This is a genomic window from Hoskinsella mucinilytica, from assembly GCF_045223415.1.
Taxonomy (GTDB): Bacteria; Bacillota_I; Bacilli_A; order Erysipelotrichales; family Erysipelotrichaceae; genus Hoskinsella; species Hoskinsella mucinilytica.
Genome location: NZ_JBEQZJ010000030.1, coordinates 1 through 51,620, shown reverse-complemented (window position 1 = coordinate 51,620; position 51,620 = coordinate 1). Strand labels below are relative to the sequence as shown.

General features: G+C 36.3%; 52 protein-coding genes, 2 tRNA genes and 2 other annotated features. Of the genes, 44 read left to right on the top strand and 10 right to left on the bottom strand.

Annotated elements, in window-relative coordinates:
- Positions 1-135 precede the first annotated feature (135 nt).
- Positions 136-343, top strand: a binding site (T-box leader).
- Between the two features lie 35 nt (positions 344-378).
- The 3 genes from UGRO018_RS11930 (at position 379) to UGRO018_RS11920 (ending at position 3,909) form a co-directional block, all read left to right on the top strand.
- Positions 379-942 (top strand): GNAT family N-acetyltransferase, encoded by a 564-nt coding sequence (locus UGRO018_RS11930; protein ID WP_416326714.1) that lies wholly within the window; start codon positions 379-381, stop codon positions 940-942.
- The gene (locus tag UGRO018_RS11925) at positions 939-3,560 is read left to right on the top strand and encodes a valine--tRNA ligase (RefSeq protein WP_416326713.1); all 2,622 of its coding nucleotides are present in this window, start codon (positions 939-941) and stop codon (positions 3,558-3,560) included. The genes UGRO018_RS11930 and UGRO018_RS11925 overlap by 4 nt, the downstream gene beginning before the upstream one ends.
- Before the next feature lie 97 nt (positions 3,561-3,657).
- Entirely contained in the window at positions 3,658-3,909 is a 252-nt protein-coding gene (locus tag UGRO018_RS11920) for a DUF3781 domain-containing protein (protein ID WP_416326712.1), read from the top strand.
- A gap of 120 nt (positions 3,910-4,029) precedes the next feature.
- Here UGRO018_RS11920 and UGRO018_RS11915 read toward each other — a convergent pair whose 3' ends face one another.
- The 3 genes from UGRO018_RS11915 to UGRO018_RS11905 form a co-directional block, all read right to left on the bottom strand.
- A complete protein-coding gene (locus UGRO018_RS11915) occupies positions 4,030-4,503 on the bottom strand; it encodes a hypothetical protein (RefSeq protein ID WP_416326711.1) in 474 nt (157 codons plus the stop codon).
- Between the two features lie 12 nt (positions 4,504-4,515).
- Complete coding sequence (locus UGRO018_RS11910) at positions 4,516-5,373, bottom strand: AraC family transcriptional regulator (RefSeq protein WP_416326710.1); 858 nt, start codon at positions 5,371-5,373, stop codon at positions 4,516-4,518.
- A 158-nt stretch (positions 5,374-5,531) separates the two neighbouring features.
- On the bottom strand, positions 5,532-7,274 hold the full coding sequence (locus UGRO018_RS11905; protein ID WP_416326709.1) for a carbon starvation CstA family protein: 1,743 nt from the start codon (positions 7,272-7,274) through the stop codon (positions 5,532-5,534).
- 567 nt (positions 7,275-7,841) lie between these two features.
- On the opposite strand from UGRO018_RS11905, the gene UGRO018_RS11900 reads away from it, so the two are divergent.
- On the top strand, positions 7,842-8,912 hold the full coding sequence (locus UGRO018_RS11900; RefSeq protein ID WP_416326708.1) for a branched-chain amino acid aminotransferase: 1,071 nt from the start codon (positions 7,842-7,844) through the stop codon (positions 8,910-8,912).
- An 82-nt stretch (positions 8,913-8,994) separates the two neighbouring features.
- Here the strand turns inward: UGRO018_RS11900 and UGRO018_RS11895 are convergent, their stop codons facing one another.
- Entirely contained in the window at positions 8,995-10,107 is a 1,113-nt protein-coding gene (locus tag UGRO018_RS11895; protein WP_416326707.1) for an FAD:protein FMN transferase, read from the bottom strand.
- 275 nt (positions 10,108-10,382) lie between these two features.
- On the opposite strand from UGRO018_RS11895, the gene UGRO018_RS11890 reads away from it, so the two are divergent.
- The 9 genes from UGRO018_RS11890 to asnA all read left to right on the top strand — a co-directional run bounded on the left by UGRO018_RS11890 (position 10,383) and on the right by asnA (position 17,236).
- Positions 10,383-11,675, top strand: a complete 1,293-nt coding sequence (locus tag UGRO018_RS11890) for an RnfABCDGE type electron transport complex subunit C (RefSeq protein ID WP_416326706.1) — start codon at positions 10,383-10,385, stop codon at positions 11,673-11,675.
- A gap of 11 nt (positions 11,676-11,686) precedes the next feature.
- Positions 11,687-13,189: an RnfABCDGE type electron transport complex subunit D gene (locus UGRO018_RS11885; protein WP_416326705.1), complete on the top strand. Its 1,503-nt coding sequence runs from the start codon at positions 11,687-11,689 to the stop codon at positions 13,187-13,189.
- A 14-nt stretch (positions 13,190-13,203) separates the two neighbouring features.
- Positions 13,204-13,722: an FMN-binding protein gene (locus tag UGRO018_RS11880; RefSeq protein ID WP_416326704.1), complete on the top strand. Its 519-nt coding sequence runs from the start codon at positions 13,204-13,206 to the stop codon at positions 13,720-13,722.
- A gap of 12 nt (positions 13,723-13,734) precedes the next feature.
- On the top strand, positions 13,735-14,394 hold the full coding sequence (gene rsxE, locus UGRO018_RS11875) for an electron transport complex subunit RsxE (RefSeq protein WP_416326703.1): 660 nt from the start codon (positions 13,735-13,737) through the stop codon (positions 14,392-14,394).
- 9 nt (positions 14,395-14,403) lie between these two features.
- Positions 14,404-14,985, top strand: coding sequence for an electron transport complex protein RnfA (locus tag UGRO018_RS11870; RefSeq protein WP_416326715.1), 582 nt, complete (start codon positions 14,404-14,406; stop codon positions 14,983-14,985).
- A 1-nt stretch (position 14,986) separates the two neighbouring features.
- Positions 14,987-15,160 (top strand): hypothetical protein, encoded by a 174-nt coding sequence (locus tag UGRO018_RS11865; RefSeq protein ID WP_416326702.1) that lies wholly within the window; start codon positions 14,987-14,989, stop codon positions 15,158-15,160.
- A 17-nt stretch (positions 15,161-15,177) separates the two neighbouring features.
- Positions 15,178-15,495, top strand: a complete 318-nt coding sequence (locus UGRO018_RS11860; protein WP_416326701.1) for a (Fe-S)-binding protein — start codon at positions 15,178-15,180, stop codon at positions 15,493-15,495.
- A 116-nt stretch (positions 15,496-15,611) separates the two neighbouring features.
- Entirely contained in the window at positions 15,612-16,073 is a 462-nt protein-coding gene (locus UGRO018_RS11855) for a GNAT family N-acetyltransferase (RefSeq protein ID WP_416326700.1), read from the top strand.
- Positions 16,074-16,219: 146 nt separating this feature from the next.
- The gene (gene asnA / locus UGRO018_RS11850) at positions 16,220-17,236 is read left to right on the top strand and encodes an aspartate--ammonia ligase (protein ID WP_416326699.1); all 1,017 of its coding nucleotides are present in this window, start codon (positions 16,220-16,222) and stop codon (positions 17,234-17,236) included.
- 84 nt (positions 17,237-17,320) lie between these two features.
- Here asnA and UGRO018_RS11845 read toward each other — a convergent pair whose 3' ends face one another.
- Positions 17,321-18,979 carry an Rqc2 family fibronectin-binding protein gene (locus UGRO018_RS11845; RefSeq protein WP_416326698.1) on the bottom strand — a complete coding sequence of 553 codons (1,659 nt, stop codon included), beginning with the start codon at positions 18,977-18,979 and terminating at the stop codon, positions 17,321-17,323.
- Between the two features lie 113 nt (positions 18,980-19,092).
- Here UGRO018_RS11845 and gmk point away from each other — a divergent pair, with 113 nt between their 5' ends.
- The gene (gene gmk / locus UGRO018_RS11840) at positions 19,093-19,665 is read left to right on the top strand and encodes a guanylate kinase (protein ID WP_416326697.1); all 573 of its coding nucleotides are present in this window, start codon (positions 19,093-19,095) and stop codon (positions 19,663-19,665) included.
- 74 nt (positions 19,666-19,739) lie between these two features.
- Positions 19,740-20,279, top strand: coding sequence for a hypothetical protein (locus UGRO018_RS11835; RefSeq protein ID WP_416326696.1), 540 nt, complete (start codon positions 19,740-19,742; stop codon positions 20,277-20,279).
- Between the two features lie 73 nt (positions 20,280-20,352).
- Here the strand turns inward: UGRO018_RS11835 and gdhA are convergent, their stop codons facing one another.
- Positions 20,353-21,684 (bottom strand): NADP-specific glutamate dehydrogenase, encoded by a 1,332-nt coding sequence (gdhA, locus tag UGRO018_RS11830; protein WP_416326695.1) that lies wholly within the window; start codon positions 21,682-21,684, stop codon positions 20,353-20,355.
- Between the two features lie 184 nt (positions 21,685-21,868).
- Here gdhA and UGRO018_RS11825 point away from each other — a divergent pair, with 184 nt between their 5' ends.
- The 7 genes from UGRO018_RS11825 to UGRO018_RS11795 all read left to right on the top strand — a co-directional run bounded on the left by UGRO018_RS11825 (position 21,869) and on the right by UGRO018_RS11795 (position 28,982).
- The gene (locus UGRO018_RS11825; protein ID WP_416326694.1) at positions 21,869-22,093 is read left to right on the top strand and encodes a FeoA family protein; all 225 of its coding nucleotides are present in this window, start codon (positions 21,869-21,871) and stop codon (positions 22,091-22,093) included.
- Complete coding sequence (gene feoB, locus UGRO018_RS11820) at positions 22,090-24,198, top strand: ferrous iron transport protein B (protein WP_416326693.1); 2,109 nt, start codon at positions 22,090-22,092, stop codon at positions 24,196-24,198. Before UGRO018_RS11825 ends, feoB begins: the two co-directional genes overlap by 4 nt.
- A 35-nt stretch (positions 24,199-24,233) precedes the next feature.
- Positions 24,234-24,707 carry an LURP-one-related/scramblase family protein gene (locus UGRO018_RS11815; RefSeq protein WP_416326692.1) on the top strand — a complete coding sequence of 158 codons (474 nt, stop codon included), beginning with the start codon at positions 24,234-24,236 and terminating at the stop codon, positions 24,705-24,707.
- 51 nt (positions 24,708-24,758) lie between these two features.
- Positions 24,759-26,096, top strand: coding sequence for a diguanylate cyclase domain-containing protein (locus tag UGRO018_RS11810; protein ID WP_416326691.1), 1,338 nt, complete (start codon positions 24,759-24,761; stop codon positions 26,094-26,096).
- A 126-nt stretch (positions 26,097-26,222) separates the two neighbouring features.
- A complete protein-coding gene (locus UGRO018_RS11805) occupies positions 26,223-26,858 on the top strand; it encodes a cysteine hydrolase family protein (protein ID WP_416326690.1) in 636 nt (211 codons plus the stop codon).
- On the top strand, positions 26,855-28,333 hold the full coding sequence (locus tag UGRO018_RS11800; protein ID WP_416326689.1) for a nicotinate phosphoribosyltransferase: 1,479 nt from the start codon (positions 26,855-26,857) through the stop codon (positions 28,331-28,333). Before UGRO018_RS11805 ends, UGRO018_RS11800 begins: the two co-directional genes overlap by 4 nt.
- A complete protein-coding gene (locus UGRO018_RS11795; protein ID WP_416326688.1) occupies positions 28,326-28,982 on the top strand; it encodes a hypothetical protein in 657 nt (218 codons plus the stop codon). Before UGRO018_RS11800 ends, UGRO018_RS11795 begins: the two co-directional genes overlap by 8 nt.
- 9 nt (positions 28,983-28,991) lie before the next feature.
- Here UGRO018_RS11795 and UGRO018_RS11790 read toward each other — a convergent pair whose 3' ends face one another.
- On the bottom strand, positions 28,992-29,819 hold the full coding sequence (locus UGRO018_RS11790) for an alpha/beta hydrolase (protein ID WP_416326687.1): 828 nt from the start codon (positions 29,817-29,819) through the stop codon (positions 28,992-28,994).
- A gap of 96 nt (positions 29,820-29,915) precedes the next feature.
- Here UGRO018_RS11790 and UGRO018_RS11785 point away from each other — a divergent pair, with 96 nt between their 5' ends.
- The 11 genes from UGRO018_RS11785 (at position 29,916) to UGRO018_RS11735 (ending at position 41,448) form a co-directional block, all read left to right on the top strand.
- A complete protein-coding gene (locus UGRO018_RS11785; RefSeq protein WP_416326686.1) occupies positions 29,916-30,647 on the top strand; it encodes an amidohydrolase family protein in 732 nt (243 codons plus the stop codon).
- A gap of 59 nt (positions 30,648-30,706) precedes the next feature.
- Positions 30,707-31,171: a DUF4352 domain-containing protein gene (locus UGRO018_RS11780; protein WP_416326685.1), complete on the top strand. Its 465-nt coding sequence runs from the start codon at positions 30,707-30,709 to the stop codon at positions 31,169-31,171.
- 238 nt (positions 31,172-31,409) lie between these two features.
- A complete protein-coding gene (locus UGRO018_RS11775) occupies positions 31,410-32,024 on the top strand; it encodes a hypothetical protein (protein WP_416326684.1) in 615 nt (204 codons plus the stop codon).
- A gap of 78 nt (positions 32,025-32,102) precedes the next feature.
- Positions 32,103-32,356, top strand: a binding site (T-box leader).
- Between the two features lie 36 nt (positions 32,357-32,392).
- Positions 32,393-33,427 (top strand): methionine ABC transporter ATP-binding protein, encoded by a 1,035-nt coding sequence (locus UGRO018_RS11770; RefSeq protein WP_416326683.1) that lies wholly within the window; start codon positions 32,393-32,395, stop codon positions 33,425-33,427.
- Positions 33,421-34,101, top strand: coding sequence for a methionine ABC transporter permease (locus tag UGRO018_RS11765; protein WP_416326682.1), 681 nt, complete (start codon positions 33,421-33,423; stop codon positions 34,099-34,101). The genes UGRO018_RS11770 and UGRO018_RS11765 overlap by 7 nt, the downstream gene beginning before the upstream one ends.
- A 16-nt stretch (positions 34,102-34,117) precedes the next feature.
- Positions 34,118-34,933, top strand: a complete 816-nt coding sequence (locus UGRO018_RS11760) for a MetQ/NlpA family ABC transporter substrate-binding protein (RefSeq protein ID WP_416326681.1) — start codon at positions 34,118-34,120, stop codon at positions 34,931-34,933.
- A gap of 4 nt (positions 34,934-34,937) precedes the next feature.
- A complete protein-coding gene (locus UGRO018_RS11755) occupies positions 34,938-36,122 on the top strand; it encodes a M20 metallopeptidase family protein (protein WP_416326680.1) in 1,185 nt (394 codons plus the stop codon).
- Between the two features lie 81 nt (positions 36,123-36,203).
- Positions 36,204-36,971, top strand: a complete 768-nt coding sequence (locus UGRO018_RS11750; protein ID WP_416326679.1) for a hypothetical protein — start codon at positions 36,204-36,206, stop codon at positions 36,969-36,971.
- 56 nt (positions 36,972-37,027) lie between these two features.
- Entirely contained in the window at positions 37,028-38,143 is a 1,116-nt protein-coding gene (locus UGRO018_RS11745) for an exonuclease SbcCD subunit D (protein WP_416326678.1), read from the top strand.
- The gene (locus UGRO018_RS11740; protein WP_416326677.1) at positions 38,133-40,721 is read left to right on the top strand and encodes an AAA family ATPase; all 2,589 of its coding nucleotides are present in this window, start codon (positions 38,133-38,135) and stop codon (positions 40,719-40,721) included. Before UGRO018_RS11745 ends, UGRO018_RS11740 begins: the two co-directional genes overlap by 11 nt.
- 4 nt (positions 40,722-40,725) lie before the next feature.
- Positions 40,726-41,448, top strand: coding sequence for an NAD-dependent protein deacylase (locus tag UGRO018_RS11735; protein ID WP_416326676.1), 723 nt, complete (start codon positions 40,726-40,728; stop codon positions 41,446-41,448).
- 99 nt (positions 41,449-41,547) lie between these two features.
- Here UGRO018_RS11735 and UGRO018_RS11730 read toward each other — a convergent pair whose 3' ends face one another.
- Positions 41,548-43,149 (bottom strand): ABC1 kinase family protein, encoded by a 1,602-nt coding sequence (locus UGRO018_RS11730; protein WP_416326675.1) that lies wholly within the window; start codon positions 43,147-43,149, stop codon positions 41,548-41,550.
- A complete protein-coding gene (locus UGRO018_RS11725) occupies positions 43,139-43,456 on the bottom strand; it encodes an aspartyl beta-hydroxylase (RefSeq protein WP_416326674.1) in 318 nt (105 codons plus the stop codon). The genes UGRO018_RS11730 and UGRO018_RS11725 overlap by 11 nt, the downstream gene beginning before the upstream one ends.
- Positions 43,457-43,704: 248 nt before the next feature.
- Between UGRO018_RS11725 and UGRO018_RS11720 the strand changes: the two genes are divergently transcribed.
- The 4 genes from UGRO018_RS11720 (at position 43,705) to UGRO018_RS11705 (ending at position 45,763) form a co-directional block, all read left to right on the top strand.
- A tRNA-His gene (locus UGRO018_RS11720) sits at positions 43,705-43,780 on the top strand.
- 120 nt (positions 43,781-43,900) lie between these two features.
- Positions 43,901-43,988, top strand: a tRNA-Ser gene (locus UGRO018_RS11715).
- A 171-nt stretch (positions 43,989-44,159) separates the two neighbouring features.
- Positions 44,160-44,999, top strand: a complete 840-nt coding sequence (locus tag UGRO018_RS11710; RefSeq protein ID WP_416326673.1) for a DegV family protein — start codon at positions 44,160-44,162, stop codon at positions 44,997-44,999.
- Between the two features lie 11 nt (positions 45,000-45,010).
- Positions 45,011-45,763, top strand: coding sequence for a PHP domain-containing protein (locus UGRO018_RS11705; RefSeq protein WP_416326672.1), 753 nt, complete (start codon positions 45,011-45,013; stop codon positions 45,761-45,763).
- A 115-nt stretch (positions 45,764-45,878) separates the two neighbouring features.
- On the opposite strand, the gene UGRO018_RS11700 is transcribed toward UGRO018_RS11705, so the two are convergent.
- A complete protein-coding gene (locus UGRO018_RS11700) occupies positions 45,879-46,481 on the bottom strand; it encodes a hypothetical protein (protein WP_416326671.1) in 603 nt (200 codons plus the stop codon).
- 173 nt (positions 46,482-46,654) lie between these two features.
- Between UGRO018_RS11700 and UGRO018_RS11695 the strand changes: the two genes are divergently transcribed.
- Genes UGRO018_RS11695 through UGRO018_RS11665 form a run of 7 tightly spaced genes read left to right on the top strand, consistent with a single transcriptional unit; the run spans position 46,655 to position 51,605 of the window.
- Positions 46,655-47,059: an SPOR domain-containing protein gene (locus tag UGRO018_RS11695; RefSeq protein ID WP_416326670.1), complete on the top strand. Its 405-nt coding sequence runs from the start codon at positions 46,655-46,657 to the stop codon at positions 47,057-47,059.
- The gene (gene radC / locus UGRO018_RS11690; protein ID WP_416326669.1) at positions 47,056-47,733 is read left to right on the top strand and encodes a RadC family protein; all 678 of its coding nucleotides are present in this window, start codon (positions 47,056-47,058) and stop codon (positions 47,731-47,733) included. Before UGRO018_RS11695 ends, radC begins: the two co-directional genes overlap by 4 nt.
- A gap of 50 nt (positions 47,734-47,783) precedes the next feature.
- Positions 47,784-48,611, top strand: coding sequence for a rod shape-determining protein MreC (mreC, locus tag UGRO018_RS11685; protein WP_416326668.1), 828 nt, complete (start codon positions 47,784-47,786; stop codon positions 48,609-48,611).
- Positions 48,611-49,168 carry a rod shape-determining protein MreD gene (locus UGRO018_RS11680; RefSeq protein ID WP_416326667.1) on the top strand — a complete coding sequence of 186 codons (558 nt, stop codon included), beginning with the start codon at positions 48,611-48,613 and terminating at the stop codon, positions 49,166-49,168. The genes mreC and UGRO018_RS11680 overlap by 1 nt, the downstream gene beginning before the upstream one ends.
- Entirely contained in the window at positions 49,141-49,698 is a 558-nt protein-coding gene (locus tag UGRO018_RS11675; protein ID WP_416326666.1) for a hypothetical protein, read from the top strand. Before UGRO018_RS11680 ends, UGRO018_RS11675 begins: the two co-directional genes overlap by 28 nt.
- On the top strand, positions 49,686-50,462 hold the full coding sequence (gene minD / locus UGRO018_RS11670; protein ID WP_416326665.1) for a septum site-determining protein MinD: 777 nt from the start codon (positions 49,686-49,688) through the stop codon (positions 50,460-50,462). Before UGRO018_RS11675 ends, minD begins: the two co-directional genes overlap by 13 nt.
- Positions 50,463-50,519: 57 nt before the next feature.
- Positions 50,520-51,605, top strand: a complete 1,086-nt coding sequence (locus UGRO018_RS11665) for an AI-2E family transporter (protein WP_416326664.1) — start codon at positions 50,520-50,522, stop codon at positions 51,603-51,605.
- Positions 51,606-51,620 lie beyond the last annotated feature (15 nt).

Here is a 51,620-nt window from a genome sequence, read left to right as displayed (position 1 = left end):
GAACTCCTTTGATGCATGCTGATGATAGACGATACTAAAATAAATTCAAGAAAGTATATAACAAAGATGATGAGAATTGATAGGAACTGAAAAAAGTGGTTGAAAATGCATAAGCTTTTGTTTATAATAATAAGGGTAAATACGATGAAGAGAAGGAGTACATCTGTAAGAGAAATATAGAGAGCACATGATTTGGTGGAACATGGCATGAACTAGATGGAAGGTAGTCTTGGAGTAGATGTTCTGAACTGATAGTAAGAAGATTCGTGTAGCTGCGTTAAAGTGTTTGAGGCATATCCCTGATATGTGAATTAAGGTGGTAACACGTGACAACGTCCTTTACAGGATGTTTTTTTTATGAAGGAGGGGTAAAGTTATATGAAATTAGAAATGCCGGAGATAGAAACGAAACGGTTATTTCTTCGCCCTATAGAAGAAGGAGATGCTTGTGATGTATTTGCATACTATAGTGATCCCAGGGCGATGCAATATTTGACGATTTCTCCTCATCAGACGATAGATCAGACATTAGCTTCCATACGCCAATACTTTCTACCCTATCTTAAACGCTGTGTGCCACAGACATGGGTTATCGTATGGAAAGAGAAAGAGAAGGTAATCGGTAATCTGAATATTCATACGATAGAGGATGATATCGGAGAAATTGGTTATGTATTACATCCCGCATATTGGAACAAGGGTATTATGAAAGAAGCATTGCCTCATTTAATTGATGCTGGCTTTGAACGAATAGGGCTTAGAAGAATAGAAGCATGCTATGAAATCAACAATATCGCAAGTGGTAAGGTATTAAAGACATGTGGCTTTCAAAAAGAAGGCATCATGCGCCAATACGCAAAGCTAAGTGATGGTAGGTATCATGATATGATCCTATGTGCGATATTAAAAGAAGACTGGATGAAAGGAGTCAAGAAAAAATGAAAAAAGAAATGGATACAAAATATGATCATTTGAAGGTAGAACAAGAACATTATAAAACATGGATCGAACAAGGATATTTTACTGCAGGGGATAAAAGCAAGGACCCATACTGTATCGTAATTCCACCACCTAATGTAACAGGAAAGCTTCATTTAGGACATGCATGGGATACAACTCTACAAGATATTGTAGCACGTTATAAACGTATGCAAGGCTATGATATGTTATGGCTTCCTGGCATGGATCATGCTGGTATTGCCACCCAGGCGAAAGTAGATGAGCGCTTAAAAAAAGAAGGTATTTCACGTTATGATATCGGACGTGAGAAATTTTTAGATCGTGCATGGGAATGGAAAGAAGAATATGCTTCTACCATTCGTACACAATGGTCAAAAATGGGACTTTCTTTAGACTATACAAGAGAACGCTTCACCTTAGATGATGGATTAAGTGCTGCTGTTCGAAAGGTATTTGTAGATTTGTACGAGGATGGGTTGATCTATCAGGGAGAACGTATCATCAATTGGGATCCTGAAGCAAAAACTGCGTTATCTAATATAGAAGTTATTCATAAAGAAATCGAAGGAGCCATGTACTACTTTAATTATAAAATTGTAGAAAACGGTGAAAACCTTGTCATTGCGACAACACGTCCAGAAACCATGTTTGCGGATCAGGCTATTTTTGTTCATCCAGATGATGAACGTTATCAGGGAATCGTTGGAATGCATGTCATAAATCCAGCCAATGGAGAAAAGCTTCCAATCATGGCAGATGACTATATTGATATGTCTTTTGGTACTGCTGTTATGAAATGTACCCCTGCACACGATCCAAATGACTTTGCATTGGCGAAAAAATATGGTTTGCCTATGCCAATTTGTATGAACCCTGATGGTACGATGAATGAGATGGCACATCGTTATGCAGGAATGGATCGCTTTGAGTGTCGTAAAGCATTGGTGAAAGATTTTGAACAAGCTGGTGTTGTTGATCATATCGAAACACATATGCATCAAGTTGGTCATTCGGAGCGTACCGGTGTCATTGTAGAGCCATATTTATCTAAACAATGGTTCGTGAAAATGAAACCTCTTGCTGAGGATGTTTTAAAACATCAAGAAATAGAGGAAGAAAAAATTCATTTCTATCCTGCACGTTTTGAAAAAACGTTCCATCAATGGTTGGAAAACATTGAGGATTGGTGTATTTCACGACAATTATGGTGGGGACATCGTATTCCTGCGTGGTATCACAAGGAAACCGGTGAAATCTATGTTGGGATGGAAGATCCAAAGGATATCGAACAGTGGGTACAGGATGAGGATGTCTTAGATACATGGTTCTCTAGTGCATTATGGCCATTTTCAACGCTTGGCTGGCCAAATGAAACCGATGATCTTAACCGTTATTTCCCAAATGATCTATTGGTAACAGGTTATGATATCATCTTCTTCTGGGTAGCACGTATGGCATTCCAAACGAGATATTGTATGAAGAAGCGTCCATTTAAAGATGTTTTGATTCATGGGTTGGTACGTGATTCCCAAGGACGTAAGATGTCAAAGTCTTTAGGTAATGGAATTGATCCAATGGATGTCATCGAGCAATATGGTGTTGATGCTTTACGTTTCTTCTTAACGACAAATTCAACGCCGGGTCAAGATTTGCGTTTTATTGATACAAAAGTAGAAGCAAGTTGGAATTTTATCAATAAGATTTGGAATGCAAGTCGTTTTACTTTGATGCAAATCAAAGATATGAAACTGGAAGAGATTGATTTAAGCAACGTTGGTATTATTGATAAATGGATCCTTACCAGATTCAATGAAGTATTGGAAAATGTTAGCACCAATATGGATAAGTATGAATTTGCATTGGTTGGTAATGAATTATATAGCTTTATCTGGGATGATTTTTGTAGTTGGTATATTGAATTGTCAAAGGCTGGATTACAAAGCGATGATATCAAAGCAGTAACAGCGGCAAAATCTACATTGATTACTGTATTGAGTGGTATCATCCGTATGTTAGAGCCATTTATGCCATTTGTCACAGAAGAAATTTATTTGAGCATGCCACATGCAATGGACAGCATCAATCAAGAAGTTTGGCCAAAAACAGTGGATATCACGATGAATGAAAAGGAAATGGCTTCTGTTCGCCAATTGATTACGATGATTGAAGCAGTTCGTGCAATTAAGGTTGACTATAACTTGAAACCAAGTATGGATATTGATGTTATCATCAAAGATGAAAAAGAAACCTTAGTAGCATCTGATGAAAAGATCAATGCGATCCTTCAGAAGATGTGCCATGCATCTTGGATCAATGAGGAAAGCAAAGAGGAAATGGTCATTCGTCCTATTCTGAATGGTACCTTATCAGTACCGTTGGCAAGTATCATCAATGTTCAAGAAGAAATCGAAAAGTTAAGTAAACAATTAAAACACTTGTCCGGTGAAATCAAGCGTGGTGAAGGTATGTTAAGTAATCCGAACTTCGTCAATAAAGCACCTGAGGCAAAGGTTCATGCAGAGAAGGAAAAGCTAGAAGGCTATCGTTCTCAATATACGATCGTTGAAAAACAACTTGAAGAAATGAAGAAAAAAGCTTAAAGAAAAAAGGAAGATGTTGATCGGATATCTTCCTTTCCTATAGTTTATATGAACTAAATTTTGTATACGTTGCATCAGAGATGAAAGGATCAGGTCAATGGATAAAGATAAGTCAGAATTATACTCTCATATCACTAAGTTGCATACAACACAATTGGGGATTCAACGCATAGAACGCAATTTAAAGCTACAGGAGGATGTGGTAGCATGGTGTCAAAGACAGATCATAGATGAACAAAGTAGCGTATCAAGAAAAGGCAAAAATTGGTATGTTTACACAAAAGATAGTGTTATTACGATCAATGCCCATAGCGATACCATCATCACTGCACATAAAATAAAGAAATAAATGGTACGATCACGCATCCAATCGTACCATTTTTTAATGAACTAATTTACATGTTCATACGCTTTGCATACTGATGTTCTATGCTTGATGAACCACTAAACAAAGGTTGATTGCTTTCGTTTATCTACAAGAAAGTTCCTTTTTTAATATCATCATAATATATGGATCGTTTTCTTCGGATAGGTTTGGTTGAAATGCCATGTAACGACATTTTTGATAATGTTCTTGATCCATATAAAAATCATAACCCATGACACATTTTTGATTACAGGTAGATGGGTCTATCAAACGTTTACAAACTGAGGCTTTTTTGATTTCCTTTTTCATCTTATCTGGTAGATCATCTAGGTAGGCTTCATATTGATGAAGATGTTGTGGATACATACGAAGCTTCATACCAGTTTTACGAAAGATATAGGTCGCAAGTGCTCGATGACAGGTTGGGGTGTAATATGTTAAGGTATAACCACTTTTGGCTAGTTTACATTCGTAAGTACAACCTTGTTTCATTAGCTCTTCATGTAAGGATGTAACAAAAGCTACATCTTTATTTGGTACGGTTTCTAAAAAATCTTCAAATGATAATTGATTCATAATGTTCTCCTTTTATTTGATAATGGGTATCCATATTTGGGAAAGATAGTCTAAGTCATAGGAATTACCATCACTATACCATTCTAATTCAGGATAGGGAGCGTGTTGAAATGGATATTGTAAAAGCCACTCTTCTTGAAGATAGCGCCAACCATGTTGAATGGCGTTAGGCTGTGGTCCATAACAATCAAATATCGCCCAAGTAGAAGCTGGAAGGATGTATTCTTGGAAACCATCAGGGATGTCTTTTGAAGTCGCAACCATGAGCGCATAACTTTGTGTTTGTTCCTCTTGATTAAATTCTTGAAAGATTGCATAGATACCAGCAGGGTTGCCTTTATCTAAAGCGATGAGCTTAGCATAGGAACCATTCTTTTGACATTCATTCCAAAAAGCAGGAATCAAACGTGCTTGTTGGTGATCTTGATAAGAAATTTTTGTTGTTATGCCAACCAATCGAAGTTCAGGCTTTTTTACTAGTTTCCATGCGTAACTTTGGTTTTGGTAAAGTTGCATTTTAGGATAAACCCGAAGCTTGGTATCCTGTTCTCGAGCTTCTTTACAAGTAACACCATGAAATTGTTGAAAGGCCTTTGTAAATGAGGTCGGGGATTCATATCCATATTTATAGCTGATCTCAATCACTTTTAACTGTGTACTTTTTAAATCATATCCTGCGAGTGTCATTTTACGATATCGAATATATTCAGCAAAGGTGATGCCATTCATATAAGAAAATACTTTCAGAAAAAAGGAATAAGAACAACCGGCTATCTTAGTGATTTCTTGTTGATTGATTGACTCTTCTGTACGTTGAAGATGATGCTCTACATAATCGATGATCTTTTGCAGTTTTTCATTCCATTCCATAGGATTCCTCCTTGACCAACTTATTGTAGCATGGGATATGCGGATTTTCCTCTTTTTTTGCGTACGAACTGGATAGGTAAATTTTGTATTCTATGAAAATAAGAGAAAAAAAGACACATACACATGGAAACATGGGCATATGTCCTTAACATGGTTGATTAGGATTGTTTTACCAACCTATCCTGAACTGGTTTTGAGGCTTCCTCCTCATCAAAAAGCTTTTTCCCTGAACAGAAGGTGATCATTAAGCCAAGAGCTACCAAAAGTATCGCAAAGACTAATTGAAGACCATCTATCATCAGTACAAATCCACCTTGAACAAACAGTTTCATACAAATTTGATAAATGGATAATCCAAGAGATGTCATGGTACAGATCAGCATCAATGTCATTGGGATATATAGCATCCATCCTTTACGACCGGTCACTTTTAAGAAAACAGATAAAGAAACTAAGACCATGGCACCTAATAGCTGATTGGCACTACCGAATAATGGCCAAATATTGTTATAACCTCCTAGAGATAATAGATAACCACCTGCTAAAGTGATGAGCGTCGCTACATATTTATTTGTCGCAAATAGGACAAGCTTATTTTGTTTTTCGCCATCTTCTACTTCGAAAAATTCCTGAAAAGACATTCTACCGATACGTGCAACAGCGTCAAGTGAAGTAAGTGCCAATGCGGAAACAAACATCGTCATGATACACATACCGACTTCTTGTGGTAATCCAAAGCGACTTAACAATCCAGTAACGCCAACGGAAAATTTTGTAAATGGTGTGGCGTTATCCGCAAGTGCAATATTGGCAAGTCCTGCATCTAGAGTTCCATTGGAAGCCATAGCAGCAAGCGATCCTACTACGACAATGACCAATACAGCTAACAATGATTCTAATAGCATGGAACCATATCCTACCTGTAGCATATCTTTTTCATTTTCAATCTGCTTAGAGCTGGTCTCACTGGATACCAAAGAGTGAAATCCGGAAACAGCACCACATGCTATGGTAATGAATAGGGTAGGAAACATATAAGATCCATTGGCTGCCACAAATCCTGTAAAGGCAGGTGTACTCACACTAGGATTACTAACCAATACACCAATCACTGCCCCAGCAATCATCGCAATAAATAAAAAGGTAGTCAGATAATCTCTTGGTTGTTTTAATAGCCACATCGGTGTGACACTGGCAAAAAAGATATAAACGAATACCACATAGATCCATACATGTTTACTAAAATATAATGGAAATGCGATTCCACCAGCTAACATGGCGATGATCAATACAATGCCAATCATTGCTTGTTTCCAACCACGGATGTTCGTCTTTCTTAAGAAGATACCAAAAGCAATTGCCACGAAGATATAGAGCATAGAAATCGATGCGGCTGCTGCATTCGGTTGTAGCTTAGCCCCTTCAGCATTGAAACCTTGAAAAGTTCCCGCAACCATATCTGCGAAAGCCGCAATGACCAATAAGGTAAAGAGCCAACAAAATAAGAAGAACAGTTTCTTGCCTGCTTTGCCGATATATTGTTCTATAATACCACCCATGGATTTTCCATGGCTTTTCACCGAAGCGTATAATGCGCCAAAATCTTGTACGGCTCCAAAAAAGATGCCACCTAACAGTACCCATAAAAAAGCAGGTAGCCATCCAAACATCATTGCCATAACGGGTCCGGTGACCGGTCCTGCTCCAGCGATACTTGAAAATTGATGTGCAAATACTTCCCATTTATGACTTGGCACAAAATCTACTCCGTCTTCTTTTTCATAGGCAGGTGTTTTTGCCTTTGGATCAATGCCCCATGTTTTGGCAAGAAAGCGACCATATAATAAATAAGCGCTTGTCAACACCAAGATTGCGATTCCTAAAATCAATAATCCACTCATACAAATTTCCTCTCTTTCCTTACAAGAATAAATAAAAAGGTTTCCTTCCTAGAAACTCTAAGACGAAAACCTTTCGATGTTTACGTGGTACCACTTAGATTGCATATCATGCCCCTTAGCCATATCAAAAAATAATATGCTTTCCTGTAACGTGGAAAGTACGGTATCCCTTACTAATAGTGTTCCACTATGTTCTGTTTACTGCTTACAAGTGAGATGCTTTGGTTTCTTCCTGTTTACTTTCAGCATTGATGTAAACTCTCTGTGAGGAGAATCTCCAAAACAATAGGTCTTGCTCATCGCATTTATCCTTGTTCGCCCATTATCTTACACCTTGTTTTTTATGATGTCAACCAATTATTGAAAAAATATGAAAATAATGTAATTTGTTTCATTTGTAAATAAAACAAGTAAAAATGGATATATTTGGATGAAAACGCTTCATCAAAGACAGTTGAGATAGGGAATGGCTGTGAAAATTTACTGAAAATGAATGAAACTATATTGACTTATAAATCAAATAGGTGTAGTCTTAAAAACACATAGTAAAAAAGGGAGAGTGTAGTTATGGAAATCGAATATGTAAAAGCGAAAACGTTAAAAGAAAAACCAGCCTGGGATCAATCCTTAGGTTTTGGAAAACATTTTACGGATTATATGTTTACCATGGATTGGACAACTGAAAAAGGATGGCACAACGCTAAAATAGAGCCATATGGACCAATCTGCATGGACCCTGCAACGCTTGTGCTACATTATGCACAAGAGACTTTTGAAGGATTGAAGGCTTATAAAACAAAGGACGGTAGAATTTTATTGTTCCGTCCAGAGATGAATGCAAGAAGATTTGCGAACAGCAATCGTCGTTTGTGCATGGAAGTTGTACCAGAAGATATGTTTGTAGAAGCCATTGAAAAATTGGTAGCTTATGAATCAGATTGGATTCCTACCGCAGAAGGGACTTCCTTATATATTCGTCCTTTTATGTTTGCGACAGAAGCAGCTGTAGGGGTACATCCAAGTAGTGCATATAAATTCATGGTTATTTTATCACCGGTTGGTGCGTATTATCCTGAAGGTGTCAATCCTGTAAAAATCTATGTTGAAGATGAATTTGTTCGTGCAACCAAAGGTGGTACAGGGTTTACCAAGTGTGGTGGTAATTATGCCGCAAGCATTGCAGCTCAGGTCAAAGCAGAAAAGCTTGGTTATACACAGGTATTATGGTTAGATGGTGTTGAACGTAAGTATGTGGAAGAAGTTGGTACCATGAATGTTATGTTTAAGATCGATGGTAAGATCATTACCGCACCATGTGATGGTACGGTACTTCCAGGTGTTACTAGAGATTCCATCATCCACTTGTTGAAGGAATGGGGATATGAAGTGGAAGAACGTCATCTTGCAATAGATGAATTAATGCAAGCAGGTAAGGATGGAAGATTAGAGGAAGCATTCGGTACAGGAACTGCCGCAGTTATCTCACCGGTTGGCGAATTAAATTACAAAGGTGATATCGTAACCATCAATGATTTCAAAACAGGAGCATTAACTCAAAAGTTATATGATACTTTGACTGGCATTCAATGGGGTGATTTGGAAGACACCTTCCATTGGACATTAGAAGTTAAAAAATAGAAGAAATAAAAAGAATCTAAAGCAAATGATATTCAATCGCTTTGGATTCTTTTTTTCCATCTATTTAATAAAAGCCTATCTTTTATTTTATGTTGACATGCTCCTTTAATCCATCTGACATTGCAACTTCATAACCTTTTACTTCTATTGTATCACTACCTTTTTCTGCGGGTTGTTTTTCATCATATACCCATATGGCTTCCGCATCAATACCTTCTTTTTCTTTCAATGTTTTCAAAAAGGCATTCCCTTCCTCATAGCTCATAGTAAATAATGTTGTAGACAAAATATCCGCAATGCCACTGTCTTGGCAAATTAAGGTAACACTACGACAATGTCTTGCAGGAAATAATGTATCCGGATCAATGATGTGATGCATGATTTCATCATTGTACATATAATATCGTTGATAATCTCCGCTTGTCACAAAAGAATTGGAATGATCAAACTTCAAAGACAATAAAGAATCGGTTTCCAATTGGTCTAAGTTTGGTATTTGTAATCCAACGCTCCATGTACCATTGTCTGGTTTACTGCCAATGATACGAACATTACCACCGGCATTGATGATAGCACTGTCAAGGCCATCTTTTTCTAGCATTTGGGCAATTTTTTCAACCGCAAAACCTTTCGCAACACCACCGACATCTAAAGATGTATTTGGATCTTTGATATAGACACTGCTTTTTTCTTCATCGATCACTATCTTATCCCAGCCACTGTTTTTTTCTGCTTGATTCAGTTCTTCTTGGCTTGGAATGCTACTAGGCTTATGTTCTTCATTAGCGATGACACCAGCATCTCTAACATCGTGCCAGATTTCCAAGACCTCACCCATGGTCACATCAAATTGATGATTGCTTAATTCGTAATATTTTTTCGAAAGCTGAAGCAACTCTATAATACTTTGATCCACGACCACAGGTTGTTTCCCTGCTTGGTCATTGATCGTTTTGATGTTGTTGATACCTTCATAATCGTTGTATTTATCAAATAGTTTGTTATAAGTTTGGAATTCATCCTTTAATTTGTCTGCATAATTGTTAAAGGAAGCCTCATTCACCGTATAAGCGGTAAAGCTGATAAAGGTATCAAAGCCGACATCGGTAAGCGTTGTCGTATATTTACTTAGTGCCTTTTCTTTACATCCTCCTAAAGTCAATAATAACAGGAGCACACATAATATTTTTTTCATATTTATCACCGTTTTCTATTATAGCCGAGATAGAAGATAGAATACAAGGAAAAGCAATCAAAGGTTACTAATTTTTCCATCTTTTGTGAAAGGAAAAGATTCAAAAGTCACTAGAATCGCCAATCTTTGACAATTATGTGAAATTGTAACAAAAATTCAATATTTTTCTTTTTCTTGCTAGATGATAATGCTATAATAAGAACTGTATGTGGAGATTTTCACTAGCCACATGGTAAAGCAAAAAATCTAGCGAAGAGAAAGGTAAGGTGACTATGATGTCATTGTTTAAAGGTCCAATGCGTCAGCACATACAAGGTTTCAAAGATTTGACGGATCATAACGATATCCTAGAGGTCAAGGCAGGTAAGGAAGTCTATATTCCTTTGGTAGCCGGGGCTGCGACAAATTTTGAAATGTTTGTAAAAGAGGGCGATCAGGTTGCGGTTGGAACCAAGCTAGCTGAGTGTAATGAGCGTAATGTGGTCCCTATTTATTCCAGTGTGAGTGGCACTGTGAAAGGGAAGCAGAAATTGATGCACTCTTCATTAAAACCAGTGGAGCATCTGGTAATTGAAAATGATGGAGAATATCGTGAGGTACCTTCATTTGAACCAATGGATTACAAAACTGCCAGTAAGGATGAATTGGTAACCTTCATGATGAATGCAGGTATCATCGGTTTGGGAGGTGCAGGATTCCCTGCCTATATTAAGTATAAGTTTGCGAAAAATGTAGAGAAGCTGATCATCAATGCAGTAGAATGTGAGCCATACATTACTGCGGATTATAAGATGCTATTTGCCAATAAAGAAGATTTTGTAATCGGTGTAGCAGCTATGAAAAAGATGGCAGATGCACCTGAAGTATGTATTGCGATAAAGAAAACACATCCTGATTTGATTTCCTTTGTACAGGAAGCCGTTCAAGGGATGGATGGTGTTCATGTAACACCCGTACCAGATGTTTACCCAATGGGCTGGGAACGTACATTGGTACGTGAGATCATACATAAAGAATATGATAAGTTGCCTGGTGAGGTTGGGGCAGTTGTCAATAATGCATCAACAGCGATTGCTTTTGGAAAAGCATTGACCAAAGGAAAGGCAATTACAGATAAGGTATTGACGGTATCAGGAAATGCTGTAAAAAATCCTGTAAATGTGCATGTTCCAGTAGGTGTTCCAGCAAGCGAGGTCATCGCTGCATGTGGTGGGTATACTGCAGAAGAAGTGAAGTTAATTGCTGGTGGTCCAATGATGGGAAAAACTATTGTGAACGATAAGTTTGTCATCGATCGTAATATGAATGCATTGACTGTATTGGAAAACAAACCATTCGATTCTGTAGCATGTTTGCGCTGTGGTAAATGTTCTGATCATTGCCCTGCTGGATTACAACCGGTTCGTATTGCACAGGCAGTAAAAACAAAAGATAAGAAAACGATGGAAAATCTATGTGCTTTAGATTGCATCGAATGTGGTCTTTGTACCTATATCTGTCCTTCTCGTTTGGATGTGACGGAAAATGTAAGAAAAGCAAAACGCCAGTTGATGCTGGCTAAGAAGTAAGGAGGGTATTCATGAAATTCATATTTAATGCATCGCCTAACTTACGCCAGAAACAAAGTACGAAACGAATTATGTTAGAGTTGATGCTAGGACTTCTAGTAGTATTTGCGTTCTCATTATTCTATTACAATAGCACTTATGGAATCGACCATGCCTTACAGGCGGTAAAATTGATGGTGGTTTCACTATTAACCGCATTGGTAACAGAAAGTGTATGGGCATATTTCACAAAAAAAGATCAAAAATTTGATTTGAATTATTTGAAACATTATTTATCAGGAAGCTTTGGTTGGATAACCGCAATCATTTTGACTTTGATGTGCAAGATCGATATCACACCATATGCACTTGGTGTATCTACTTTCTTTGCTATCTTCTTTGCGAAGTTGTTGTTCGGAGGTTTTGGTAATAATATCTTCAATCCTGCGGCAGTTGGTAGAGCCATTGTGTTTGCTACTTTTATGGGTGTTGCGACAGATGTTACAACAACAGCAACACCAACAACGATGATTGCTTCTGAGTTTCACTGGCTTGTTGTAAATCCGGAAATGATTTCTGAGATGATGGAAAAGCTAGGTGGATTTGGTACATTATTTACCGGTTGGTATCCAGGCGCAATTGGCGAAACAAGCGCACTTGTGATTCTATTGGTAGGAATTGTGTTAGCGATTCGTAAGGTAATCGATTGGCGTGTACCTAGCATCTATTTGGGAAGCATCTTTGTTTTGACTGCATGTATCGCATTGATGCGTGGTGTTGGATCTTATGAAGGAATTCCAGGCTTTATTTGGTATCCATTGCTTCACGTTTTAACTGGTGGTGTTATCTTTGGCGCTATCTTCATGTTGACCGATCCGGTTACATCACCAACCAGTGCACAAGGGCGTTGTATCTTTGCATTGGGTGCTGCTATCATCACGGTATTGATTCGTATCAAGGCAAACCTTCCAGAAGGATGTCTATACTCTATCTTGATCATGAATATGTTAACACCAATGATTGAAAAAGCATTAGAAGGAAAACAGTTGGCAATACGTAAAAAAGCATCTATCATATTCGGTGTGGTCGCAATCATCGGATTAGGTTCTGTTCTTCTTGCAGGAAATGTGATTGAAGCAAAAGAACCAGATCCTCAGGTATTTGTGACTACCGGTGATGCAGATGTTCAGAAATTTAAAGCAGAAGTTTCACAACAATATGCAAATGATGATGGTTCTACCACTTATCATGTATTAGCACAAGGATATGCTTCTATTTCTGATCCAGAGAAATACAATGAATTTGATATCGTAGTAAAAGAAAATAACATCGTTTCTGTTACTCCAACAAAGATCAATGATACAGAATATGAAGGCGATCGAATCAAGGCAGAAGCATTCTTAAAGCAATTTATAGGAGCTGATCTTACAAAAGATATCACAGTAGAAATTAATGATGCAGTCAGTGGTGCAACTTTCTCAAGTAAATCTGCGGTTCGTGCAGTTGAAGAAGTTCGTAGCGCATTGGGCTATTAGGAGGTAAGAACGACATGAAAAAGATCATTCATTTAACAGTTTTCTTAGCTCTGATTGCTGCACTTGCGGGAGCAGCATTGGGTTTTGCCAATAAAATGACAGCCCCTGTGATTGCTGCTAATGAGTTAGAAGCAGAAAAGAAAACATTAAAAGAGATTTATAATGATGTTGCGGATGACGCATTTAAGGTGGAAGCTGAAAATGTATCTGACACCATTCAAAAAATCTTTAAAGTAGAAGGAAAAGGCTATATTTTCAAGATGCAGACCAAAGGGTATAAGGATGGAACAAGCTTTCTTGTAGCATTGGATGCGGATGGAAAAATCAATGATTATGTAGCTATCTCCAATGGAGATACTTCAGGAATTGGTACGAAAGTTACAGATGCACCATTTCGTGAATCTTTAAAAGGCAAGGATGCGACAAGCGCAGATTTGCTTGATGATACGATCACGGGAGCTACTGTTACAAGTAAACCATTGCTTGAAGGTATTATGGAAGCAGCCAAATATCAGGCTGACAATTTGAAATAGGAGGGATGAAGAATGAATCGTAAAGAAAATTTTACAGCAGGTTTCATCCGTGAAAATCCTGTGTTCTCGTTATATTTAGGATTATGTTCTACTTTGGCAATTACCACCACTTTAAACAATGCAATCGGTATGGGCGTTGCCGTTATTCTGGTCTTGATTATGAGTAATGTGATCATATCATTGATTCGTAATATCACACCATCAGAGATTCGTATCCCTGTATACATCGTTATCATTGCGACCTTGGTGAAAGTGATACAAATGCTCATCAAAGCATATGCATCTAGTTTAGATAGTGCTTTGGGTGTATTTATTCCATTGATCGTAGTAAACTGTATCATTCTAGGACGTGCGGAAGCATTTGCCAGTAAAAATAAACCATTGGATTCAGCGTTAGATGGTTTGGGCATGGGGCTTGGTTACACAGTTAGTATCATTGTGATGTCTGCAATTCGTCAAGTCATTGCTACCGGTATCTTGTCCTTTGATAATCCGTTTGACATCACACAAAATATTTTCTCTATTCGCATCATTCCTGAGGATTTTACAATTTCAATGTTCACACAGCCATTTGGTGCATTCTGTACGTTTGCATTATTGGCTGCCGGGCTAGCAGCCTATAAAAATCATCAGGCTGAAAAAGCAAAAAAACTGGAAAAGGAGGCGAAATAAGGTATGAATATCGACTGGAGTAATTTGTTTGTTATGTTGATTACATTTGTATTCATCAATAACGTTGTCCTTAATCAGTTCCTTGGTATGTGTCCATTCATGGGTGTGTCCAAAAAGAGTAGTAGTGCCATTGGAATGGGTGCTGCCGTTACCTTTGTTATCGTTGTCGCAAGTATCGTAACCTATGGGTTATATTATCTAGTATTAGATAAACTCGGATTACAGTTTATGGATCTGATTACCTTTATCTTGGTAATTGCTGCTTTGGTACAGCTTGTAGAAATGATCATCAAGAAAACAAGCCCTACCTTATATAAGGCTTTGGGTGTATACCTTCCATTGATTACTACAAACTGTGTTGTATTAAATGTTACCTTGAACAATATCACAAATGGATATAACTTTGTGGAAATGTTAACTTATTCTATTGCTATCCCAATTGGCTTTACAATGGTATTGTATATCTTCGCTACCATTCGTGAACGTTTGGATGCATGTGATACACCAGTAGCATTTAAAGGAAATCCAATTGCCTTGATCGTTGCAGGAATCATGGCTCTTGCTTTTTCCGGATTGATGGGATTGGTTTAAGATGGATACCATTTTAATGTCGTTTCTGTATTTAGGCATTCTTGGAGGTATTTATGCTTTGGTGTATCATTTGAACCACAAGACACCACTTCCAAAAGGATGCGAAAATTTGAAAGCAGAGTGCAAAGGCTGTCATGATACATCCTGCAGTAACAACCCTGCACACGATGAATAAGAAAGGGGTATGGAATCATGGAAACAGTAATAATTGCGATTTTAATGATGTTGGTTTTAGGAGCAATCTTAGGATTGGGTCTAGGTGTCGCAGATAAATTTTTAAGTGTTGAAGTTGATGAACGAATTGAAAAAGTATCTGGGATGCTTCCTAATTATAACTGTGGTAGTTGTGGATATGCTGGATGCAGTGGACTTGCTGAGGCTCTGGTCAATGGAGAAGTTGACGTTGTAGGAACTTGTAAGCCATGTAAACCAGATCAGAAAGCAGCCATCGCTGATTACTTAAATACAACGCCTGGTCCTGATGGAGTATGCGTAAAAGTAAAACCTTAATATAAGATAGAAAGTGGTACTGAGGATGAGTATCACTTTTTCTGTTTTATGAATTATCATCTTTGTATAACCATTTTTTTCTTTGTGCATACTATAGGCAAAAGGGTGGTGTCTATATGCAAATATCTATTCGTGCTTGGGAAGAGGAAGATGCGCTAGTATTACATTCTTTATCCATGCATCCTTCAATTTCGGGAAAAAGAATTATGAAATATTTTTATCCAGATACATTTTTAAGCGCAATGAGTATGATCTATTTTTATCAAAATGCTGATCCAAAACGTTTTTTGTATCGAGCAATATTAAAAGATCAACAAGTAGTGGGATTTATCAGTGCACAAGTTAAGAATGAATCTTCCTGTGAACTTTCCTATTGGGTAGGAGCATCTTATTGGAATCAAGGAATCATGAGCGAAGCAGTTGCATTGATGTGTCAGGAAGTTTTTTCTAAACTGCCGATTCTTTGTATTTATGCTTTGGTTGATCAGAAAAATGTACGTAGCCAACGAGTCCTTGAGAAAAATTCCTTTCAAAAAGAGATCATTGAACATTTATATGTTTATCGTTTGTATAAATAAACTTTGCTCTTGATCATATTAATATTTTGAAATAAAATCATTCTAATGATAATAAATGAAAACTTATACGAAAATATTTTCAAAAAAGGATATATTTTAGAAATAAAATACGGTATAATAGATGCTGTACAGTGAGGAGAGATTCTATGGCAGCAAAAGATTTGTTATTACCAAAAAATTATGAAAATAAGCTAGATATCATTTCTACGGAAATCGCTATTAAATATGTAAAAGATTTATTTGAAAGAAGATTGGCACATCATTTGAACCTTATGAGGATCAGTGCTCCATTATATGTTCGAAAAAGCAGTGGACTTAACGATGATTTAAATGGGGTAGAGCGTCCTGTAAGCTTTGATGTAAAGGAAATTGAAAATGAAGATATTGAAATTGTTCATTCTCTTGCCAAATGGAAACGTATGGCTTTGAAACGTTATCATATGAATATCGGTAAAGGAATATATACAGATATGAATGCTATTCGTCGTGATGAAGTCTTAGATAATCTTCATTCATCTTATGTTGATCAATGGGACTGGGAAAAAATCATCGATGATAAAAACAGAACACTTGAATTTTTGAAATTAACCGTTAGAAATATTATGAAAGCATTAAAGGAAACGGAAAAGGAATTGGATATCGTATTTGAGAACCTAGAGCCTTTTATTCAAGAAGATGTTTATTTCATTACCACTCAGGAACTAGAAGATCGTTATCCTGAACTAACACCGAAACAAAGAGAATATGAAATCACAAAACAATATAAGACCGTATTTATCATGCAGATCGGGGATGTCTTAAAGAGTGGAGAGCGTCATGATGGTCGTGCACCGGATTATGATGATTGGAGTTTAAATGGTGATATTCTATTGTATTATCCAATATTAGATTGTCCGATTGAAATCAGTAGTATGGGCATACGAGTCAATAAAGAATCTTTACAAAGTCAGTTAAAAAAAGCAGGCTGTGAAGAACGACTACAATTACCGTTTCATCAGATGCTGATGAAAGATGAGTTACCATTAACCATTGGCGGAGGGATCGGTCAAAGTCGTATTTGTTTGATTTTACTTAATAAAGCTCATATCGGAGAAGTACAGGTAAGTCAATGGGATGATGAGATGATCAAGGTATGTCAGGAACATCATATTACATTATTATAAAGGAAAAAGCGATGAGGTGTCATCGCTTTTCTTTTATCATATGTGCTTAACCAATCTCATTTCAAGCATTGTAACCTTTTTCCTTTATTTAGTAGGAATTTGATGTTCATCAATGAGTTGTTGTATAAATGCTGCATCAGGATCGATATAGATTGTTTTATAGGTACTTAGCGAAACAAAGCTTCCTTTATTTCCAGGTATTTTTTTCAATTGTTTGACTAAACAATAATTGATAGGTACACTAGAAGAAAAACGTCCATTGCTATACCATGCCGCTAACATGGCAGCATTTCGTATCAATTCTTCATTAGGTGTATCTGTAGTTAGGACAACATGAGCACCATGTAAATCTTTTGCATGAAACCACATATCATTTTTTCGACCTAGTTTCCAAGTAACATATTCATTTTGTAAATTGTTTTTTCCTAAATATAATGTGACATCACCAAATTGAAAGGTATCATAATGAGGAAGTTCTTGTTTTTTCTTTTTGCGAATCTTACTTTTATAAGCCTTGATATACCCTTGTCGAGCAAGTTCCTCTCTTATTTCCATTGCATCCTGAATACCGGCTTGTTCTAACTGTACTTGCATAGCTTCAAAATAACGAATCTCTTTTTCACATAACTCTATTTGCTCTTGTAGTATGCTTTGAGCACGTTTACACTTATGATATTTCTGATAATATTTATTTGCGTTTGTTTTTAAATCAAATCGCATATCAATTGGAATGCTTACATCTTCTCCTGTTTCAAAAGAGGGAAGGGTGATCATCTTTTCTTTTTGTATCGTATTCATATACGCAAATAATAAATCACCATATTCTCGATATTGCTCGCAATCCATTGCTTCCTTTAAGCTTTGCCTTAATTTTGGTAACTTTGCTTCATTCTTGCGAAGCTCTTTTTTACATGCTTTAAAAAGATCACCACTTTGCTGTTTGATGCGAACTTTTTCTTCTTTATGATAAAAAAGCACATCCATCCCTTTCATTAAAGGGTATTCACGATAATGCTTACTTAAATGAGTTAAAGGGATACAATGAAAAAACATTGTATCATCAATATCATGGATAAACAAAGACGTAGAATCTTTGATTTGTTTCATGATATCGTCAAAACATTCTCCATGATGGATGCGAAATTGAACTTCTTTGCTTAATAATGGCGAAAACCCATGGAATTGTTTGGTAAAGGATTCCTCAAGATCAATTTGGTCATAATGATAAGGATCCTGTTTTCCGGTATGTGGAGCCGGTAAGGTATACATTGCTCCGGGATGTATGGTTCTGGAATTGTTTTCAAAAGGAGGAATGCGTTTTAATGCATCAATGATCCTCATCTCTTCATCTACCAATATCACATTCGCATATTTACCCATCAATTCGATATAGAAATGCTTGGTATGAATATCACCCATTTCATTTCTTGCTTCAATTTCCATATGTAAAATACGATCTAATCCGATCTGTATCATGGAACGTATGATACCACCATCTATTTGTTTTCTAAGTAACATAACAAAATTACCCGGGGTCTCTAACGTCGTATAAGATTCTTTTGTAATATTGATTCGATTATAAACACTATGTAAAGAAATCATTAATTTTTGATTGCCCTGTTGCGTACGTAATGTAAATAAAAGCTCTGTATCACTGACTGCCTGAATTTTTAATATTTTGGCAGGTAAATAGGTATGTATTTCGTTATTTAATTGTCGTAGTAATAAACCATCTAATGCCATTTTCTCACCTCAATGCTCCTATTATACCATAAAATCAAATTTTCTTAGAAACTTGTTTGACATTGGTGGGTTCAACTAGTAAAATGTTAATAAAGATGTTGAGAGGTGAGCGCATGAAAAAAGGGTTATTGATTATCATCAGTGGACCTAGTGGAGTCGGAAAAGGTACCATTCGCAGTTATTTTATGGATGATGAATCATTGAAATTGGCTTATTCCATTTCGATGACGACAAGAAGTCCAAGAGCTGGGGAACAAGATGGTGTAGATTACATATTTACAACAAAGGAATCGTTTGAAAATGCCATCAAAAACGGAGAGTTACTAGAATGGGCAGAATTTGTAGGAAATTACTATGGAACTCCGATGGAAGAAGTTGAGAAATTGCGCAATGAGGGAAAAAATGTCTTACTGGAAATCGAAGTACAGGGAGCTACTCAGGTGCGTGAGAAATGTCCTGATGCATTGTCTATCTTTATCATTCCACCAAGTATGGAGGAATTGGAAAAGAGAATTCGTGGTAGAAGAAGTGAGCCGGAAGAAATCGTTCAGCAAAGATTAGCAAAAGCTGATAAGGAAATGAAAATGATGAACAATTATAAATATATTGTTTGTAATGATGATCCTAAGCTAGCTGCAGATTTGATATCTTCTATTATTAAGCGACATATGGAAATAGAGTCATGAGCATCTAATTGAGATGCTTTTTTTGTAATTACTGATTCAAAATGATATAATAAGAATAAACGGAGGGAACGTAAATGAAAAAAGTGATTTATAGTTTTTTAATGCTATGTTTATGTTTGGGAATAACAGCCTGTAAAGGATCCACGGATGATGAAACAATTGCAAAAGAAACACAGGAGAAAATAGAAAAAGCAGGTTGGAACATTGATTTAAAAAGGGATGTCGGGACAGAAATTGATGAACTTGATATTGTAATTTCAAAGGATGATACGATAAGGTTTTCAAGAAATAAAAAAACGGATAATATCGATAGCTTGGATTTCATAAAAGAAACAGAAGAAGATAGTTACGCACTTGCTTATATCTTTAAGGAAAAAGCAAATTATGTAACTTCCCACATTGTGAAAAAAGTGGAAATGTTAAGTTGTATACGTTATCCATTGGACGATGAAGATAAAGAAAAAGATACTTCGGCAGGGGCTCAATCGTGTAGTACTTCGGAAGTAGAAGAGGCTAAAGCAATCTTAAGTCAACGTGATGATTTGCTCTCAAAAGCAGATATTGAAATCAATGAGTTTCACACATGGGCAATTTGGTATTATGCCAATCATTAGGATACCTTCGGGTATCTTTTTTATGCTATAAAAAAGCATCAGGAGTGTTCCTGATGCCAGTATTTGAATATAATTAAACGATACCTTGATCGATCATAGAATTTGCGACTTTGATGAAACCGGCGATATTTGCACCAGCCATATAATTGTCTTCCATCCCATATTCTTTTGCAGTTTCATCAACTGTTTTAAAGATGTTTTCCATGATGTCTTTTAATTTAGCATCTACTTCTTCAAAAGTCCAACTTAAGCGAGCTGAATTTTGAGACATTTCTAATCCAGATGTAGCAACACCACCGGCATTACTTGCTTTTCCTGGAGCATATAAGATGTGATTGCTTTGTAATACCTCAATTGCCTCTGGTGTAGTAGGCATATTCGCACCTTCACATACTGCGATGACTCCATGTTTTACCAATGTTTCTGCATCTTCTTTGTTAAGCTCATTTTGAGTAGCACAAGGGAGGGCAATGTCACAAGGAACATTCCAAATGCTTTCTTTCGCATGGAATACAGATCCTTCAACCTTTTCTGTATATTCATGAATTCTACCACGTTTAACTTCTTTGATTTCTTTCATGAGCGCAAGATCGATACCTTTTTCATCAACGATATATCCACTAGAATCACTCATAGCAATGACACTAGCACCAAGCTGTGTTGCTTTCTCAGCTGCATAGATTGCTACATTACCACTACCTGAAACAACAACCTTCTTACCTTCAAAAGAAAGTCCTTTGCTTTTTAACATTGCATTTGTGAAATAACATAATCCATAACCTGTAGCTTGTGTTCTTGCTAAAGAACCACCCCAGTTTAATCCCTTACCTGTTAATACACCGGTAAACTCATTACGGATACGTTTGTATTGACCAAACATATAACCGATTTCACGACCACCTACACCAATATCTCCTGCAGGAACATCTGTGTTTGGTCCGATATAACGAGATAATTCCGTCATAAAGCTTTGACAGAAGCGCATAACCTCGCCATCACTTTTACCTTTAGGATCAAAATCACTACCACCTTTTCCTCCACCCATAGGAAGACCGGTTAGACTGTTTTTAAATATCTGTTCAAATCCTAAGAATTTGATGATACTGATATTAACACTTGGGTGAAAACGTAATCCACCTTTATATGGCCCGATCGCTGAATTAAATTCTACACGATAGCCTCTATTTACTTGAATCTTGCCATTATCATCGACCCATGGTACTCGAAAGATAATTTGACGTTCTGGCTCTATCATACGTTCAAATACACCTTTTTCAATATACTCGGGATGTTTTTCCACTACTTTCTCTAAGGAAAGCATGACTTCATCAACAGCCTGAATGAATTCTGCATCATTTGGGTTGCGTTTACGTACTGCTTCTTTTACGAAATCTAGGTTTGCCATAAAATTCCTCCTTTTAGCCTGTTTATATTATAAACGCAAATGTCGAAAATGAAAATAAAAAATTTGATTTTTTCATATTTTATGAAAATATATTCATAGGGCATGAAAAATATAACCGTTTTCAATCGAATGTTTGCGACTTTTTTCGAAATCATAACACGCTATCTTATATATGGTGATAAAAATGAGGGCAACAGATTTAAATAAGATGCAAAAAGCAAGAATCACACATATCGATATGATGGAACAAGATGCCATGCGTTTGTTTTATTTAGGAATCTATGAAGGGGCATGGATTCAGATGATTCAAAAAGCACCATTGCAAGATCCTTATATATTTTATGTAAGAGGAAGCTTTATTCTATTAAGAAAAAAAGATGCATGTAAGTTGGAGGTGGAATTGGTATGAAGGAATATACGATTGCTTTTGTCGGAAATCCTAACGTAGGGAAAAGTGCATGGATCAATGCATTAAGTCATGCGAATTTTAAGGTAGGGAATTGGCCAGGTGTTACGGTAGAAAAAAAAGAAGCTGTCGTAACATGGAATCAGGAAAATTATCATTTTATTGACCTCCCGGGATGTTATAGTCTTTCTTACAATGCGAATGAGGAACGAATTACTGATGATTATTTGCGAAATCAACCTGTAGATTTGATCGTGAATGTCGTAGATGCCAGTCATTTATCTCGTAATCTTTATTTGACTTTATTATTAAGAGAACTACAAATTCCCATGTTGATCATTTTTAATTTCATGGATGTTGTACATAAAGCAGGGACGCAGATAGACATTGATAAGATATCTAGAAGATTACAGATTCCCATTCTTGCGGTCAGTGCTTTTCATACAGCGGATCATGGCGTTGTACGAAATATGATCGAACAACAAAAACAAGCGACAGGCTTTTACTACCCTTTGTTATGCAATGAAGATGTTGAAACTTATGTTTCCTTATACAATTATCTTGATGAAAAATTACCTGCTTATGTGTCCTTGAGTGAACAGCAACGTCATGTCATTACGTATGAATTATTGAAACGATCAGATACAATGTTTTCCCAAATGGAAAGCTGGCAGATGGATGTGGAAGTGATCCATCATCTTTGCAAAGATATGGATGAGCAGAAAATCAATCGAAATCGTTACCGAATCATTGAACAACTCTTAACTTATGTCAAAGAAAAGGAAGACAACACAGACCCTTTGACCCGTAGATTGGATCGCATTTTTTTACATCGTTATGCCGGACTTCCTATCTTTTTTCTTATATTTACGATATTGCTTCTCTTTGTATTTCAATTTAGTGCTCCTTGGAATGCTTTTATTGAATTCATCATTCATGATATCATACGAAATTATCTTAGTGTAGGGATGCAAAGTTTTCCACTCGCAATCAAACATCTTATGCTCGATGGTATTCTTTCTGGAGTTGGTGGTGTATTGAGCTTTGTGCCAATGTTAAGTGTTTTATATATGGCACTTTCTTTCTTAGAGGAAAGTGGTTATATGAGTAGGATCGCCTGTTTGTTGGATCGTATGATGCGAGTCTTTCATTTAAGTGGGAAAAGCTTTGTTTCATTGATCCTTGGCTTTGGTTGTAACGTGCCTGCCATATATGCAACTAGAACCTTAGATAATGAAAATCAAAAGCGTCTAACGGCAGTCTTGATTCCTTTTATGTCATGCGGTGCTCGTTTACCCGTATATGTATTATTTGCTTCCGCCTTTTTTCCTCATAAAGCAGCCTTGATGATTTTGAGTATTTATGGTATCGGTATATTTTTAGCGTTACTTATCGCACTTTTGTTAAGTAAACATACAGGCTTCAAAGAAGAAGGAATCTTTGTGTTAGAGCTACCCAGTTATCATATGCCAAGTCTTAAGGTCGTTTTTCACAAGGTAAAAGAAGAAGTAAAAGGGTATATAAAAAAAGCATTTGGTGTTGTCATGTGGGCAATGATTCTTTTATGGAGCATCAGCTATTTTCCTCATGGGGATATGCAAAGTAGCTATATGGCAACATTTGCGAAACAGATTGCGCCGATCTTTGAACCTGCAGGTTTTGGAACACGATGGGAGTGTGTTGCATCGTTACCGGGCGGTATCGTAGCGAAAGAGACCATTGTCGGCTATTTTGCGACAATTTTTGAAGGAGCACAAGAAGAAACTAAGGTCGTATTAAATCCTAAAGAGGATCTTCAAAACATAAAGGATGAATTTATCCTAGCATGTCAAAGCAGTATTCATGACACTTTGTTTCCAAGTGTGAACCTAAAGGCGGAAGATGAAACCGATGTCAAACATATTCATATGCTATGGCAGGATGAGTTAGCCAATCTTCGTGCTTTTTGTTTCATGGTATATGTGTTATTGAGCATTCCATGTGTGATGACACTACAGGCATTATATCGAGAATATGGAATCAAGCTTTTATTACTTTCACTTATCATAATGACGCTACTTCCTTATGTGGTATCCGTCGGTATCTTTCAACTCTTTTCAATCTTGTAAAACTATGCTATCCTCTATATAGGATGGTGAACAATATGAAATTATTATTTCGTCAGCGTGTGTTTTCTTGGTTTGATTGTTATGATGTTTATGATGAACACGAAAATGTGATATTTACAGTAGAAGGTAAGCTTTCTTGGGGACATCGTCTAGTTATCTATGATCGCTCCCATATCGCAATCGGAGAAGTAAAGGAAGTGGTCTTGACCTTTTTACCTAAATTTGTATTGTATGATCATGGTGTAGAGATAGGGAAGATCGAAAAGGAATTCACCTTTTTTCGACCTAAGTTTCATCTTACCTGTAATGATTGGAAAGTCCAAGGTAACATTATGGAATGGGAGTATGATGTCGTGAGTGAGACAAGCGAGATCATGCATGTATCAAAGGAATTGTTTCATTTTTCAGATACGTATACCTTAGATATTCAAAATGAAAAAGATGCCTTGCTTTGCTTAATGATCGTATTAGCGATAGATGCGGCCAAATGCTCAAAAGAAAATAAGTAAGTTTTTATGCAATGATGATAAATTCATGATAAAATACAACTAGGTGAGTGAATGAAAAAGCATGTTGAGGCTAGTATTGCCATTGGTGTTTTTTTGATCATGATGATCGTTTCTTCCTTCTTTACATTCTATTATGCAAAGGATAAGGAACAAACGAACAAGGAAAAAGCAGCGTTGTTGGGAAGAGCACAGGCAAGTCAATTGAATCAAGCTTTATCATCCTATATACAGGCAACGGATACTTTAAGAATCATGATCATAGATGGTCAAGGAGAGATCCATGATTTTGATCAAGTAGCGAAACAACTGTATCAAAATGATACAGCTTTTCGTAGTATACAACTAGCTCCGGACGGGGATGTTCAATATGTTTATCCATTGAAGGGGAATGAAGAGGCGTTTGGAAGCTTGTTTGATGATCCTGATCGAAGAGTTGAAGCAGAATATGCAAGAGATCAAAAGAAAACCACCTTGGCCGGACCTTTTGAATTATATCAATCGGGAATGGGAATCGTGGTGCGTCAGCCAATTTATTTAACTCAAGGAGATCAAGAGATATTTTGGGGCTTTTCCATTGTAGTACTAAACGTACCGGAAATCTTTCATAGCACGCATATGGAAGCATTGGATGGTATGGGATATGCATATGAATTATGGCGTTTGCTTCCTGATACCAACGAAAAACAAGTGATTTTATCCTCAGATCATACATCAATGACCGATACTGTAGATACCGTATTTGAAGTTCCCGAAAGTGAATGGACCTTGAGTATTCGTTTAATAGGGGGCTGGGTATCAAAAGGTGAACTTGGAGTGATTCTTCTGATTGAATGGTTGATTAGCTCTCTTATTGCGGTGTTAAGTTATGCTTTGATGAAGAATTATCGTCAGAAACAGGAAATGGTAGAGCTATCTTATCATGATTATCTAACGACATTATATAATGGAAGAAAAATGTATGAGGTATTACAGAAATTGATTAAAACAAAAAAGATGTTTACACTTATTTATCTTGATATAGATGAATTTAAAGCAGTCAATGATACCTATGGACATACCATAGGTGATGAATTATTGAAAGCAATCGCTCATCATATCAAAGCGATATTACATAAGGAAGATTATGCATTTCGTATTGGCGGTGATGAGTTTGTGATGATCATATTATCAGAATTAAATGAACAGACGATACAGAATATGATCCAAACGATCAGTACTCCGATCATGTTGAATGATGAAAGCTATCTTCCGAAACTTTCCTTTGGTTATGCCATCTTCTCCAAGAAGGAAGATACGATGGAGGCTTTGATTCAAGAAGCGGATCAGCATATGTATGAACAAAAACGAAGTAAAAAAGCAAGTCAAAATGATGACATAAGATTATCATGAATAAGGTATCATCTTCATGACTTTAGATGCCTTGTAATCGTAATCTTATGTTTTTTTTGCTGTTGCTTTGAAATTGAATAAAAAAAGTCTATAATAAAGAGGTATATAAATAAAAGGAGAACCATTATGGCAAGAGTAAACAAAACTTTTTTAAAGGAATATCAAGCAATGGAGCTTCATGATATCAAAGATCCGATTTTGTTTGTAGTAGATATGATCAACGGTTTTGTATTTGAAGGAGCCCTTGCAGATCCTTCCATTGATGAAATAACCCGAAATATTGAAATGCTGTTGCAAGAATTAGACGCACGAAGCATCTTTATCGCAGATGCACATCCACCTAAAACAAGAGAATTTCAATCTTATCCAAGTCATTGTGTGATTGGCACAAGAGAAAGTGAAGTCATAGATGCTTTACAACCATATATCCATGAACTATTTCATAAAAACAGTACCAACACTTTTACTTGTGTGGATTTTCAACAGTTTTTGAAGGAACAACGATTGGATCTATATCACGATATCATCATTACCGGTTGTTGTAGTGATATTTGTATTCTTCAGTTTGCATTGTGTTTAAATGCATGGCTGAATGAGCATAATAGAAATGATTTACGTATCATCGTTCCAATAAATTGTATCGATACCTATCATATCGAAGGGATTCATGATGCCATCATGACAAATGAATTCAGTATCGCTAATATGAAAGCAAATGGTATCGTGGTCGTATCTGAATTAAAGAAAGGGGCTACCTTATGAAAAGCTTAGATTATAAATTTGACTTTAGAGATGAAAGAAATCTAAGTTTGGTCATGGATTTTTATGAGCTCACGATGACACAATGTTATTTTAATTCAGATAATGCACAACGTATCGTAACCTTTGACCTATTTTATCGTAAAAATCCCGATGAAGGTGGTTATGCTGTATTTGCTGGATTAGAGGAAGTGATCGGATATATTCAAAATCTTCATTTTGAAGATTCTGATATTGCATATCTTCGTTCTTTAGGAAAATTCAGTGAAGAATTCTTAGATTATCTTCGTCATTTTATTTTTACCGGAGATGTTTATGCCATCAAGGAAGGAACACCTGTTTTTCCTTACGAGCCATTGATTCGAATCAAAGCTAAGATCATTGATGCACAGCTGTTGGAAACTGCGATGCTGTTATGTGTCAACCATCAAACATTGATTGCGACAAAGGCACGAAGGATCGTAAAAGCTGCAGATGGTAGAGCAATCATGGAATTTGGCGCAAGACGTGCACATAACTTTGATTCTGCTAATTATGGAGCTCGTGCTGCGTATATCGGTGGCGTTGCGGGAACTGCAACTACCTATGCCGGTATGAAGTTTGGTATGCCGGTACTTGGAACGATGGCACATTCTTTTGTACAATCCTTTGATAGTGAATACGAAGCGTTCTTAGCTTATGCGAAAACATATCCCAATGGCTGTACCGTATTGTTAGATACCTATGACACATTAAAAAGCGGACTACCTAATGCCATCAAAGTCGCAAAAGATTACTTAGAACCAAATGGATATCGCATGCAAGGTGTACGTATCGATAGTGGGGATATGGCATATTTATCCAAGAAAATCAGAAAGGCGCTAGATGAAGCAGGGATGCAAGATTGTAATATCGTGGTATCCAATTCTTTAGATGAATACTTGATTCAGTCCTTGATTCAACAAGGTGCTTGTATCAACAGTATGGGGGTAGGAGAAAATTTGGTCTGTAGTAAATCCACGCCTGTATTTGGTGGTGTCTATAAAATGAGTTCAGTGTATGAGCAAGGTGAAATGATACCTAAGATCAAAGTAAGTGAAAATATCGAAAAAGTGACCAATCCTGGATATAAAGATTTATATCGCATCTATGATAAAGAAAGTGGAATGGCCATTGGTGATTTGATGACCATTCATGGTGAAGTCATTGATCCCCAAAAGGATCTGACGATTTATCATCAGATGAATAGCTGGAAAAATAAAACGATACCGGGAGGAACCTATGAAATCAAAGATTTGTTGGAGCCGATCTTTATAGATGGCCAACTTGTCTATGATGTACCTGATCTAAAAGAAATCAGAAGCTATAGCGAACAAGAGTTTTCTCATATCTGGGATGAGATTCAACGTTTTGAATATCCTCAAACCTATTATGTGGATCTTTCTAAAAAGCTATTGGATCTAAAATTAAAAATGTTAGAGGAGGTCAAGCATGGATAAAAAAGAAACTAAATTAAAACGGATCTTCCAACTTTGTATAGGAATTTATATCATTACATTGATCATCAGCTTTTATCGTGGTGTCACAATGGAAGATTGGAATGCTGTGGGAATGAGTTTTGTGGCAATGTTAACACCATTGATCGTACCTGTAGCTTTTCGCTTGTTTCATTTTAAACCGGTGTATGAAATCTATATCGTTTCTACGATCTTCACTTATTTCGCAAGCCTTATCGGTAGTGGATTTCATTGGTATTCCTATATGGGGTTTGATAAAGTACTACATTTTTCCAGTGGTTGGTTTATCACGACATTGGCAGTAATACTATATTTCTTTGTCAAAAAAACAAATCAGTTTGCGAGTAAAAATGACTTTCATATATTTTTGATCTTTATTAATGCCGTTAATATCGCAATAGGTGAAATTTGGGAATTTTATGAATATGCCATGTTGATCTTTTTCGATAATGATTGTATCAATCATTATTCTCAAGGGGTGCATGATACCATTACCGATGTCATGTGTGCTACAGTTGCGGGAATCTTATTGACATTGTTGATCATACGATATCACAAAACGGGAAAAGGCAATTTCTTCACCAATGTATATGAAAAATTTTATACAAGAAATATTGAAAAGAAAGCATAAAAAAGGAAATCATAAGGGAAGTTCTCCATTGATTTCCTTTTCTTTCGTTGATTCTTGCATCATGGCACGTTTTTTTTCTATCAAAGAATCCATGATATCCTCAGCTTGTATGATCTCGGTATCTCCAAGAAGTTCTTTATTTAAAAACAGTTTCATGATCTGATAACATTCCCAATGAACGTTTTCATCCATCAACAATCGATGATGTCCTTCATGTAAAATGATTAATTTTTTTCTATCATGAGGAAGCTTCTCATAGGCCCATAATGAGCTTTTGATGGAAATCACCTCATCTTGATCTCCATGAAGAAACAATACGGGACATTCCACATCCACAATATATTTCTTTAGATTTTTTACGATATCCATAAAAGCGGAATAAAAGCTTGATGGAAGCTTGATTTCTTCTTTTTTCTCATTTGACCATAAGCTGGCAGCGGTTTTTGTAATGACGCCACTGACCATATCCATATTGATATAGCTGAATGCAGGGGCTAAAAGGATCAGACGATCTACTTGAAAGGTTGCGGCCAGATAACTGGCAATGACACCACCCATGGAAAAGCCAACCAGATAAATAGGCACTCCACTATTTTTATAGCGTTTTACTTGATCTTTCGCACGAGCAAGCCATTGTTTCCAATCACAGTCTTGTTCATCAAAAAGGTCATACATATCAAATTGAACGATCGTGAAACCATCCTTACGACCCCATAAAGCGAAGTTATCAAATTCATGCTGACATCTTCTACCGTATCCATGAATGGTAATGATAACAGGAGAAGTAACCGTTTCTTTTTCATTTTTCTGGAAATATTGTTTTAGTTTTTCAAACATAGGATCCCTCCTTGCTTTTCCATTATATCATAAAAAAACATACCATTCTGTGTGAAATTGCCTTATAATAAAGATGTTATGATGAGGAGAAGATGTGTGTATAAGAAAGCTACGTTACTAATTACTCGTATTCATCGATTATATACGTGTAAGGAAATCAAGCATCATATGATCGTTTTATCCAACGCTTATGTAGGCGTTTTTCATGATACTATCCTTGAAGTAGGTACAGGAGATTATCAACATCTTATTGATAAGGATACCAGAGTGATTGATGCTCTTGGACATATCATGGTACCGGGATTCATTGATATGCATATGGAACTTTCTATGCTCCATCGTTTTGATGAACAACGTATCCTTCATGAAACAGCAAATCTTTATATGCAACATGGGGTTACCACACTATATTTGAATCAAGCAACACCTGTATGGCAAACTCCTTTTTTTGCCTATGATATCTTATGGAAACAACATTTAAAAGCAGGTTATCCTCTCATCGATGTTCAGAGTGTGTTATCCAATCAAAAAATGAAAAAACGGTTTTGTATCAGTGGCGGATATCGTAGTTATGATCCTTTGAAAACAGCACAATTATTATATTTGAAAAACGCCATAGATCCTCATCTGTTATTAAAAGCAATGACCATATTTCCAGCCAGATGTTTACAACTGAAAAAAACAGGAATGATTGATGCTGGAATGATAGCTGATCTTTTATTGATCAATGTACATCATATAGAAGAGATGTTTTCTACGTTAGAAGAAGGCTTGATCTATCAGGTTATCAAAAAAGGTGTCAGAATTTATCCAAATATCATTATTTAAGCAAAGTTCGACAGTTTTTCAAATCTTTATCATATAGTATGTTAGAGAGGTGAAAAACAATGGAAATACTTCTGCGTGAAAACGATAAACATAATATTCTGTTAACAGGAGATTATTGTCCCAATCAGGCAATGATCAACGAATTTCAAACCATCTTCTTTACGTGTAAACTGACTCAGATCGAGCTTGCAGGAAAGGAACTGAATGATTTCATTGTAGATGATGGTGCTCAGTTTTTGATTCTGCATCTGAAAATTACCAATATCACAAATGAAATCTTAGTGATGTATAAGGATGATTTTATGATCACATATGATCAAGATGGACCTTATGAAGCGGAAAATAATTTTGGTGTCAGAAATCAGTTTCCAGATGAATATGCCTTGAAACCTCAAGAGTCTAAGAGTGGTAAACTGATTTTTATTATATCCAGTAGTGCCAATAAAATTATGATGACCTATACAGAATATTTTGATGATGAAAGTGAAGGAAAAACCTATAAGCTGAAATATAAGATCAAATGAAAGCACAACGCTTTCTTTTTTTTCTTGACAGTACTATGTATAAAAAAGTATACTAAAGATAGAAAAAGAGGGGATTTTTATGAAATATAAAGTGAATGGTAAATTACTGTTTATTAGGCAATGGTGTCCTTGAAAGGGCACAAAAAAATAGTTAGTATCCTAATCATTTAGAAGTGTATGTAGGTGTGATGGGAATGATATATCCATCATATGATCCATACATGGAAGGGAGTAGCCTATGTTAAAAAACAGTTGGAATCATTTATCTGTTGCTTTTTTGAACAATAAGCTTTATATCGCCTTGATCATTGTTGTATGGGGAATATTGGTTTTTATGAATGGTCATTATGAAACCATGTTGCCGTTGTTACCGATACTATTGATCTTGTTGTATGAATGGAGTACTAATTCAAACACGAAACCATCTAAAAACATGCTTGCACAAGATGTATTGACCATGTTGATGATTGCTGTGTTTTCCGCATTTGTAGAGTTGTTATTCGTATCTTTGACGACCTTTATCAAGCATTATTCCATCATGGATATTATTGTTTCAATAAAAATGTTGATTGCTTATTTACCGATATTTCTTATTATGATAGGGGTGATCTTACTATTACAGTTGATTCCGGTATATAAAACTTGTTTGATGGTACTTGTGGGGATTTCTGTTTTTTTGGTGATGGATGATTTCTATACGCACTTTTTGATACCACCGACCATTGCATTTAGATTTGCCTTTTATGAGATATTATTAGATACAAATTATATACTCTTTCTGTATATGATTTCTATTCTAGTATTGGGTGGTACTTATGGCATTCGATATTTTTTGACAAAGAAAGCAAGTTGATAACATACCATTTGGCAAGATAAGAAACAAAATAGTTGACAAAAAGAAAAAAATCAAGTAATCTTTTATGCAGATACAAAAATGACGTTGAAAAGAAGAGTAAATAGAGAAGACTTTTACAGAGAGTTCTCGTATGGTGAAAGAGAATAAAGATAGGATCTATTGAAAATGGTCTTGGAGTTGCGTGGTCGAGAGAGTTCTTTAGGCTACGACGTGTTCGCCCGTTAAAGCGATAGAGTATAACCTGTCAATACAGGCGTACTTGAAGAGATTATGATCGTGAGGTCATAATGAACTTAGGTGGTAACACGAATTTAGCTTTCGTCCTATGGGATGAGAGCTTTTTTATTTGATAGGAGGTTATAGATATGATCAAACTACAGGATGTCAGTAAAACATTTCATGTCATGGGAAATGAGGTTCATGCTGTAAAACAGGTATCTTTGGATATCGAAGACAAAGAGATCTTTGGCATTATCGGATTTAGTGGAGCAGGGAAATCCACACTTGTTCGTTGTATCAATTTATTAGAGCGCCCAACTGCTGGAAAGGTTTATGTGAATGGACAGGATTTGATGGAACTTTCCGCAAAAGAACTACGAGAGGTAAGAAAGAAAATCGGAATGATCTTCCAACATTTCAATTTGATGCGAAGTCGTACCGTGTATCAAAACATTGCGTTTCCCTTAAAACATAGTAAGCTATCTAAACAACAGCTTGATGAAAAAATTATGTCTTTATTGGAATTGGTGGATTTAAAGGATAAGAAAAATGCATATCCATCTCAGTTAAGTGGCGGACAAAAACAAAGAGTTGCCATTGCCAGAGCACTTGCCAATGATCCGGATGTTCTACTTTGTGATGAAGCAACCAGCGCATTAGACCCACAAACAACGCAATCCATTCTGAAATTGTTAAAAAGAGTGAATGAGCAGTTAGGAATCACGATTGTTTTGATTACCCATGAGATGAATGTAATAAAAGAGATTTGCGATCGTGTTGCTGTCATGGAGGATGGTGAAGTCAAAGAAACCGGAGATATTTTAGAAATTTTTGCACATCCGAAAGCTAAGATTACTAAGAATTTTATTGAAACCGCAAGCAATGTCAATAAAATTTATGATCTTATCAAGGCGGATAGTGAGATTACTCGTTTAAAACCGGGAGAGAAGTTATTGATGTTAACGTATTCTAGTGTCAATACGAAGGAAGCTTTGATTTCTACCATATCACGAAGATTTCAGGTAGATGCTGATATCGTATTCGGCAATGTAGAGGTGTTAAAAAAAGCACCGTTAGGAAAGCTTGTCGTAATCGTACACGGAGAGCCAGAAAATATAAAACAAGCGATAGCATATATTGCGACATGTGGCATTGATGTGGAGGTGATGAAAGAATGCTAGAGTTGATTTATACATTAGCACCAAATCTAGAGCAATTAAGCTCTGAATTATGGAAATGTACGATTGAAACATTACAAATGGTAATCGTATCAGGCGTGATCAGTTTTGTGTTTGGTGTAATCTTTGGCGTGATCTTGATCATTACCAGACCACTAGGAATCTTAAGTAATCGTTTGGTATACAATCTTCTAGATAAAATGATCAATGTCATTCGTTCAATTCCTTTTTTGATTTTAATGGTATTGTTGATACCGATGAGTCGTATGATCGTCGGTACAGGATCCGGTGTTACAGGTTCTTATATAGCGTTGATCGTAGGAACCGTGCCCTTCTTTTCCCGACAAATTGAAACGGCAATCTCAGAAGTTGATACAGGACTTGTAGAAGCCAGTCAAGCAATGGGAGCAACACCATTTGAAATCATCACCAGAGTTTATTTAAAAGAAAGCATACCAAGCATTGCTCGAGTTACCATGATTACCTTGATCAATTTGATCGGATTGACTGCCATTGCTGGCACGATAGGTGCAGGAGGTCTAGGTGATTTTGCGATACGTTATGGACATCAAATGAATTACACGGATATGATTTGGTGTACCATCTTGATCATTCTTATCATTATCAGCTTTATTCAGTTGATAGGAAATTTGATCATACGAAAAACAACACATTAAAAAGGAGAAAATAAATATGAAAAAATTATGGACAGCAGTATTAAGTTTAACACTATTGATCGGATTAACAGGATGTGGAAATAGTTCAGAGGATAACATGACAACGGTAAAGGTTGGTGTTGTAGGAGAATACAATAAACAATGGGATACCGTGAATGAATTATTGAAAGAAGATAACATCAAGATTGAACTGGTAAAATATTCTGATTATGCAGCAGTGAATCGTTCTTTAAATGATGGAGATATTGATTTAAATGCTTTTCAACATAAAGCTTATCTAGCCAACGATATCAAAACGTTTCAATATGAGATCGAATCGATTGGAGATACCATCATTGCACCTTTAGCAATTTATAACAATGCAGATAAAATTACAAGCATTGAAGATATTAAAGATGGAGATGTAATCGCAATTCCAAGCGATTTGACCAATGGTGGACGTGCTTTGAAATTATTGGAAAAAGCCGGCATTCTGGAATGTGATCCCGCAAAGGGAATGGTTCCAACCAAAGCCGATATCATAAAATACAATAAGAACATCGAAATTAAGGAAGCAGAGAGTGCAACGTTAGCTAAGTTATTACCGGATATGAGCGCAGCCATCATCAATGGAGGAAATGCAATCACTGCTGGGTTGAATCCGGAAAAGGATGCTATCTTCACAGAGGATGTCAATTTGGATACTGCCGGGGAGTTGGTCAATGTTATTGTCGCAAGAAGTAAGGATAAGGACAATGAGGTTTATCAAAAGGTCGTAAATGCATATCATACGGAAGAAGTGAAGAAAACGATTCAAGACGCATATAAGGGAGCGTTCTTGTGTGCATGGTGATATTATGAATATTCCCACATATATTGAAAAAGAAAAAGAAAATCTAATTCAGTTACGTCGATATTTTCACGCCCATCCAGAACCTAGCTTAAAGGAGTTTCATACCGCAGAACGAATTGAACAGGAACTAGATCAGTATGGGATCTTTCATCAAAGGGTGGGGGAAACCGGTGTCTATGCAGTGATTCATGGCGCAAAAGGCGAAGGAAAATGCATTGCCCTTCGTGGGGATATCGATGCTTTGAATATGGAGGATCTTAAAGATGTTGACTATCGTTCAAGAAATGTTGGTTGTGCACATGCTTGTGGTCATGATGCTCATACAGCAGTATTGTTGATAACGGCAAAGATCTTAAAAGAAAGAGAACAAGAATTTGCAGGTGAAATCAGATTTTTCTTCCAACAGGCTGAAGAAATCGGTCAAGGCGCAAGACAATTTATCGATCAAGGCTTGCTACAGGGGGTAGATCGTATTTATGGAGCACATATGTGTAGTGGAATCGATGTGGGCTATGTATCTTTAACACCTGGACCGATGAATGCAAGTTGCGATTATTTTAAGATCAAGGTCAAAGGAAAGGGTGCTCATGTTTCTCAACCGCAGCTTGGAATTGATGCATTATATATCGCATCTTCCATTGTTGTTAATCTACAATCCATCGTTGCTCGTCAGATTGCGCCAATGGATAGTGCCGTAGTAGGCGTTGGGGTATTACAGGCAGGAACGCAATACAATATCATTGCTGAAGATGCTGTGATAGAAGGAACCACACGTTGTTTTACACCACAGACAAGAGCGAAAACCAATCAAATGGTTGAAGAAATAGCACTTACGACTTCTGAAATGTTTCATGCAAAAGCAGAAGTGGAATTTAAGGATTATGCGGCACCATTGATCAATGATGAAGATGTCGCAAAAGAAGTAAGCGAGGTAGCGAAACATATCGTTGGTGAAAATCATATCATTCACAATCAAACAAAGATGCTACAAGCAGATGATTTCGCAGACTATCTTGTTCATGTGAAAGGGGTTTATGCCTTTATCGGTTCAAGAAATGTCAAGAAACCAAATACAGAAAGAGCACATCATCATGGACTATTTGATATTGATGAGGATGCACTATTGATTTCTTTGCGACTGTTTGTGGAATACACACTTTCTTATCTTTCTAATTCAGACGAGTCATAGGATTCGTCTTTTCTTTTGGTTTATGGTAGTATTTTATAGGTAAAAACGATATAATAGAAGATATAGAAAGAGGTCGAGCAAATGGAACGTTTCAAAATTTTTGTGAAGAAGAACAGCTTTTTTGTCATTCTGTGTATTGTTTTCCTTGGTATCGCACTTTCTTTGACAGGCTATAAGCTATATACGGAATTTCAATCTTCTCAGCCGGTTTCCACAAAGCCGAATCAAGATCCTATTGATACACCAACAACCAAGGATACTCCGGAATTCACAAACTTTACAGGAGAATATGATAGCACAAATAAGGAAGTGAATCTTTCATGGAAACTTTCTACCACAAGTGGATTAAAACGAATACGCTTATATTGGATCAAATCAGAGGGTGTAGAAACTGAATTGCTCGATGTTACCAATTATGCGAGCTATGCCTTATCACAAAGCGCTTATGGTTTGACTACAGGTGAAAATACGTTTAAGATCAAGGCGTTTTATGAAGAAGATAAAGTAGTGGAAGAAACACTTACGGTTGATCTTCCTATGATTTTATCTATTTCACAAACAGAAAATATGAAAAGTAATGGAGAAGCAGATGTAACGGTAACTTATGTTTATGGAAAACAACATCCTGTCAATCCACCGAAAATCATCGTAAATTCAAATCCGGAAGTAGCTATGACATGGAAATTAGTCGATACCAAAACATCAGAAAGCGGTGATTTCATAACGGCTAAAACAACTTATCATTTTACATGGAGTGCTACATCTATCATTGAACCATTCAATATTCGTTGGTACTTTGCGGATATTCAATTCGGACAAGATTTTACAACAACCTTTGTGATCAATTAAAGCAGATGAAGTTCTTTCTTCTGCTTTTTCTAATCATAGGTTAAGGAGGTATAGAAATGAGAATATTACATACAGCAGATTGGCATCTTGGTATCGATCTACATAAGATGTCGTTACAACAAGATCAAAAAGATTTGATGCAACAGTTGATTCAAATCGTGATAGAAGAAAAAATCGATGTCATTTTGATATCAGGAGATGTTTATGATACTGCATTGGCTAGCAAAGAAGCCATCCAGCTATTTGATTGGATCATGACACAATTATGTAAACAGTTAAACAAAGAAGTAATCGTCATTGCAGGAAATCATGATTCCGGAGAACGACTTTCCTCTATGAGTCATTTACTTTCACCTATGGGACTTCATGTATATGGTCGAATTCATCAAATCATAGAGCCAATTATTTTAAAAGATGTCGCTTTTTTGCCGATTCCATATTTTCATTTGGAAACCATACGTACCATCTATCAACAGCCGGTGCGTTGTTTGGATGATGCGTTTGATTTGATCATAACCAAAGGCTTTGAAAAAACACCTTCAGAAATGAAGAAAGTGGTGCTAGCCCATACCTTTTGTGCAAATGCCAGTGTCAGTGAAAGTGATCGTTTTGCGAATATCGGAGGAAGTGATCTTGTATCCAGCAAGGTGTTTCACGATGTTGACTATGTTGCTTTGGGTCATCTCCATAAGATGCAACAATTGGATCATACTTATTATAGTGGCTCACCTTTACCATATTCTTTTTCAGAAGCAAAGCATGCTTCTTGTGTATTGATCTATGATACAGAAAAAAATCAAGTCAGTAAACGAAGCATTGAACCATTACACCCATTTATCACGATCAAAGGAAGCTTTGAACAGATTCAAAAGCAGTTAGAAAAACCCATATCTCAACAAGCTTATTATAAGGTTGAATTAACAGATAGTATCGTTAGTTATGAAACAATGGAGTATTTTAAAGAACATCTACCAACGTTATTACAGCTTGTAGGTAAAACTGCCATTGCAAAGGAAACCATTAGTATTCCTTTTGAACAATTAGAAGAAATGAATGATCTGGATATCGTACGACATTTCTTTTTAGATTATTATGAAGAAGAATTAGATGATGAAGAAATCGGTTGGTTTCTAGAAGTAAGTGAAGAAAAGGAGGAGGAATATGCTTCCTAAATCATTGACAATGCAGGCATTTGGCCCATATGTGACATCTCAAAAGATTGATTTTTCAACTTTTCCTCATCTATTTTTGATTCGAGGAGAAACAGGTAGCGGTAAGACGATGATATTAGATGCTATCACTTATGCACTTTATGGAAAAAGCAGTGGAGGGCAACGGGAAGGCTTTGAAAGCATGCGTTCTCGATTTGTGAAAGATGATGTGCCCACATTGGTAGATTTTAGTTTTGAACTTAAGGGTCATTTATATCGTTTCATGCGCAAGGTTGAGGTTAAAGAGAAAAAAAATAAAGAGAAGGCTGTGAAGTTAACCTTGGATGCCGGAGAAATCATAGAAGGAAATTTTTATCCTTTCTTTGAAAATCCAAAATTAAAAAATATAGAAGAAAAGGCGATTTCTTTGATTGGTTTAACGCATGAGCAATTTATTCAGGTCATGATCTTACCTCAAGGTAAATTCGAGCAATTACTGACAAGCAAGAGCGAAGACAAACAAGAGATTCTTCGTACCTTATTTCAAATGGAAAAATGGGAGAGCATCAGTACTCGTTTGAGTGAAAAAGCAAATGATATGCGTAAGGATATGGAAGCCTCAAAACAGAAAATTGATGCTTTATGGGAAAGTATTCAAGTACATGGGAAAGAAGAGGTACAATTAGAATGCTTAGAGATCGAAAAGAAAAAGGAACAGCAAAATCATGAACTTCAGGATTTAGAGCAACAATGGAATCTTCTACAGGAGGATATTCATCATCAAAGAAATGTTCAAAGCTTGTTAGAGGAACGATCATCTCTACAAGAAAAAGAAGCAGGACTTCAAGCACAACTCCCCATGATTGAAGAAAGAAAAGCGATGATCCTTGCTTATCAAGAGGTAGAAAAAATCTTACCTTATTATCAAAGCTATCAACGATATGATCAAGCTTTCATGAAACGTAAACAAGAATATGAGGAAGCATTGAGAAAAAAAGATTTGCTCATACAACAAGTAGCTCTTTTAGAGCCTATGAAACAGGAACTAGCAACATTAAAGCAGAATCAACCAGAGCATATGAAGAAGGAAACAGAGCTATTGGCTTGTATGGAGCTGTTTCAACAGAAAAAAGAACAAAAAAAGCAAGAAATCATTGCATTGAAACAAGAACAACAATTACAGCAAAAGTTACAACAACATGAGGAACAATTAAAACAGTTAGAACACCAACACACTACTTTGTATGAAGGATATCTCAACGATACTGCAATGCAACTTCGTGAAGTATTAAAGGAAAACGAACCTTGTCCGGTTTGTGGTTCATGTAGCCATCCATATACTGAAGTCATTCAACAGCAATATGTAGATGTCTTGGCGCTAAAAAAGATAAAAGAACAGGTAGAAGAAGCAAAAGAAACAAAGACAGCTTTGCAAATGAAGCTGACCAAAGCCTGTGCCGAAGCAAAACATGTACAACTTCAGCTTGAACAAATCACAAAGGAGTATCTTTGCAAATATCCAGACTATCAACATATCGATGATATGGATACATTACGCCAAGAACATGTTCATTGGAAGCAAAGAATGCAAAAAGAAAATCAACGCATGATAGAATTAGAGAATGATATTCTCAACATCCAAAAGGAAAAGGATCATAGCGAATTGGATGTAAAAACGAAAGAAAAAGAATTGTATCAAGCTAAGGTCATGATGGAACATGCGAAAACAGAATATGAACAGCATAACGAGCATCAGTATGAAGAGGAAGTATTGAAGCATCAACCCAATGCTGATATCATTGAAGCGTATCAAAAAGAACAAGAAGAGCATAAGACTTTGATGATTCAAATTTCCACACGAAAAAAAGAAATTGATCTACAGCTTGAACAAGAAGAAATAAAAGATCTTGTACAATTGCTTGAACATCAAAAAATACTGGAGATAACACGAAAGCAACAATTAAGTGAGTTAGCAAAATTAGATAGTAGGAAGAAACTGTTACAACAAGTATTAAAGAAATCTGAAGCAATGATTCAAGCATATGAAGAAATGCAACCTCATTATCAAAAGTTGATGCATTTTGCTAAAGCTATGCGAGGTGATAACAGTGTGGGCATCGAGCGTTATGTATTGGGTGTTATGTTGTCTAATATCACACAAAACGCAAATCAATTATTACAAGGTGTTCATCATGGAAGATATCAGATTTATCGTAGTGAGCACGCAAGTGGAAAAACACGTAAATTCGGATTAGAGTTTTCCATTTATGATGCATATACATGTTCTATGAGAAGCGTTGTTTCCTTATCAGGTGGTGAAAAATTTCTTGTTTCACTGGCCTTGTCTTTAGCTTTATCTATTAGTGTTCAGGCAAGAAATGGTGGAATCAGCTTTGACTGTATGTTTATCGATGAGGGCTTTGGTACATTGGATGAGCAAAGTATCGCTGATGCATTGACCATCCTTGAAAAGATGAGCAAACAAAAGGGAACCATTGGAATCATATCACATGTCGAAATGTTAAAAGAACATATTCCGGATGGAATAGAGGTTGAAAAAACAAGAAATGGTAGTACAATTGCTATCAGAAGGGATTGAGATTATGTATGAAAATGTAAAAGAAGTATTAGAAGCTAGCAAACAGATCGTATTTTTTGGTGGTGCAGGAGTCAGTACGGAAAGCAATATTCCGGATTTTCGATCACAAAGCGGGATCTATAGTAAAAAAACGTATCCATATCAAGCGGAAACAATGATATCACATGACTTTTTTATGAATCATACCAATCAATTTTATGATTTTTATTTTCATGAAATGGTTTATGAGCATGCTATGCCAAATCCTGCTCATATTGCATTAGCAAAATTAGAACAACAAGGTAAGCTTAAGGCAGTTATTACACAAAATATTGATGGGTTACATCAAATGGCAGGTAGTCAAGAAGTATTAGAGTTACATGGTAGCATCCATCGTAATCGCTGTATGGATTGTGGTGAGTTTTATACCCTAGAGGATATCCTTGCACAAAAAGATGGTGTACCATTATGTAAAAAATGCGGAGGAATTATCAAACCGGAAGTGGTTTTATATGGAGAAAGTCTAGACATGGATGTTATGGAAAAAGCAATTGCCTATATTTCTTCAGCAGATACTATGATTGTTGGGGGAACAAGCTTGGTAGTATATCCGGCGGCAGGATTGTTGCGATATTTCCGTGGCAAACATTTGATTTTGATAAATAAGGCTTCAACCTCTATGGATGGTAATGCAGATATCGTGATACATGATCCTATTGGAAAAGTGTTAGGAAGTATCATAAAATAAGTGCTTATTTGTGTTAAATTTAAAACGAAAAGAAAAGACGAGCATATCATTTAAAAGTTCTCGTCTTTTTTAAATATGAGTTTAATTTACAAATGGTGTTTATCTTTTTCTTTTATGTCGTTCTTTTAAGACAGTTACAAACAACCAAAAGCCAAGGCCAAGGGCGGTGATATAGCCAACAAAACCAATGGCTGGAATACCAAATAGTTTTGGTGTCATATCGGTTGTGCAAAGCAAAGAACTAGCCATTAATAAACCGGCAGAAACAATACCGACGGTCAATTTATTTACCATGTGATTCACTGTGTTTAATGGTACAGTAGAATCCATGACTTCCAAATTAAGTTTGATCCTTCCTTTCAGAACCATTTGAATCAATTCGTTCAATTTGATCGGAATATCAAGCGTTTGTGATCCTGCATCATACAAGCGTTTGCTAGCCGAAGCAAGCTCTTTTTTTACATCAATATGTTTTAGCTTATTTTGACTGACATGATTTGCGGCGATTGTGATGATATTGATTTCAGGATCTAAAACGGTCATCGTACTTTCGATTGTTACTAGACCTCTGGCAAGCATGCTAATACCTTTTGGCATGGAAATACGATGCTTATGTGCTATGGTAAAAACTTCTTGAATCGCAAAGCCAAGATTGATATCCTTTAAATCCATACTGATGTATTTTTTCATAAATACTTCAATATCACTATAGAGTCCAGTATAATCAATACGATCATCATGAACACCAAGTACAAGAATAACGTCAACAAGCTTTTGCGCATCACTTGTTCCGATTGCAAGCACAGCATCTTTCATGAGGTCTTTATCCTGTTTTGATAGAGTGCCCATCATACCGAAATCGATCCACACGATCTTTCCATCACGAATTCGGATATTTCCTAAATGTGGATCCGCATGGAAAAATCCATCATCAACAATTTGTTTGATGTAATTCTCTGCTAGTTTTTCACCTATTTCTTTTCGATCATAACCGTTTTCTGACAGTTCTTCAAAGGCATCAATCTGATATCCGTCAATATATTCCATCACAAGAACTTTACTTGTCGTATATTCTAATTCAATTTCTGGATATCCAATATATACGATATCTTCATTTAACTTAGCAAAATTCATCGCAAAATGCGCTTCATTTAAGAAGTCCATTTCTTGTTTTGCGGTAAACCAAAATTCATCTAAAACGATATTTAAATCAACTACACTACCAAGAACTTCATTAAGTCTCAGAATTTTGACGGCTCTTCTCACTAAGGAAATATCTCGTTCCATCATTTGATAAATATGGGGTCTTTGTACCTTGACAACAATTTGTTTACCATCTTTTGTTGTAGCTTTATGTACTTGTGCGATAGAGGCGCTGCCAAGAGGTTCTTTTTCCAAATAAGGAAAAATTTCCTTTCTGGATACGCCATACTCATCTTCGATGACTTGTTCCACAGTAGAAAAGGGCATTGGCGCAACATTATCACGTAGCTTGATCAGCTCTTTACAATAGCGTTCGCTGAACATATCCTGTCTTGAGGACATGATCTGGCCGATTTTAACAAACGTCGGACCTAGATCCTCTAATATCTGTCGAAACTTAACAGGATCAATGCCCTGTGTCAGATGATGTTTCTTTAGGATACCGATAATCTGAGCCAGACGTTTTTTACTGCTTAAGGTGCCGTTATTATTCGGCATCCTGTTCTGATTGGGATGATTCTTGTGATCCCTTTTCCAATTCTTCAATTTTTGCTTTTAATTTTGCCAGATCGTCTTTGCTGACTTTTTCTAGATCTTTGCTGATTTCGTCAGCATTTGCAGGAGTTCTTAGCTTTTCCTTAATGTTGTGTTTTAATTCTTCATTTAAAACCTTTCCTTGTTCTACCGTCAGCTCGCCTTTCTTTACCAACTGATCCACTACTTCTTTGCTTTTCTCAGCGGTAGTAGCTGCTGCTCCGATTCCGGCCAATATGATTTTCTTTAATTCATCACTGATGTTATTCATAATGAATCCTCCTTTTTTATCTATTATTATTTTAACACGAAACAAATAGAAAAACAGAAAATACTTACAATTCCTGTTTTTTACTTCATAAAAGATCCTAAGAATAGGAGAGTGAAGAGGTGATTTTGGCATTTTTAACCCATAGTTTCCTTTTGACTCAATGTTTGAATCAATTTTTGTAAAAAAATTCAAAAAAGGTATTTACAAACCGATGGGGATAGGATATAATATAAATCGCTTAACACATGGCGGATGTGGTGAAGTGGTTAACACAGCGGGTTGTGGTCCCGTCATGCGTGGGTTCGATCCCCATCGTCCGCCCCATATAAATAAGCAAAGCTGAGAAATCAGCTTTTTTTCTTCTAATATATTTATAGAAAAAAAGAATTGACTTTTATTTGAAAATCTGTAAAATTATAGAAGTGACCTGAATAGCAGGAACATGGAGCGTTGGCCGAGCGGTTTAAGGCACCATCTTGGAAAGGTGGCGTAGTGAAAGCTACCGTGAGTTCGAATCTCATGCGCTCCGCCATATAACCGATAACGTCCGATAGGACGTTTTTTTACGCATGAGATTCTTAACAGGTTCACTACGCCGGCTTATCGTACGTGTCGAAAAAGGGGAAGAAATCTTTGATTGGCACAGAGGTTTTGTTGTATTTCCAAATGAAAATTGTTATAATCTACGTTAAGGAGTGATTTTATGAAGAACATCGCTTTATTATGTGATTCCAGTGCGGATATCACGAAAGAAGAGGCAGAAAAGCTAGATATTCATGTTATCCGTATGCCCATCACCATCAACGGTAAAGAGTATATCGAAGAAGAAACGATATTTGATCAGGATATAATCGAAGCATTAAACAGAGAAGAACAAGTAAAAACAGCCCAACCAGTTATCGGAGATATTGTCACCACATGGAAAAAGCTATTAGAAAGCTATGATGAGGTTTTCTATATTCCGCTAAGCAAAGCCCTATCTGGTACATGTAGCGTTGCCATTACATTAGCTGAGCAATTCGAAGGTAAAGTTACTGTTGTTGATAGCGAATATGTTTGCTATCCTGTAGTAAAACAACTATTGGTCGCTAGAGAAATGTTTGAAAAAGGCTATGATTGTGCTACGGTCAAACAAAAACTAGAAACGGAAAGTGACATGTTTGCTATTTTGATACCTGAAAATTTGACAGCATTAAAAAATGGTGGAAGGATTTCTCCGGCAGCTGCAGCCTTAGCAGGGCTTTTAAAAATTCATCCTCTATTGAAGGTGGAACATGGGGGAATCGATCTTGTGGATAAGGTTAGAACTATCAAAAAGGCTTATAAAGAGGGAATCAAGGTCGTTACAGATGGAATTGACCCAGAAGAATATGATTGGATGATCATTGATGCCAATAATCGCTCGATGAGTGATGAATTAAAAGGGCTACTGGAAGAAGCAACAGGACGTCCTGTAGAACAACATGTTTTTAAAGCGGTCATTATGTCACATACAGGTCCAGGTACCATTGGCTTTGGAAGAATCAGAAAGCTTAAATATTGAGGAGATCTGATATGATAGATGCACATATAGCATTTACGGGACCGTATACTTATGAGCGCCTTTTGGAATATATTGATAAGGCAATGGAACAAGGGTTACAAGGTATTGTGATATTAGAACCAACGCATAAATTTAAGGAATGTAAAGTAATGTATCGTGAGGTATGTACTACCTATCCTTGTCAAAGAGAGTGGTTTCAATCAGTAAATACGAACTCTATCAAAGATTATCAACGCTTTATCCTTGAAATGAGGCAAAAAGAGTTTCCTATTCAAGTGCAATTTGGTTTGGAAGTATGCTATTTTACACAGCATGAAACCTTCATTCGAAAATTAAAATCAGAATTTGATTATGATGTTTTTATTGGCTGTATTCATTTTTTAGATAATCTTGCATTTGCATGGATCGATCACTCTCATGAAATGCTTTGGGATAAATATAATGCGGGGTTTTTATATCGTCGATATTATGAAATGATGAATGCGATGTTGACAAGTCAGTTGTTTGATGGGATTGCAGGGTTTGATACTATCAAAGCGTTAAAGGTTCCTTGTAAATTTAAATTGGATCATACCTATCATAAACTAGCCATGTTGTTAGCAAAGCAAAAGCTATATGTTGAGGATGATGCAAGTCTTGGTTATCTATATCAACATGAAGATGCAGGACTTTCAAAACCTTTTCTGACGATCTGTAAAGAACAAGGCGTGATCGTCAAACGTGTTAGTAATGCTCAATGTCTGGATGATGTCGGTCGATTTTGAATCTTAACATGATAAAAAGCTCTTGGATGAGCTTTTTTTAGTATATATTTCTATCATAAAAAAACATCAGCAATTAGACTTGCTGATGAAAAGAATACCTTGTTTAAGCGTTTTTTTATTCTGCTACATCTTGAATAGATTGCGTGTTAATTAATAAGGCATCACTAAGGTCATTGTTATCTTCACTGACTTTCCATTCCTTGTCTTTTTTGATTAGATGAACGGTTGTCGTGACACTTTTACTTTTTTCTGCTTTTTCCATATGCTCAAATAATGTGGTCAAGATCTCTTTTTGAATTTCTTCATCACGAATAGATTCATTTTTGCTTAATTCATCTGTTTTTTTAGTAGCTGCTTCCATACCGCTTTTTATTGTAGGTTCAAAGTCATACATCGTTAAGGTGACTTCAACCTTAGCAGTATCATCTTGTATGGCTTCTGAATTCTCTTTATGTGAAAAATCCAGCATCATATCATACACTTTTTTCTGTAGATCTTTATTTACTCCATCCATATAATCTTCATCACGCAATTCCAAAGCGGTAGCATCATAATTTTCCCAAGTGCTATATTGTGCGATCTTTTGATTATCATGACTTTGATAAGCATCCAAAAAAGCAGCTACAACTTCACTTGGAGTAGCTTGAGCTTTATCACTACAACCGGTTATCGGTAATAGAGTCATCATAAGACAACAAACAAACTTTATTTTTTTCATGTATATCCTCCATTTTTTCTATATTTTAACATTCTTTTACTTTTTTTCAAAATTATTTAGGATTTTTAGGTATCAATTACGTATGTATATAGTAAGGAGGTGTTTTTGTCCTTTCCTGTCGAATCAGACATGAGATGCGTTTTGGATTCATAAATTGTATTGGAGGTGTGGAAATGAATCAAAAGCGAGTCATCATGATAACTGCACTTATTTTCTCTATGTTGTTTACAGGGTTTTATTATCTATTATTTTCCTATACCGTAAAAAATGAAGATATCTTACATAAGACGCTTTATATGAACCAGGTGGGCTTATACAAACAAGAAGATACCATGAAAGAAATGATGGAAAAACTAAAAAAGAATGGCATTGATTCCTATACATGGAAACAAGGAGATGTTACTGCTGTGGTATGTTATATCAGCACGAATATCGATGATACCAAAAACGGACAAGATAAGTTAACTTCATTAAAATTGAACTATATCCAAAAAACGGCACAGATTGAGAGTAATGAGGTAGCAAAACTGATTGACGAAAAGAAATACCAGGAGGTGCTGGAAAGGATAGCAGAATGAAAGTAAAAGATTTGAGTTTGTCAGAGCGACCAAGAGAGCATGCGCTACAAGATGGTATTGAGGCATTGAGCAATCGAGAATTGATTGCGATTTTATTAAGAAGCGGAACAAGGAAACGTTCAGCACTTGAAATCGCAGATGATGTTTTGAATCAAAGTGGAAATCTCGGAGAATTGGGGGTATCTTCCATTCATTCCCTTATGAAGATTGAGGGAATCAAGGAAGCAAAGGCGTTAGAACTTCAAGCAGCTTTTGAACTTGGTAGACGTATTTCCTTCGAAAAAGTAAAACAAAAGGGATATGTAAATCAGCCCCAAGATATTGTAGATTGGTTAAACCAACAAATCGGCTTTGCTGGTCAAGAACATTTTATAGTGCTGTTTTTGGATCAGCAAAATAAAATCGAAAGTTATAAAACCATGTTTAAGGGGACCATGACGAGTGCCAGTGTGCATCCAAGAGAAATTTATAAGGAAGCACTTGCGAAAGGATGTGCAAAGATCATTTGTGTACACAATCATCCATCTGGTAATACAGAACCATCCCCAGCTGATATTGCCGTTACCAAAGCGATAGAAGAATGTGGTAGAATCACCAGCATTCCATTACTTGACCATATCATTGTCGGTAAAAATTCCTATACAAGTTTTCGTCAAAATCAACTTATTGATTGAACTATTTTCATTTAGCCTATATAATAGTAGCAGTAAAGTTAGGTGATAGCATGTCGAAACTGAATCGTCTTCAGAAAATACTATTAGCTATGATCGTTGTTTTTCTGATCTTTGGTATTGTATTACGTAGTATAGGCGGTAATTTAACAAGTAATCTTGCATACGATGGTGTGAGTATGTTGAAATATGGGTTGATCGATCAACCTTTGAATACAGTGAAAAACTGGATGAAGGATTTTTCAGATCTATGGGCTGTGAAGGATGAAAATGACAATTTGAAATCTTTGATTTCCACCATGCCTTCCATTCAAGCAGAAAATGATGAATTAAAACGTAAAAATGCTGAATTGAATGAAGCTTTGGATTTACAAAAGGATGAAGATAAATATCTTTTAACGTATGCTCATGTGAAAACTCGTGATCAGGCTTATTGGAATAATCAGGTCGTGATTGACAAGGGTAGTAAAGATGGCATTAAGGAAGGTATGGCTGTTCGTACAAATAAAGGCTTAATTGGTAAAATACAAAGTGTTAGCACGTATTCCAGTGTTGTTAAATTGTTGACCAGTCAAGATAAGCAAAACAATGTAGCGATAAAAATCAGTATTTCAGATAAAACATCAGTAGATGGCATTCTGGAAAGCTATGATGCTAGAAAAGGACGCTATGTGGTAAAGTTATTTGATGCAAGTGATGATATCAAACAAGGAATGCAAGTTATTTCCAGTGGTAAAGGTGGTGCATATCCGGATGGTATCTTCGTAGGAACCGTAGATACAGTTCAAGCACTTACCAATCAGACAGGGCAAACGGTGTATGTGACACCGATTGATGATTTCCAAAGCTTCTCCATTGTCTCTGTCATAGGAGAGAAATAATGTTGGCACATACCTTGTTCGTATGGATCTGCTTTCTGGCAGATGAAATTTTAATGGTACTATTTCCTGGAGATTATCTTCTCAATGGATTGTTGTTTGTCGCAAATCTCGGATTTTGTGCTGTGATCTTAACCATACGTAAATTTGATTTTCTGGAATCTGTATTGTTCGCAATCTTATGGGGAATGTTTTATGACTTTTTCTGTGCGAATACCTTTTTGGTTTATGCAATCATTTATGGAATCACTGCATGTTTGCTTCGTCTTTGGAGCAAGCATATGACCGAAACATTAATTGAATCATTGATTCTGTGTATTGTGACAATTTTCGCCAAAGACATTATGGTATACTGCTACATGGTTTTTCAAAGAATTACCACTTTGTCTTTGATGGAATGGGCAGAACATTATGAACTGTTGACATTGTTAGCGAATACGATTCTTGTCATGATCATAGTCTTGCTGATGCGTATCAAAGATGATTACCTTTTTATGAAGGAAAAGCGGATACGAAAGGGCGAGAAGATAGAATGGTTCAGATTAAAGTCAAAGGATTGATGGATGGTGTTCATATTTATGCGGAATATGACAAGGAAGCGGAGTTCCTTGTTGAAATAGAAAAAAGGCTCAAGCTTTTTCATGCACATGGAAAAACGATAGAAGCCTTTTTTCATTTACCGTTTTTATCCTCTACAGGATTAAAGCAATTGTTTCATTTATGTGAGAACAATAACGTGATCATAACCGGAATGGATGAGCAGCAAGAACATCCAATGCAAGTAAAACAAGGGGATTTATGGAGTGGACAAGAAATAACACTTGATCATGATACGATATGGATCGGTGACCTTCATAAAGAAAGCTACTTGATAACCAAAGCCAATTTATATGTAATAGGTAAAGTGGAAGGTAGTATCGATGCTTGTCATAAAAGTTGCGAAATTGCGGCATCTTTATTTGACGCTAAAGTGAGGATTTGTGATAGCAGTTTCCATAATGTGACAAGTTTTGCGCCGGGAAAAGTTTACTATAAAAATCGACAGGTAATCCTGAATGAAGTAAAAGGAGGAGCGATATGGGAGAGATAATCGCAATTGCGTCAGGTAAAGGCGGGGTAGGGAAAAGCAGCGTCGTATTAAATCTAGGAGAAACTCTGGCGATGATGAATAAGACAGTATGCTTGATCGATATGGATCTGGGGTTGAAAAATCTTGATTATATGATGGGATTGGAAAATCGTGTAATCTATGATTTAAAGGATGTAATGGAAGGAAGATGTTCTTTAAAAAAGGCAATGCTACAGGATAAATATAATCGTAATTTATATTTGATACCTGCGTGTAAAAGTATTCAAATCGATGCATTTCCTCAAGCACAACTGAAACAAATGGTAGAACAATTGGCCAAGCAATTCGATTATGTGCTATTAGATAGTGCAGCGGGTATTGAAAAAGGTTTTTATTGTTCGATCGGTTGTGTTCGACATGTGATTTTGGTAACGACATTAGATGTGACAGCGCTACAAGATGCCGATCGCATTGTCGGTATCCTAATGCAAGAAGGAATGGAACAAATTTCTTTTTTGGTCAATCGTTATCATCCGAAAAATATTGAAAAAGGTGTGAGTATCCCCTTAGAGGACGCAAAACACTGGTTAGCTGTGGATTTCCTTGGCTATATCATCGAGGATGAAGAAATGCAACGTAGTGGAAATTTGGGAAAACCTGCGGTCATAAAACGAAACCAGCTTCTTTCTGAATGCTTTCAGGTTATCGCAAAAAGATTACAAGGAGAACATGTAGCACTTCCTAAATTACATAACCGTGGTATCTTTGCGAAACTATTTAGCTGACTGGTTTTTTTACCTGTTCCATGATAAAATAGAACAGAAAAGAAAGCTGGTGAGATGATGTTTCAACGATTATTGAAAAAAATAGATGAAAAATGTTCTCTGTATGCACTTCTAAAAATCATCGGTTTCCTTCTGATTCTTTATTTGTTGATGAAGACACAAATGGTATGGGGTAGTTGGACAAGTATGCTACTTTCCATTTTGACTCCATTTCTTACAGGGTTTGTCATTGCTTATATTATGAGCCCATTGGTAGAGTATCTGAAAACCAAAGGAATTCCTAAAAATTTTTCCATTCTAGCTTTATGGGTGCTCATTATCATAGCTATCGTGATTTTAATTGTAATGCTATTTCCATCACTTTATTCTAAGATCAATTCCTTCATTTCAAGTATCATTGAAGGGGTACAATGGATCAGCAACAAAATTAAAGAAGTTGGGAATTTCAAAGATTTTTCTGTTGTGAATACCATACAGGATAATATCATTAAGCTATTGGAGGGTTACGATAACTGGATGCCACAGTTGTTGTCATCACTTCCTAATTTAATGACAAAGATCTTGGATTATTTGACCAATATTTTATTTACTATTATTATCGCTGTTTATATGATGTTTGATTTTGAAAAGATCAAGCGACAAGTAAAAAGATTTCTTCGCTTTTTCTTTCCGAACTGTGAAGATTATTTGACACCGATGGATAAAAATGTTTATGTGTATATCAAATCTCTTATCATCCTGGTGTTGATTCGATTGATTGAGTATTGTGCCTTTTATTTTCTGGTTGGGCATCCGGATTGGTTGATCATCGGTATCATATCTGCTATAGGAACCATTGTTCCATATATTGGTGGAACCATCGCCAATGCAATCGGATTGTTGACAGGTCTTACATTGGCAACACCGAATTTGATTGCATTGATCATTGGTATCTTGGTACTAAGCAATGTAGATAACTATGTCATATCACCGATCGTGCATGAAAAAAGAAGTTCTCTTGGACCTTTATTGACCATCTTTGTGATTTTCGCAGGTGGTGTCATCTATGGACCGATTGGTATCATGATTTCAGTGCCGGTAACGATTATCGTGAAAACAGGTCTGGAAGTCTATAAATCAAAACATGAAGATGAAGTAGTGTAACTACTTCTTTTTTTA

Excerpts from the sequence above, each read along its gene's own strand:
- gmk (WP_416326697.1), top strand. The coding sequence starts at position 19,093 with ATGAAAAAAGGGTTATTGATTATCATCAGTGGACCTAGTGGAGTCGGA.
- UGRO018_RS11780 (WP_416326685.1), top strand. The coding sequence starts at position 30,707 with ATGGAAATACTTCTGCGTGAAAACGATAAACATAATATTCTGTTAACA.
- UGRO018_RS11795 (WP_416326688.1), top strand. The coding sequence starts at position 28,326 with ATGGATAAAAAAGAAACTAAATTAAAACGGATCTTCCAACTTTGTATA.
- UGRO018_RS11810 (WP_416326691.1), top strand. The coding sequence starts at position 24,759 with ATGAAAAAGCATGTTGAGGCTAGTATTGCCATTGGTGTTTTTTTGATC.
- UGRO018_RS11800 (WP_416326689.1), top strand. The coding sequence starts at position 26,855 with ATGAAAAGCTTAGATTATAAATTTGACTTTAGAGATGAAAGAAATCTA.
- UGRO018_RS11665 (WP_416326664.1), top strand. The coding sequence starts at position 50,520 with ATGTTTCAACGATTATTGAAAAAAATAGATGAAAAATGTTCTCTGTAT.
- UGRO018_RS11695 (WP_416326670.1), top strand. The coding sequence starts at position 46,655 with ATGAATCAAAAGCGAGTCATCATGATAACTGCACTTATTTTCTCTATG.
- UGRO018_RS11925 (WP_416326713.1), top strand. The coding sequence starts at position 939 with ATGAAAAAAGAAATGGATACAAAATATGATCATTTGAAGGTAGAACAA.
- UGRO018_RS11905 (WP_416326709.1), bottom strand. The coding sequence starts at position 7,274 with ATGAGTGGATTATTGATTTTAGGAATCGCAATCTTGGTGTTGACAAGC.
- UGRO018_RS11920 (WP_416326712.1), top strand. The coding sequence starts at position 3,658 with ATGGATAAAGATAAGTCAGAATTATACTCTCATATCACTAAGTTGCAT.
- UGRO018_RS11930 (WP_416326714.1), top strand. The coding sequence starts at position 379 with ATGAAATTAGAAATGCCGGAGATAGAAACGAAACGGTTATTTCTTCGC.
- UGRO018_RS11730 (WP_416326675.1), bottom strand. The coding sequence starts at position 43,149 with ATGCCGAATAATAACGGCACCTTAAGCAGTAAAAAACGTCTGGCTCAG.
- UGRO018_RS11890 (WP_416326706.1), top strand. The coding sequence starts at position 10,383 with ATGTCATTGTTTAAAGGTCCAATGCGTCAGCACATACAAGGTTTCAAA.
- UGRO018_RS11835 (WP_416326696.1), top strand. The coding sequence starts at position 19,740 with ATGAAAAAAGTGATTTATAGTTTTTTAATGCTATGTTTATGTTTGGGA.
- UGRO018_RS11880 (WP_416326704.1), top strand. The coding sequence starts at position 13,204 with ATGAAAAAGATCATTCATTTAACAGTTTTCTTAGCTCTGATTGCTGCA.
- UGRO018_RS11760 (WP_416326681.1), top strand. The coding sequence starts at position 34,118 with ATGAAAAAATTATGGACAGCAGTATTAAGTTTAACACTATTGATCGGA.
- UGRO018_RS11805 (WP_416326690.1), top strand. The coding sequence starts at position 26,223 with ATGGCAAGAGTAAACAAAACTTTTTTAAAGGAATATCAAGCAATGGAG.
- UGRO018_RS11885 (WP_416326705.1), top strand. The coding sequence starts at position 11,687 with ATGAAATTCATATTTAATGCATCGCCTAACTTACGCCAGAAACAAAGT.
- UGRO018_RS11675 (WP_416326666.1), top strand. The coding sequence starts at position 49,141 with ATGGTTCAGATTAAAGTCAAAGGATTGATGGATGGTGTTCATATTTAT.
- UGRO018_RS11895 (WP_416326707.1), bottom strand. The coding sequence starts at position 10,107 with ATGAAAAAAATATTATGTGTGCTCCTGTTATTATTGACTTTAGGAGGA.
- UGRO018_RS11740 (WP_416326677.1), top strand. The coding sequence starts at position 38,133 with ATGCTTCCTAAATCATTGACAATGCAGGCATTTGGCCCATATGTGACA.
- UGRO018_RS11745 (WP_416326678.1), top strand. The coding sequence starts at position 37,028 with ATGAGAATATTACATACAGCAGATTGGCATCTTGGTATCGATCTACAT.
- UGRO018_RS11865 (WP_416326702.1), top strand. The coding sequence starts at position 14,987 with ATGGATACCATTTTAATGTCGTTTCTGTATTTAGGCATTCTTGGAGGT.
- UGRO018_RS11815 (WP_416326692.1), top strand. The coding sequence starts at position 24,234 with ATGAAATTATTATTTCGTCAGCGTGTGTTTTCTTGGTTTGATTGTTAT.
- rsxE (WP_416326703.1), top strand. The coding sequence starts at position 13,735 with ATGAATCGTAAAGAAAATTTTACAGCAGGTTTCATCCGTGAAAATCCT.
- UGRO018_RS11845 (WP_416326698.1), bottom strand. The coding sequence starts at position 18,979 with ATGGCATTAGATGGTTTATTACTACGACAATTAAATAACGAAATACAT.
- UGRO018_RS11860 (WP_416326701.1), top strand. The coding sequence starts at position 15,178 with ATGGAAACAGTAATAATTGCGATTTTAATGATGTTGGTTTTAGGAGCA.
- gdhA (WP_416326695.1), bottom strand. The coding sequence starts at position 21,684 with ATGGCAAACCTAGATTTCGTAAAAGAAGCAGTACGTAAACGCAACCCA.
- asnA (WP_416326699.1), top strand. The coding sequence starts at position 16,220 with ATGGCAGCAAAAGATTTGTTATTACCAAAAAATTATGAAAATAAGCTA.
- UGRO018_RS11705 (WP_416326672.1), top strand. The coding sequence starts at position 45,011 with ATGATAGATGCACATATAGCATTTACGGGACCGTATACTTATGAGCGC.
- UGRO018_RS11765 (WP_416326682.1), top strand. The coding sequence starts at position 33,421 with ATGCTAGAGTTGATTTATACATTAGCACCAAATCTAGAGCAATTAAGC.
- UGRO018_RS11725 (WP_416326674.1), bottom strand. The coding sequence starts at position 43,456 with ATGAATAACATCAGTGATGAATTAAAGAAAATCATATTGGCCGGAATC.
- UGRO018_RS11855 (WP_416326700.1), top strand. The coding sequence starts at position 15,612 with ATGCAAATATCTATTCGTGCTTGGGAAGAGGAAGATGCGCTAGTATTA.
- feoB (WP_416326693.1), top strand. The coding sequence starts at position 22,090 with ATGAAGGAATATACGATTGCTTTTGTCGGAAATCCTAACGTAGGGAAA.
- UGRO018_RS11825 (WP_416326694.1), top strand. The coding sequence starts at position 21,869 with ATGAGGGCAACAGATTTAAATAAGATGCAAAAAGCAAGAATCACACAT.
- UGRO018_RS11680 (WP_416326667.1), top strand. The coding sequence starts at position 48,611 with ATGTTGGCACATACCTTGTTCGTATGGATCTGCTTTCTGGCAGATGAA.
- mreC (WP_416326668.1), top strand. The coding sequence starts at position 47,784 with ATGTCGAAACTGAATCGTCTTCAGAAAATACTATTAGCTATGATCGTT.
- UGRO018_RS11900 (WP_416326708.1), top strand. The coding sequence starts at position 7,842 with ATGGAAATCGAATATGTAAAAGCGAAAACGTTAAAAGAAAAACCAGCC.
- radC (WP_416326669.1), top strand. The coding sequence starts at position 47,056 with ATGAAAGTAAAAGATTTGAGTTTGTCAGAGCGACCAAGAGAGCATGCG.
- UGRO018_RS11775 (WP_416326684.1), top strand. The coding sequence starts at position 31,410 with ATGTTAAAAAACAGTTGGAATCATTTATCTGTTGCTTTTTTGAACAAT.
- UGRO018_RS11910 (WP_416326710.1), bottom strand. The coding sequence starts at position 5,373 with ATGGAATGGAATGAAAAACTGCAAAAGATCATCGATTATGTAGAGCAT.
- UGRO018_RS11790 (WP_416326687.1), bottom strand. The coding sequence starts at position 29,819 with ATGTTTGAAAAACTAAAACAATATTTCCAGAAAAATGAAAAAGAAACG.
- UGRO018_RS11755 (WP_416326680.1), top strand. The coding sequence starts at position 34,938 with ATGAATATTCCCACATATATTGAAAAAGAAAAAGAAAATCTAATTCAG.
- UGRO018_RS11770 (WP_416326683.1), top strand. The coding sequence starts at position 32,393 with ATGATCAAACTACAGGATGTCAGTAAAACATTTCATGTCATGGGAAAT.
- UGRO018_RS11710 (WP_416326673.1), top strand. The coding sequence starts at position 44,160 with ATGAAGAACATCGCTTTATTATGTGATTCCAGTGCGGATATCACGAAA.
- UGRO018_RS11735 (WP_416326676.1), top strand. The coding sequence starts at position 40,726 with ATGTATGAAAATGTAAAAGAAGTATTAGAAGCTAGCAAACAGATCGTA.
- UGRO018_RS11700 (WP_416326671.1), bottom strand. The coding sequence starts at position 46,481 with ATGAAAAAAATAAAGTTTGTTTGTTGTCTTATGATGACTCTATTACCG.
- UGRO018_RS11750 (WP_416326679.1), top strand. The coding sequence starts at position 36,204 with ATGGAACGTTTCAAAATTTTTGTGAAGAAGAACAGCTTTTTTGTCATT.
- minD (WP_416326665.1), top strand. The coding sequence starts at position 49,686 with ATGGGAGAGATAATCGCAATTGCGTCAGGTAAAGGCGGGGTAGGGAAA.
- UGRO018_RS11915 (WP_416326711.1), bottom strand. The coding sequence starts at position 4,503 with ATGAATCAATTATCATTTGAAGATTTTTTAGAAACCGTACCAAATAAA.